This is a genomic window from Stenotrophomonas sp. FW305-C-20-S1, assembly GCF_058783335.1.
This window is the reverse complement of record NZ_JBYTEK010000012.1, coordinates 52772-108487: the sequence shown is the minus strand read 5'-3', so window position 1 is coordinate 108487 and position 55716 is coordinate 52772. Positions and strand designations below refer to the sequence as shown.

The 55716-nt window shown below is 65.4% G+C and carries 53 protein-coding genes and 3 tRNA genes (2 of these 56 only partly in view); 34 read left to right on the top strand and 22 right to left on the bottom strand.

Annotated features, from left to right (window positions below):
• Both AC3WTC_RS09035 and AC3WTC_RS09030 read right to left on the bottom strand, forming a co-directional pair.
• Positions 1–214, bottom strand: partial view of a bacteriohemerythrin gene (locus tag AC3WTC_RS09035; RefSeq protein ID WP_025875341.1) — the start only. 248 nt of this gene lie to the left of the window's left edge; 214 of the gene's 462 nt are visible here — the first part of the coding sequence; its start codon is at positions 212–214; the stop codon falls past the left edge of the window.
• 85 nt (positions 215–299) lie between these two features.
• Positions 300–1643: a diguanylate cyclase gene (locus tag AC3WTC_RS09030; RefSeq protein WP_059063890.1), complete on the bottom strand. Its 1344-nt coding sequence runs from the start codon at positions 1641–1643 to the stop codon at positions 300–302.
• 162 nt (positions 1644–1805) lie between these two features.
• Here AC3WTC_RS09030 and AC3WTC_RS09025 point away from each other — a divergent pair, with 162 nt between their 5' ends.
• Entirely contained in the window at positions 1806–2231 is a 426-nt protein-coding gene (locus AC3WTC_RS09025; RefSeq protein ID WP_243378006.1) for a hypothetical protein, read from the top strand.
• 82 nt (positions 2232–2313) lie between these two features.
• Here the strand turns inward: AC3WTC_RS09025 and AC3WTC_RS09020 are convergent, their stop codons facing one another.
• Both AC3WTC_RS09020 and AC3WTC_RS09015 read right to left on the bottom strand, forming a co-directional pair.
• The gene (locus AC3WTC_RS09020; RefSeq protein ID WP_229655673.1) at positions 2314–3924 is read right to left on the bottom strand and encodes an MASE1 domain-containing protein; all 1611 of its coding nucleotides are present in this window, start codon (positions 3922–3924) and stop codon (positions 2314–2316) included.
• A gap of 198 nt (positions 3925–4122) precedes the next feature.
• Positions 4123–5400 carry an NAD(P)/FAD-dependent oxidoreductase gene (locus AC3WTC_RS09015; RefSeq protein WP_492711313.1) on the bottom strand — a complete coding sequence of 426 codons (1278 nt, stop codon included), beginning with the start codon at positions 5398–5400 and terminating at the stop codon, positions 4123–4125.
• A gap of 161 nt (positions 5401–5561) precedes the next feature.
• On the opposite strand from AC3WTC_RS09015, the gene AC3WTC_RS09010 reads away from it, so the two are divergent.
• The 3 genes from AC3WTC_RS09010 to AC3WTC_RS09000 all read left to right on the top strand — a co-directional run bounded on the left by AC3WTC_RS09010 (position 5562) and on the right by AC3WTC_RS09000 (position 8915).
• Positions 5562–6323, top strand: a complete 762-nt coding sequence (locus tag AC3WTC_RS09010; protein ID WP_492711312.1) for a gamma-glutamyl-gamma-aminobutyrate hydrolase family protein — start codon at positions 5562–5564, stop codon at positions 6321–6323.
• On the top strand, positions 6320–7714 hold the full coding sequence (locus tag AC3WTC_RS09005) for a glutamine synthetase family protein (RefSeq protein ID WP_025875326.1): 1395 nt from the start codon (positions 6320–6322) through the stop codon (positions 7712–7714). Before AC3WTC_RS09010 ends, AC3WTC_RS09005 begins: the two co-directional genes overlap by 4 nt.
• Positions 7715–7805: 91 nt before the next feature.
• A complete protein-coding gene (locus tag AC3WTC_RS09000; protein ID WP_080149306.1) occupies positions 7806–8915 on the top strand; it encodes a polyamine ABC transporter substrate-binding protein in 1110 nt (369 codons plus the stop codon).
• A gap of 56 nt (positions 8916–8971) precedes the next feature.
• On the opposite strand, the gene AC3WTC_RS08995 is transcribed toward AC3WTC_RS09000, so the two are convergent.
• Positions 8972–10399 carry a flavin-containing monooxygenase gene (locus AC3WTC_RS08995; RefSeq protein WP_425513364.1) on the bottom strand — a complete coding sequence of 476 codons (1428 nt, stop codon included), beginning with the start codon at positions 10397–10399 and terminating at the stop codon, positions 8972–8974.
• Positions 10400–10647: 248 nt separating this feature from the next.
• On the opposite strand from AC3WTC_RS08995, the gene AC3WTC_RS08990 reads away from it, so the two are divergent.
• The 4 genes from AC3WTC_RS08990 (at position 10648) to AC3WTC_RS08975 (ending at position 14980) form a co-directional block, all read left to right on the top strand.
• Entirely contained in the window at positions 10648–11784 is a 1137-nt protein-coding gene (locus tag AC3WTC_RS08990; protein WP_059063668.1) for an ABC transporter ATP-binding protein, read from the top strand.
• Positions 11781–12713, top strand: a complete 933-nt coding sequence (locus tag AC3WTC_RS08985; RefSeq protein ID WP_080149305.1) for an ABC transporter permease subunit — start codon at positions 11781–11783, stop codon at positions 12711–12713. Before AC3WTC_RS08990 ends, AC3WTC_RS08985 begins: the two co-directional genes overlap by 4 nt.
• On the top strand, positions 12710–13552 hold the full coding sequence (locus AC3WTC_RS08980; RefSeq protein ID WP_025875316.1) for an ABC transporter permease subunit: 843 nt from the start codon (positions 12710–12712) through the stop codon (positions 13550–13552). The genes AC3WTC_RS08985 and AC3WTC_RS08980 overlap by 4 nt, the downstream gene beginning before the upstream one ends.
• A gap of 63 nt (positions 13553–13615) precedes the next feature.
• The gene (locus AC3WTC_RS08975; RefSeq protein WP_080149304.1) at positions 13616–14980 is read left to right on the top strand and encodes an NAD-dependent succinate-semialdehyde dehydrogenase; all 1365 of its coding nucleotides are present in this window, start codon (positions 13616–13618) and stop codon (positions 14978–14980) included.
• Between the two features lie 122 nt (positions 14981–15102).
• On the opposite strand, the gene AC3WTC_RS08970 is transcribed toward AC3WTC_RS08975, so the two are convergent.
• From AC3WTC_RS08970 to AC3WTC_RS08935, 8 genes are all read right to left on the bottom strand, one after another.
• A complete protein-coding gene (locus AC3WTC_RS08970; protein ID WP_051501564.1) occupies positions 15103–16137 on the bottom strand; it encodes a magnesium and cobalt transport protein CorA in 1035 nt (344 codons plus the stop codon).
• Between the two features lie 6 nt (positions 16138–16143).
• Positions 16144–17385 carry a lipoprotein N-acyltransferase Lnb domain-containing protein gene (locus AC3WTC_RS08965; protein WP_492711311.1) on the bottom strand — a complete coding sequence of 414 codons (1242 nt, stop codon included), beginning with the start codon at positions 17383–17385 and terminating at the stop codon, positions 16144–16146.
• Entirely contained in the window at positions 17382–18263 is an 882-nt protein-coding gene (locus AC3WTC_RS08960; RefSeq protein ID WP_032975685.1) for a CorC family transporter, read from the bottom strand. Before AC3WTC_RS08960 ends, AC3WTC_RS08965 begins: the two co-directional genes overlap by 4 nt.
• 64 nt (positions 18264–18327) lie before the next feature.
• Entirely contained in the window at positions 18328–18879 is a 552-nt protein-coding gene (locus tag AC3WTC_RS08955; protein ID WP_032975686.1) for a hypothetical protein, read from the bottom strand.
• A gap of 71 nt (positions 18880–18950) precedes the next feature.
• Positions 18951–19553 carry a hypothetical protein gene (locus AC3WTC_RS08950; RefSeq protein ID WP_492711310.1) on the bottom strand — a complete coding sequence of 201 codons (603 nt, stop codon included), beginning with the start codon at positions 19551–19553 and terminating at the stop codon, positions 18951–18953.
• 50 nt (positions 19554–19603) lie between these two features.
• Positions 19604–20212 carry a hypothetical protein gene (locus tag AC3WTC_RS08945; protein WP_492711309.1) on the bottom strand — a complete coding sequence of 203 codons (609 nt, stop codon included), beginning with the start codon at positions 20210–20212 and terminating at the stop codon, positions 19604–19606.
• A gap of 47 nt (positions 20213–20259) precedes the next feature.
• Positions 20260–20745 (bottom strand): rRNA maturation RNase YbeY, encoded by a 486-nt coding sequence (gene ybeY / locus AC3WTC_RS08940; RefSeq protein WP_033830754.1) that lies wholly within the window; start codon positions 20743–20745, stop codon positions 20260–20262.
• Complete coding sequence (locus AC3WTC_RS08935; RefSeq protein WP_315829422.1) at positions 20742–21728, bottom strand: PhoH family protein; 987 nt, start codon at positions 21726–21728, stop codon at positions 20742–20744. Before AC3WTC_RS08935 ends, ybeY begins: the two co-directional genes overlap by 4 nt.
• A gap of 364 nt (positions 21729–22092) precedes the next feature.
• Between AC3WTC_RS08935 and AC3WTC_RS08930 the strand changes: the two genes are divergently transcribed.
• Genes AC3WTC_RS08930 through AC3WTC_RS08920 form a run of 3 tightly spaced genes read left to right on the top strand, consistent with a single transcriptional unit; the run spans position 22093 to position 25102 of the window.
• Positions 22093–23049, top strand: a complete 957-nt coding sequence (locus AC3WTC_RS08930; RefSeq protein WP_492711308.1) for an HlyD family secretion protein — start codon at positions 22093–22095, stop codon at positions 23047–23049.
• Positions 23050–23069: 20 nt separating this feature from the next.
• Entirely contained in the window at positions 23070–23993 is a 924-nt protein-coding gene (locus AC3WTC_RS08925; protein WP_492711307.1) for an ABC transporter ATP-binding protein, read from the top strand.
• A complete protein-coding gene (locus AC3WTC_RS08920) occupies positions 23990–25102 on the top strand; it encodes a DUF2705 family protein (protein WP_431601378.1) in 1113 nt (370 codons plus the stop codon). The genes AC3WTC_RS08925 and AC3WTC_RS08920 overlap by 4 nt, the downstream gene beginning before the upstream one ends.
• A gap of 132 nt (positions 25103–25234) precedes the next feature.
• Here the strand turns inward: AC3WTC_RS08920 and miaB are convergent, their stop codons facing one another.
• Both miaB and AC3WTC_RS08910 read right to left on the bottom strand, forming a co-directional pair.
• Entirely contained in the window at positions 25235–26653 is a 1419-nt protein-coding gene (gene miaB, locus AC3WTC_RS08915) for a tRNA (N6-isopentenyl adenosine(37)-C2)-methylthiotransferase MiaB (protein ID WP_492711306.1), read from the bottom strand.
• Positions 26654–26813: 160 nt separating this feature from the next.
• Positions 26814–27434, bottom strand: a complete 621-nt coding sequence (locus tag AC3WTC_RS08910; RefSeq protein WP_025875290.1) for a glutathione S-transferase family protein — start codon at positions 27432–27434, stop codon at positions 26814–26816.
• Between the two features lie 80 nt (positions 27435–27514).
• On the opposite strand from AC3WTC_RS08910, the gene AC3WTC_RS08905 reads away from it, so the two are divergent.
• The 7 genes from AC3WTC_RS08905 (at position 27515) to AC3WTC_RS08875 (ending at position 33604) form a co-directional block, all read left to right on the top strand.
• Positions 27515–28483, top strand: a complete 969-nt coding sequence (locus AC3WTC_RS08905; protein WP_492711305.1) for a helix-turn-helix transcriptional regulator — start codon at positions 27515–27517, stop codon at positions 28481–28483.
• Between the two features lie 46 nt (positions 28484–28529).
• Positions 28530–29477 carry a lytic transglycosylase domain-containing protein gene (locus tag AC3WTC_RS08900; RefSeq protein WP_492711304.1) on the top strand — a complete coding sequence of 316 codons (948 nt, stop codon included), beginning with the start codon at positions 28530–28532 and terminating at the stop codon, positions 29475–29477.
• Between the two features lie 195 nt (positions 29478–29672).
• Positions 29673–30293 (top strand): ubiquinol-cytochrome c reductase iron-sulfur subunit, encoded by a 621-nt coding sequence (gene petA, locus AC3WTC_RS08895; protein ID WP_025875286.1) that lies wholly within the window; start codon positions 29673–29675, stop codon positions 30291–30293.
• Positions 30293–31552, top strand: a complete 1260-nt coding sequence (locus AC3WTC_RS08890) for a cytochrome b (RefSeq protein WP_025875284.1) — start codon at positions 30293–30295, stop codon at positions 31550–31552. Before petA ends, AC3WTC_RS08890 begins: the two co-directional genes overlap by 1 nt.
• Entirely contained in the window at positions 31545–32294 is a 750-nt protein-coding gene (locus AC3WTC_RS08885; RefSeq protein ID WP_025875282.1) for a cytochrome c1, read from the top strand. Before AC3WTC_RS08890 ends, AC3WTC_RS08885 begins: the two co-directional genes overlap by 8 nt.
• Positions 32295–32428: 134 nt before the next feature.
• Positions 32429–33064: a glutathione S-transferase N-terminal domain-containing protein gene (locus tag AC3WTC_RS08880; protein WP_025875280.1), complete on the top strand. Its 636-nt coding sequence runs from the start codon at positions 32429–32431 to the stop codon at positions 33062–33064.
• Between the two features lie 84 nt (positions 33065–33148).
• Positions 33149–33604 carry a ClpXP protease specificity-enhancing factor gene (locus AC3WTC_RS08875; protein ID WP_025875278.1) on the top strand — a complete coding sequence of 152 codons (456 nt, stop codon included), beginning with the start codon at positions 33149–33151 and terminating at the stop codon, positions 33602–33604.
• Between the two features lie 37 nt (positions 33605–33641).
• Here the strand turns inward: AC3WTC_RS08875 and AC3WTC_RS08870 are convergent, their stop codons facing one another.
• The 4 genes from AC3WTC_RS08870 to AC3WTC_RS08855 form a co-directional block, all read right to left on the bottom strand.
• Positions 33642–33992 (bottom strand): DUF3301 domain-containing protein, encoded by a 351-nt coding sequence (locus AC3WTC_RS08870; RefSeq protein WP_025875275.1) that lies wholly within the window; start codon positions 33990–33992, stop codon positions 33642–33644.
• Between the two features lie 69 nt (positions 33993–34061).
• Positions 34062–35042, bottom strand: a complete 981-nt coding sequence (locus AC3WTC_RS08865; RefSeq protein ID WP_025875273.1) for a DUF2272 domain-containing protein — start codon at positions 35040–35042, stop codon at positions 34062–34064.
• 112 nt (positions 35043–35154) lie between these two features.
• Positions 35155–36006 (bottom strand): carboxylating nicotinate-nucleotide diphosphorylase, encoded by an 852-nt coding sequence (gene nadC / locus AC3WTC_RS08860; protein ID WP_492711303.1) that lies wholly within the window; start codon positions 36004–36006, stop codon positions 35155–35157.
• On the bottom strand, positions 36003–36272 hold the full coding sequence (locus AC3WTC_RS08855; RefSeq protein ID WP_025875269.1) for a Trm112 family protein: 270 nt from the start codon (positions 36270–36272) through the stop codon (positions 36003–36005). The genes nadC and AC3WTC_RS08855 overlap by 4 nt, the downstream gene beginning before the upstream one ends.
• Before the next feature lie 58 nt (positions 36273–36330).
• On the opposite strand from AC3WTC_RS08855, the gene purE reads away from it, so the two are divergent.
• Both purE and AC3WTC_RS08845 read left to right on the top strand, forming a co-directional pair.
• A complete protein-coding gene (purE, locus tag AC3WTC_RS08850) occupies positions 36331–36834 on the top strand; it encodes a 5-(carboxyamino)imidazole ribonucleotide mutase (protein WP_025875268.1) in 504 nt (167 codons plus the stop codon).
• Positions 36831–37979 (top strand): 5-(carboxyamino)imidazole ribonucleotide synthase, encoded by a 1149-nt coding sequence (locus tag AC3WTC_RS08845; RefSeq protein ID WP_080149295.1) that lies wholly within the window; start codon positions 36831–36833, stop codon positions 37977–37979. The genes purE and AC3WTC_RS08845 overlap by 4 nt, the downstream gene beginning before the upstream one ends.
• Before the next feature lie 247 nt (positions 37980–38226).
• On the opposite strand, the gene AC3WTC_RS08840 is transcribed toward AC3WTC_RS08845, so the two are convergent.
• Positions 38227–38805: a superoxide dismutase gene (locus AC3WTC_RS08840; protein WP_032975704.1), complete on the bottom strand. Its 579-nt coding sequence runs from the start codon at positions 38803–38805 to the stop codon at positions 38227–38229.
• 119 nt (positions 38806–38924) lie between these two features.
• Between AC3WTC_RS08840 and grxD the strand changes: the two genes are divergently transcribed.
• The 11 genes from grxD to AC3WTC_RS08785 all read left to right on the top strand — a co-directional run bounded on the left by grxD (position 38925) and on the right by AC3WTC_RS08785 (position 52327).
• Positions 38925–39245 carry a Grx4 family monothiol glutaredoxin gene (gene grxD, locus AC3WTC_RS08835; RefSeq protein WP_025875264.1) on the top strand — a complete coding sequence of 107 codons (321 nt, stop codon included), beginning with the start codon at positions 38925–38927 and terminating at the stop codon, positions 39243–39245.
• Complete coding sequence (locus AC3WTC_RS08830; protein ID WP_025875262.1) at positions 39242–40039, top strand: SDR family NAD(P)-dependent oxidoreductase; 798 nt, start codon at positions 39242–39244, stop codon at positions 40037–40039. Before grxD ends, AC3WTC_RS08830 begins: the two co-directional genes overlap by 4 nt.
• Positions 40040–40247: 208 nt before the next feature.
• Positions 40248–43484, top strand: a complete 3237-nt coding sequence (locus tag AC3WTC_RS08825; RefSeq protein WP_033830765.1) for a TonB-dependent receptor — start codon at positions 40248–40250, stop codon at positions 43482–43484.
• A 251-nt stretch (positions 43485–43735) separates the two neighbouring features.
• Positions 43736–45124, top strand: a complete 1389-nt coding sequence (gene ppnN, locus AC3WTC_RS08820) for a nucleotide 5'-monophosphate nucleosidase PpnN (RefSeq protein ID WP_025875258.1) — start codon at positions 43736–43738, stop codon at positions 45122–45124.
• Positions 45125–45296: 172 nt separating this feature from the next.
• Positions 45297–45812 carry a GspH/FimT family pseudopilin gene (locus AC3WTC_RS08815; protein WP_025875256.1) on the top strand — a complete coding sequence of 172 codons (516 nt, stop codon included), beginning with the start codon at positions 45297–45299 and terminating at the stop codon, positions 45810–45812.
• Positions 45809–46306, top strand: a complete 498-nt coding sequence (gene pilV, locus AC3WTC_RS08810) for a type IV pilus modification protein PilV (RefSeq protein ID WP_025875254.1) — start codon at positions 45809–45811, stop codon at positions 46304–46306. Before AC3WTC_RS08815 ends, pilV begins: the two co-directional genes overlap by 4 nt.
• 8 nt (positions 46307–46314) lie before the next feature.
• Positions 46315–47472, top strand: coding sequence for a PilW family protein (locus AC3WTC_RS08805; protein WP_080149294.1), 1158 nt, complete (start codon positions 46315–46317; stop codon positions 47470–47472).
• A gap of 5 nt (positions 47473–47477) precedes the next feature.
• Entirely contained in the window at positions 47478–47999 is a 522-nt protein-coding gene (locus AC3WTC_RS08800; protein WP_032951805.1) for a pilus assembly PilX family protein, read from the top strand.
• 13 nt (positions 48000–48012) lie between these two features.
• On the top strand, positions 48013–51774 hold the full coding sequence (locus AC3WTC_RS08795) for a pilus assembly protein (RefSeq protein WP_080149293.1): 3762 nt from the start codon (positions 48013–48015) through the stop codon (positions 51772–51774).
• A gap of 23 nt (positions 51775–51797) precedes the next feature.
• Entirely contained in the window at positions 51798–52205 is a 408-nt protein-coding gene (locus AC3WTC_RS08790; RefSeq protein ID WP_025875246.1) for a type IV pilin protein, read from the top strand.
• A 45-nt stretch (positions 52206–52250) separates the two neighbouring features.
• Positions 52251–52327 (top strand) — tRNA-Asn (locus tag AC3WTC_RS08785).
• A 52-nt stretch (positions 52328–52379) separates the two neighbouring features.
• On the opposite strand, the gene AC3WTC_RS08780 is transcribed toward AC3WTC_RS08785, so the two are convergent.
• Positions 52380–52874, bottom strand: coding sequence for a GspH/FimT family pseudopilin (locus AC3WTC_RS08780; RefSeq protein WP_059063703.1), 495 nt, complete (start codon positions 52872–52874; stop codon positions 52380–52382).
• Between the two features lie 176 nt (positions 52875–53050).
• Between AC3WTC_RS08780 and uvrB the strand changes: the two genes are divergently transcribed.
• The 3 genes from uvrB (at position 53051) to AC3WTC_RS08765 (ending at position 55429) form a co-directional block, all read left to right on the top strand.
• Positions 53051–55075 (top strand): excinuclease ABC subunit UvrB, encoded by a 2025-nt coding sequence (gene uvrB, locus AC3WTC_RS08775; RefSeq protein ID WP_025875241.1) that lies wholly within the window; start codon positions 53051–53053, stop codon positions 55073–55075.
• Between the two features lie 107 nt (positions 55076–55182).
• A tRNA-Val gene (locus AC3WTC_RS08770) sits at positions 55183–55257 on the top strand.
• Positions 55258–55354: 97 nt separating this feature from the next.
• Positions 55355–55429 (top strand) — tRNA-Val (locus AC3WTC_RS08765).
• A gap of 112 nt (positions 55430–55541) precedes the next feature.
• On the opposite strand, the gene AC3WTC_RS08760 is transcribed toward AC3WTC_RS08765, so the two are convergent.
• Positions 55542–55716: the 3' portion of a hypothetical protein gene (locus tag AC3WTC_RS08760; protein WP_033830769.1), read on the bottom strand. Its footprint extends 158 nt past the window's final position; only the last 175 of its 333 coding nucleotides appear in the window; the start codon falls outside the window, past its right edge — the gene reads right to left on this strand; the stop codon is at positions 55542–55544.

Here is a 55716-nt window from a genome sequence, read left to right as displayed (position 1 = left end):
ACGGGTAGCCGGCCTCCTCCATCAGCTCTTCTTCGAATGCGAAGTGCGACATGGTGTAGTCCACCACCTCGTCGATCACTTCGCCCACCGCTGCCCGCTGCAGGCTGGTCTGCGCCACGTGCAGGTGGTTGAGCATCTCGATGATGCGGCGGTGTTGCTGATCGATCACATCGATGCCGATGTTCAGATCGTCCTGCCAGACCAGTAGTGCCATCCCCGGCTCCCCTTCATGCTGATGTCGGGGCCGACTGTAGAGGCGCCGCCCACGGGGGGCGTTGATCTGGATCAAGGCATGCCAGTCAGGACAGCGCAGCCTCGCGCGGGCGCAGCGGGCTGGCCACCGTGGTGCAGCTGACCCGGTTGCGGCCTCCGGCCTTGGCCAGGTACAGCTGGCGATCGGCCTCGGAAATCAGCCGGTGCAGCGCATCACGCTGCGGCCGCAGGCAGCACAGGCCGATGCTGACCGTCATGCGCAGCGTGGCACTGCCGATGTCCACTTCCAGCGCGGCGATGCGCTGGCGCAGCTCCTCGAAATAGAGCAGGGCTTCGTCCTGTTCCATGTCCGGCACCAGCAGGCAGAATTCCTCGCCGCCGAAGCGCGCGATCAGGTCCTGGCTTCGCGCGTGGTCGCCGACAGCACGGGCTACCGCACGCAGCGCATCGTCACCCGCTTCGTGGCCGTGGGTGTCGTTGATGTGCTTGAAATGGTCGATGTCGATCATCGCCACCGCCACGCACTGGCCATGCAGCTGCAGTTGCGGCAGCTGGCGCTGGCTCTGTTCCAGGAAGCAGCGGCGGTTGGGCAGGCCGGTGAGGAAATCGCGGGTGGCGAGGTCCTGCAGCGTGCCGATCAGTTCCAGCTGGTCCACATTCTGCGAGACGCGGCAGAAGAACTCTTCACGCGAGAAGGGTTTGCGCAGGAAGTCATTGGCGCCGTTCTTCAGGAAGCGCGGAATGAGCGACGCATCGGTATTGCCGGAAATGCCGATCACCGCCACCTTGTCGCGCGAGCGCAGGGTGCGCAGGCGGCGGGTGAACTCCACGCCCTGCATGCCCGGCATCTCCTGGTCGACCACGGCCAGGCGGATCGCCGGGTGCGCCTCGATCGCCGCCAGGCCTTCGCTGCCATCGGCCGCCTCGTACACCTCATGACCGTACATGCGAAGCAGGGCGGCGGCATAGCCGCGTGCGGACGGCGAGTCGTCCACCACCAGCGCGGCGATGCGCCGGTTGCGTTCCAGGCGCTGCACCAGCCAGACCAGATAGTCGATGCTGCCCGGAGTGTTCTTCAGCACGTAATCGATGATCTGCTGCTGCAGCACGCGCTTGCGCAGATCCTCGTCGTACACGCCGCTGACCACCACGGTCGGCAGGTTGCGCTTGAGGAAGAACTCGACCACCGCGTCGCGGTCGCCATCGGCCAGCACCAGCCCGGTCAGCACCAGGAACCAGCCGCCTTCTTCACTGAGCAGGCGATCGGCTTCGGCCAGCGAGCTGGCCACCACCACCGGCAGCTCCAGGCGCTGTTCGATGGCTTCGCGCAGCATGCCGGTGAAGGCACGGGAATTTTCCACCAGCAGGATGCGCTGCGGCAGCGGATCGGCCAGGTCGCCATCGACAGCGGCCTGCGGCAGGACGGGCATGATGCGGTGGCTCACGTGGGAGGGCTCGGCACCGATAGCGGCGGTTTCAGGTGCAACTTTAGGACAAAAACGTCCGTACCCGCCGCCTGGCACATTGATTGGATGGGAAGCGGTTAGTATCTGCTGGAGGTTCCTGACGTTAACTTCGACCTGGAGGTCACTGTGCGATTTTCATGTTTTGGTGCGACCACTGCATTTTTGATTCTCGCCGCTGCCCCGGCATTCGCGGGCGGTCCGTCGGACTTCCATGGAAAGCCGTTGGCAACTGCTGGACTGGGTCAGGCAAGTCCTGCCGCGATCAATCTAAGTCAAGACCCCAGCTGGCAGCTGTTTGGATTCCAGCGCGATGGGATCACCTATCTACAGGTGAATGACCTGCTCGGAAACGTGCAGTTGATCATCGGCAACGCTGGAGGCACATACTGGGTGCTGCCGGCAGGCAACAACGCGGCCCGGGTTTCGCTGCCCCAGCAGCAGATCCAGATACCGGCAGGTGCCACCCGCTCGCAGATCTACAGCGCCAGTGATTTCTCGCTGGTGCGTTACCGCAGCGGCAGCGACGTTATCTGGTCGGTCGAAACACCGTAAAGACAGTGAGGAGCGCAGCGGCGTCGGGGTCTCCGCGCCGCTGCGATTGCCACGATGGACGCGGCCGAGCAGACCCCGGGCGTCAGGTCTGGGTCTGCGAGTTTCCCTGCCCGAAGGCCGTTACGTGATCCATCGCGTTGAACGATGCCATGCCGAGGGCCGCGGAATCATCCGTTTCCACCATCGCCATTCGTATCCGGTTCCGATGGCACTGCACTGTCCCGCCATACGCAATCGTCCGGCCAGCCAAGCGCTCGACCGTGGCGGTAACGGTGGACGGTGACAGGTTGCGGTATGAATCCAGTAGTGCGACCGTCATCAGGATGCCGCGGCGTCCGCCTGTCTGGCCGCAACGTACGCGGATGCGGATCTGGCCTGATTCACTGTTGATCAACAGCGAAACAGCATCGGTGAGTGCGCGATAGGCGGCTAGCTGCAGGCCGACGCTGAGCTGGCAGGGATCGCCGAGCAGGCGAGGGCGCATCACCCGATGGCTCAGGTCCCAGCTTTCACGTACGCCGCCGGCCTGGAGGGCGACATAGAGCCCGAGATGTTCCAACGCGGCCGGATAGACCATGCTGGTCTGTTCCCTGAACTGTCGCGAATGGACCGAAGCCATGTGCAGAAGGCTGTTCGCTATGGTGGGATGGCCCTGAGCATTGAGCCAGTTCACCACCTCGCTGAGCGAGGTGTCGATACCGTCCCCCAGTTTCCTCAGGTGCCGGGCGCGCTCGCGGAGATCTAGCTCGCTTGCCACCAGTGAATTTCGCGCATGCTTGAGCGCATCCCTTTCACCCACTTCGCCCAATCGCGAACGGTGGTAGTAGTGGGTAATGCGCGACCCCAGCACCAACAGTGCAGCGCCGGTGACCGCCATTATCTGCTGGGTCGCGAAGGCGGCTGGATCGAATGCTCCCGTGTAGGGACTGGGCGTGGTGAGGCCGATGATCAGGTTGAGCGAGGGCACTCCGATCGCCGCACCTCGCCAGCCGTACAGGCAGGTAAGCACGACGACTGGCAGCGCCATCAGCAGCTGCATCGACGTCTTGGCATTGACTTCGTCCAAGGGCAGCTGTGCGGCATACAGACCAATCATCGCCATCATCGTCAGGGCGGCGAGTGCAGGCGGGGCAAAGCCTGACGTCCACCGGGCGTTGCTGGTCCGTCGTGTCCACAGCAACGCGAGCGGCGCAAGGGTCAGAATGCCGATGAAGTCGCCAACCACCAAGCGTGCGATGCTGGCAATCACCGGCATCTCGGGTGGTGTCGGCCAGAGAAGGTGTGCCAGCATCAGATTGAGCGCGGTGACCACCAGCGCCGAAGCCGCCGCGACTGAAATCAGCCACGCATTCTTCGTGGTCACCATCATCTTCCGGTGGAGATGCACGATCAGCATCACGGCAGGCATCAGCAGTGCCGAACCAAGTACGATCCAGGCCAGCCCATACTTCTCGATCATTGGCACGCGCATCTGCGCAAAGTAGGCGTATTCGCCCAGCAGCAGGTATGGCCACCAACGCGGGGGGAACAACAGCACTGCAGCGACGCGGACGCCGGCCGGCAGATAGAACTGGTCGAGCGACAACTGGCGCGACGCCCAGCATGCAATGGCGTACAGCAGCGCAAGGACCAGCCCCGCCGGGCGGATACGCAACTTCAGCTGCAGGCCTTCATTCCACCAGTTCAATCGCACTACCCCTTCACAGTACGTTCCCTGTCAGCATCCATTCGCCGCGGGACCCGGTTCTTAGCGACGGTATCGACACGCGTTCGATTATGCAATCGCCTCAGCGCTCGGCCCGGCAAGTGAGAAAGTCATCACAGGAATACCGGCGGCGACGAGTTTCACAGTTTTCGGCGGGCGGTAGATTCAGCTCGCTTCCTGATCAGCTCACCACAACGCATCCCGCAGCTTGTACCAGGACATGGCCGCCACCAGCAGCGGCATGCGCAGCAGGCGTCCGCCGGGGAAGGGCGCATGCTGCAGCCGTTTGAACACGTCCAGCCGCTCGCTCTGGCCAACGATGGCTTCGGCGATCACTTCACCGGCCAGCCCGGCCGCTGCCACGCCGTGGCCGGAGAAGCCCTGCGCGAAGTACATATTCCCATCCAGCCGGCCCCAGTGCGGGGCACGGTTGCGGGTGATGTCCACATAACCGCCCCAGACCTGCTGCAGTGGGATGTCGGCCAGTTGCGGGAACACCTCGTGCATGCGCCGCTGCATCACCCGGTGCAGGCCCGGCGGCGGCAGCGCAGAATAGCTGGCGCGGCCACCGAACAGCAGGCGGTGGTCATGGCTGAGCCGGAAATAGTCCAGCGCCCAGGCCGTATCGGAGACCGCCATGTTGTTGCCGATCAGGGCACGGGCGCGCTCGGCCCCCAGCGGTGCGCTGGCCCCGATATACGTACCGACCGGCATGATGCGCCGCTCGAGCTCAGGCACCAGCCCCTGCAGCAGGGCGTTGCCGGCCACCACCAGCTGCGGCGCGCGCACGTTGCCGTGGTCGGTATGCAGCACCGCATGTGCGCCGCGTTGAATACGCGTCACCGGCGATTGTTCGTGGATGACCACCCCGGCTGCGCGCGCGGCATCGGCCAGCCCGCGGGCGTAGGCCAGCGGATGCAGGTGGGCGCTGAGCGGGTCGAACATCGCCGCGCGGTAGCGCGGACTGTCCAGTTGCCCACGCAGGGTATCGCGCTCCCACCACTGCATCGGGTAATCGTAATGTCGCTGCAGGTGTTCGCAGTTGGCGCGCAGGTCGCGCTCGTGGCGTGCGCGGATGGCAACGCTGGCGTGGCCCTCCACCCAATGGCACTCGATGCCATGCTGGTCGATGCGCGCGCGCATCGCCTGTACCGCCTCGCGGGACCAGTCGAAGAGGCGGCGCGCATCCTCGCGGCCGAGCTGGCGTTCCAGCTCGTCCACTTCGCAGCCGTAGCCGACCAGCGCCTGGCCACCATTGCGGCCCGAGGCTCCCCAGCCGATCCGCTGCGCTTCCAGCACCACCACCCGCTGGCCGCGCAGGGCCAGTTCCAGTGCGGCGGTGAGGCCGGTATAGCCGGCGCCCAGTATCGCCACATCGGCACGCAGTTCACCGCGCAACGGCGGCAATTCGGGCGGTTCGGGCAGGCTGCTGGCGTACCAGCTGGGCGGGAAGGCGGCGCTCACCGGCGGCCTCGCAGAAGCGGGAAAGGGCGTCGGAGCGGGGGAGGACGGTCGGGCTTCACGCCGATAGTTTGGCCCAAGCCGGGCGCCCGTGGTGTGAGGGCAGCGGCTTGCCGATGCCGATGCCGGGCGCGTACCTTGATGCCACGCCAAGGAGTTTCCCCATGCGCCGCCTGCCCTGGGTGGGCCTGCCCACCGACAGCACCGTGCTCGGCCATCATCGTTTCGCGGTGGCCGGGGAAAAATATGTGCGTGCGTTGGTTGACGCTGCGCAGGCAACACCGCTGGTGCTGCCGAGTGTGCAGCCGCCGCTGCCGGCGCGCGATTGGCTGCAGGGCCTGGATGGCCTGCTGCTGACCGGCGCGGTCAGCAACATCGAGCCGCAGCATTACGAAGGGGGCCGCACCTGGAACGGCAACCGGCATGACCCGGCGCGCGACGCCACTGCGTTCGCGCTGCTGCACGAGGCGCTGGCGTTGGATCTACCCGTGCTGGCGATCTGCCGCGGATTCCAGGAATTGAATGTGGCGCTCGGTGGCACGCTGCATCCGCAGGTGCATGCGGTACCTGGCATGGCCGACCATCGAGAAGACCCGCAGGCGCCGGTGGAGGTGCAGTATGGTCCGGCCCATGCGATCACCTTGGCCGACGGGGGTTGGATGGCGCAGTGGTGTGCCGCCGATCGGGTGCAGGTCAATTCCGTGCACGGGCAGGGCATCGCACAGGTGGCCGACGGCCTGCAGATCGAGGCCTGGGCCGACGATGGCCTGGTCGAAGCAGCCCGCAGCCCGCGCCATCGATTCGTGCTCGGCGTACAGTGGCACCCGGAGTGGCGTGTCATGCAGACGCCGTTCTATCACGCTATTTTCCGTGCGTTCGGCCAAGCTTGCCGGCAGCACCAACAGAATCGACTGGAATCCCCATGAGTTCCCGAACGCGCCCGCGAAAGACGGCCACGCCCCCGCCCCCGCAGGAAAGCAGCCTGCTGCGCTGGCTGAAGGAGCGGCGCATCACCGAGGTCGAATGCCTGGTTCCGGACATCACCGGCAATGCGCGCGGCAAGATCATCCCGGCCGACAAGTTCTCGCACGACTATGGCACGCGCCTGCCTGAAGGCATCTTCGCGACCACCGTCACCGGCGAATTTCCGGACGATTACTACGACCTGACCTCGCCGTCGGACTCGGACATGATCCTGCGCCCCGACCCGGACACCGTGCGCATGGTGCCGTGGGCGACCGACCCGACCGCGCAGGTCATCCATGACTGCTACACCAAGAACGGCGAGCCGCATGAGCTGGCGCCGCGCAACGTGCTGCGCCGGGTGCTGGATGCCTATACCGAGCTCGGCCTGCGGCCAGTGGTCGCGCCCGAGCTGGAATTCTTCCTGGTGCAGAAGAACACCGATCCGGATTTTCCGCTGCTGCCACCGGCGGGCCGCTCCGGTCGCCCGGAAACGGCGCGGCAGTCGTACTCGATCGACGCGGTCAACGAGTTCGATCCGATCCTCGACCTGATGTACGACTACTGCGATGCGATGAAGCTGGACGTGGATACGCTGATCCACGAATCCGGCGCGGCGCAGCTGGAGGTCAACTTCACCCACGCCAATGCGATGGATCTGGCCGACCAGGTGTTCCTGTTCAAGCGCACCATGCGCGAATCGGCGATGCGCCATGGGGTGTATGCCACCTTCCTGGCCAAGCCGATGGAGAACGAGCCGGGCAGTGCGATGCACATCCACCAGAGCCTGCTGCGCATCAGCGATGGCCAGAACGTGTTCACCGGCGAGCACGGTGGTGAGGACTTCAGTCCGCTGTTCGCCCATTACCTGGCCGGCCTGCAGAAATATGTGCCGATGGCCATGGCGTTCTTCGCGCCGAACGTGAATTCCTACCGGCGCCTGGTGTTCGGTGAGGTCTCGCCTAGCAACGTGCACTGGGGCTTCGACAACCGCACCTGCGGCCTGCGGGTGCCGCTGGATACGCCGGAGAACATGCGGGTGGAAAGCCGCTTTGCCGGCTCCGATGCCAACCCTTACCTGGCGATGGCCGCGACCCTGGCCTGCGGCCTGCTCGGCATCCGTGAGCGCCTGGCGCCGGATGCGCCGGTGACCGGCAGCGCCAAGGAACTGGGCTACGACCTGCCGCGTTCGCTGGGTGAAGCGCTGGACGGGCTGGAGCAGTGCAGCGAGCTGCAGGCGCTGCTCGGTGAGCGCTTCTGCCGCGCCTACACCTCGGTCAAGCGCAAGGAATACGAGACCTTCTTCCGCGTGATCAGTTCGTGGGAGCGCGAGTTCCTGCTGCTGAACGTGTGAAGGCCGCGAATAGAAAAATCCCTCGCCGGGGGGTAGGCTGGCACCCGTCGCCGGCCCGGCCGGCCCCCCTTTCCGCATTCTGGAGCACCCGATGAAGCTGCGTATCCTCACGCTCGGCCTGGCCTCCGCCATGCTTTCCGCCTGTGGCGGCGGCAACGGCGGCGGACAGGACAGCCAGGTCCTGAACGTCTACAACTACAGCGACTACATCGCCGAAGACACCATCCCCAACTTCGAGAAGCAGAGCGGGATCAAGGTCACCTACGATGTGTTCGACAGTGACGAGATGGTCGAGACCAAGCTGCTGGCCGGCAACAGCGGCTACGACGTGGTGGTGCCGACGCTGAACTTCTTCGGCCGGCAGATCCAGGCCGGCGTGTTCCTGCCGCTGGACAAGTCGAAGATCCCGAACCTGGCCAATCTCGACCCGGCGGTGATGAAGCGCATCGCCACCCAGGATCCGGGCAACCAGTACGGTGTGCCGTACATGATCGGCACCACCGGCATCGGCTACAACGTGGACATGCTGAAGCAGCGTTTCGGTGGCAGCGCTGACATCGCCAACAGCTGGGACCTGGTGTTCAAGCCGGAAAACATCAGCAAGATGAAGGACTGCGGCGTGACCATCCTGGACACGCCGGCGGACATGATTCCGATCGCGCTGCACTACCTGGGCCTGGACCCGCACAGCGGCGATCCGGCCGACCTGCAGAAGGCGGCGGACCTGCTGAAGTCGATCCGCCCGTACGTGCAGAATTTCCACTCCTCGCAGTACGTGGGCTCGCTGGCCAACGGTGGCACCTGCCTGGTGGTGGGCTGGTCGGGTGACATCATCCAGGCCCGCGACCGTGCGGCCGAGGCCAGCAATGGCGTGCACGTGGCCTATTCGATCCCGAAGGAAGGCGCGCCGCAGTGGTTCGACATGCTGGCCATCCCGAAGGATGCCAAGCATCCGGAAGCGGCCTACGCGTTCATCAACTATCTGCTGGAACCGAAGGTGGCCGCGGCCAACACCAACTTCATCCACTACGGCAACCCGGTGCCGACCGCGACCCCGCTGGTGGACGAGGCGATCCGCAACGACCCGACCATCTACCCGCCGGCCGACGTGGCCGCGAAGATGTTCACCTATTCGATCAACACGCCGGAGACCGACAAGCTCTACACCCGGCTGTGGACCGAGGTGAAGACCGGCAGGTAAGCGGTCCTGCCCGCTGGATGAAAGTGGTAGCGCCGGGCCATGCCCGGCGGATGGCCTCAGCCCTTCCCGGAAGCTGCACCACCGGCCCGGCCAAGGTGCCGCAGGATGGCGGGCAACAGGTCGCGCGCATCGCGACCGCCGTTGCACAGGAATGATGAGCTCATCCGCTGCAGGTTGTGCATCCCGATGAAGAACAGCCCGGGCTGCGGGGAGACGCCGAACTCGCCGAGCGGATAACCGTGTTCGTCCAGCACGCCGTCCACATGCAGCCACGGCCATTCGGCGACGAAGCCCGTGGCGAGGACAACCGAGCGTATGCCGGCAGCGTTCAGATCCAGTTCGCGCGGCGAGGCGTCCGGCTCCCAGTGCAGGTAGACCTCTTCGGGAATGTAGCGGGCATCATCAGTGCGCGGTTCGGGCCGCGTGTCGTAGTACCCGCTTGCCAGTGAATCGAGATAGGCGTACTCGGCCCGCGTCGCCTCGACCGCCGTGCGCAGCTGTGGGCGGACATCGGCGAAGCGGGCGATGTCCGCGTCCAAGCCCTGCAGGCGGCCCAGCAGCGTGATGCCCTCGCGATGCATCGACAGCAGGCTGATCGAGCTGCCCAGGCCTGCGCGTCCCTTGCCGGAAATCAGCGGGAACTCTGCGGTCCGGGCCTTGCGCAGCGCGTCCGGCTCCCCGGCGAGTACCCCGGCCGATTCACTCACATGCTGGTGGATGCGTCCGGCCATGTCCCACCAGGTCATCGAATCCTTGCCGCGCAGCCGGCGCGTATGCGAATGGCGCTCGGCCAGCGACCAATACACGGTGCGGCCGCTGGCGCGGAGATCCTGGGCGATCTGCGCGCCGGACTGGCCGCCGCCGATGACCAGCACAGCGCCGTCGGGAAGCTGCCGGGAATTGCGGTAGTTGCTGGAGTGCAGTACCGCCAGCGCCGGCCCGGGCGCAAAGGGAACGCGGGGCATCCGGGGACGGCCGTATTCGCCGGTGGCCACCACCACCGCAGCGGCTTGGATCGGCCCGCGGCTGGATTCGATGGCGTAGCCGCCCGCCTTGGGCGTGACACGCAGGACCGCGCAGCCTTCGTGGATCGGCAGTGACCTTTCGCTGGCGTAGTCGCGGAGCCGCTGGATCACTTCCGGTGCAGCCATGAAGCCCTCCGGGTCGTCGCCCGCATAGGCGTGGCCATGCAGGGCCATCGTCGCGTTGGCGGTGTTGGTCTGGAAGGAATCCCAGCGCCGCCGCCAGCTGGCGCCCACGGTTTCCGTCTCCAGTACGCGATGCTTGATGCCGGCCTCCTGCAGGACCGCGCTGAGTGACAGCCCGGCCTGGCCGGCGCCGATGATGGCCACCTCCAGCCGATCAGCTGACGAGGGCTGGGGGGCGGGTGGGGCGAAGACAGAAGTGTCTGCGGATGTCACGCGTGTTCGTCCATGGTCGGCCTCGATCCTGGGGATTGCGACGGGGTAGTGGCGGGCGATCAAGGCTCCCGGTTCTGAAAAACGTTGCAGATTCGGCGCGGCACCCGCAGGCCAAGGCGGAAACACCAGGCAACGGCCACGCAGGGGGGCGCGTGTTGCGCCTGGAGTGCGCCATTTGCGGGCCAAACCCGACACCGGTCCGGTACTCCAGGACGGCCAGCGGCGCCTTCCCGCCCGCCGTCGTCATATCCCCATCGGCCCCCGGCCGGTAGAATGGCGGCCGCTGTCCACCGCCCGCTCCCGGAGCCCCCATGCCCGTTGAAGCCCAGCCGGAAGCCGCCGTCGTCGAAGCGACCGGTGTGCCCGGCTATCTCTCCATTCGTGATCTGCGCAAGGAATTCGATGGCTTCGTCGCCGTCGACGACGTCAACCTGGACGTCCGCAAGGGCGAGATATTCGCGCTGCTCGGTGGCTCCGGCAGTGGCAAGTCGACCCTGCTGCGCTGCCTGGGCGGCTTCGAGACACCCACCAAGGGCAGCATCACCGTCGATGGCCAGCGGATGGACGCGCTGCCGCCGTACCAGCGGCCGGTCAACATGATGTTCCAGTCCTATGCGCTGTTCCCGCACATGACCGTGGAGCAGAACATCGCCTTCGGCCTGAAGCAGGACGGACTCGGCCGCGAGGCCATCGCCAAGCGCGTGGGCGAGATGCTCGACCTGGTGCAGATGGGCCATCTTGGCAAGCGCAAGCCGCACCAGCTGTCCGGCGGCCAGCAGCAGCGCGTGGCGCTGGCGCGGTCGCTGGCCAAGGGGCCAAAGCTGCTGCTGCTGGACGAACCGATGGGCGCGCTGGACAAGAAGCTGCGCTCGCAGATGCAGCTGGAGCTGGTCAGCATCATCGAGTCGTCGGGCGTGACCTGCGTGATGGTCACCCACGACCAGGAAGAGGCGATGACCATGGCCACCCGCATCGCGGTGATGGACGCCGGCTGGATCCAGCAGGTCGGCAAGCCCGATGAGGTCTACGAGCAGCCGGCCAACCGCTTCGTTGCCGAGTTCATCGGTTCGGTCAACCTGTTCGACGGGGTGATCGACGAGGACCTGCCCGAATACGTGACCGTGCGCTCGCCGCTGTTCCCGGCGCCGGTCTACATCGCCCATGGCATCACCTGCTACGAAGGGCAGCCGGTCGCGTTCGCGCTGCGCCCGGAGAAGGTGATGATCGGCAAGGACGAGCCGGAAGGGCACACCAACAAGGCGCAGGGCGTGATCGAGGACATTGCCTACTTCGGCAGCCATTCGGTCTACCACGTGCGCCTGCCCAGCGGCGCCAAGGTGCTGGCCAACTTCGCCAACTCGCAGCGCTGGGCCAGCGATGGCCTGACCTGGGGTGACGAGGTGTGGGTGCACTGGCGCGACAACGACGGCGTGGTGCTGACCTCATGAGCGCCGCCGGCCTCAAGCGCTGGCTGCCGGGGCTGCGTGCCACGGTGATCGGCATTCCGTACCTGTGGCTGCTGCTGTTCTTCGCCGTGCCGTTCCTGATCGTGCTGATGATCAGTTTCTCGCACAGCCGGGTCGGCTCGCCCCCGTACACCTGGCTGCTGCAGTACGTCGATGGCGGGCTCTCGCTCAAGCTCAACCTCGAGAACTACCTGGCGCTGTTCCGTGATTCGATCTATGCGCAGGCGTTCCTGAGCTCGATCAGGATCGCCGCCATCTCGACCTTCCTCACCCTGCTGATCGGCTATCCGATGGCCTATGCCATCGCCCGCCTGTCGCCGGCCGCGCGCAACGTGGCGATGATGCTGGTGGTGCTGCCGTCCTGGACCTCGTTCCTGATCCGCGTCTATGCATGGAAAGCGATCCTGGACCGCAACGGCCTGCTCGACCAGTTCCTGCAGTACACCGGCCTGCAGTCGCTGATGACCTCGATGGGCCTGCCGAAACTGCAGCTGATCGACACCCCGACCGCGGCCTACATCGGCATCGTGTACTGCTATCTGCCGTTCATGGTGCTGCCGCTGTACGCCAACCTGGTCAAGCATGACCACCGACTGCTGGAAGCAGCCTACGACCTCGGCGCCAAGCCGTGGCAGGCATTCCTGCGCATCACCCTGCCGCTGTCGAAGGCGGGCATCATCGCCGGCTGCATGCTGGTGATGATCCCGGCGATCGGCGAATTCGTGATCCCGGAAATGCTGGGTGGCTCGGAAACCCTGATGGTCGGTCGCCAGCTGTGGAACGAGTTCTTCAACAACCGCAATTGGCCCGGTGCCTCGGCAATGGCGGCGGCGATGATCCTGTTGCTGCTGGTGCCGATCCTGCTGTTCAACCGATCCCAGCAGCGGTTGCTGGAAGGGAAGCAGGCATGAGCCCGCGTTCTGCCAAGGGCCTGGGCCTGGGCGTGCTGCTGCTCGGCTTCGCTTTCCTGTACCTGCCGATCCTGCTGTTGATGTTCTATTCGTTCAACAGCTCGCGGTTGGCCATGGTCTGGGCCGGGTTCTCCACCCGTGCCTACAGCGACCTGTTTGCCGACCGCGCGCTGATGGATGCGATGTGGACCAGCCTGGTGGTCGCGTTCTGGACCGCCTGTACCGCCACCGTGCTTGGCACGCTGGCGGCGATGGTGATGACCCGCTTCAAGCGTTTCCGCGGCAAGCCGTTCTTCGGTGCGCTGGTGACCGCGCCGCTGGTGATGCCGGACGTGATCCTCGGCTTCTCGCTGATGGCGCTGCTGGCCTCGATGGGCGCGATACCGGGCTTCCCGGCGCGTGGCCTGGCCACCATCTGGATCGCCCACGTCACCTTCACCCTGTGCTTCGTCACCGTGGTGGTGTCCTCGCGCCTGCAGGAGATGGACCTGTCGCTGGAAGAAGCGGCGATGGATCTCGGCGCGAGCCGGCTGACCGTGTTCACCCGCATCACCCTGCCGATCATCGCCCCGGCGCTGGTGGCCGGTTGGCTGCTGGCGTTCACCCTGTCGCTGGATGACGTGGTGGTGGCCAGCTTCGTTGCCACGCCGGGCTCGACCACGCTGCCGATGAAGGTGTTCGCCTCGGTACGCATGGGCATCAGCCCGAAGATCAATGCGCTGGCCACGCTGCTGGTGTCTGCAGTATCCATTGCTGCGGTGATCGGCTGGTACATCAATGCGCGTGCGGAGAAGCGACGCCAGCGCGACCTGCAGCTGGCCCGCCAGGACAACGGCTGAGCCGGCAACATCCGGCTCACGGCGGCCGGCGCACAATGGGGGTCTACCTGATGGAGACCCCCCATGACCGTCGAGATCATCAACCCGGCCACCGGCCAGGTGACCTACCGCCATGAGCTGATGGATGCCGCTGCTATCGAGCAGCGCCTGCAGGCCGCAGCCGAGGCGTTCCCACGCTGGGCCGAGCGCTCGCTGCAGGATCGCGGGGCGATCCTCAAGCAGATTGCCGGCCAGCTGCGTGCGCGCCGCGATGACCTGCAGCAGGCCATGACCAGCGAGATGGGCAAGCTGAAGGCCGAGGCCTTGGCCGAAGTGGAAAAGTGCGCGGCCACTTGTGAGTTCTATGCCGACCATGCCGCGGACTATCTGAAGCCGCAGCTGATCGACACCGAGGCCCAGCGCAGCTACGTGCGCTATGAACCGATCGGCTGCGTGTTCGCGGTGATGCCGTGGAATTTCCCGATCTGGCAGGTGTTCCGCTTCCTGGCCCCGGCGTTCATGGCCGGCAACGTGGCGCTGCTCAAGCATGCCAGCAACGTGCCGCAGTGCGCCGACCTGATCCTGGCGGTGTGCCGCGATGGTGGCCTGCCGGACGGTGTGTTCGACGTGCTGCACATCGACAACGACCAGGCTGCCGACGTACTGCGCGATGCACGGGTGAAGGCCGTCACCCTGACCGGCAGCGAGAGGGCAGGGCGCTCCATCGCGTCCAACGCTGGCAGCCAGTTGAAGAAGTCGGTGATGGAGCTGGGCGGCAGCGACGCCTTCGTGGTGCTCGATGATGCCGACCTGGACAAGGCGGTTGCCGCCGCGGTGAAGTCGCGCTTCGACAACAGTGGCCAGACCTGCATTGCCGCCAAGCGCTTCATCGTGGTTGAAGCGGTGGCCGATGAATTCACCCGGCGCTTCGTCGAGGCCGCGGGCGAGCGTCAGTACGGCGACCCGAACGAGCGCGGCACCACACTGGCGCCGATGGCCCGTGCCGACCTGCGCGACGAACTTCACAAGCAGGTGCAGGCCAGCGTCGCCAAAGGCGCGCGGGTGCTGATCGGCGGCGAACCGATCGCCGGTTCGCATGCGGGCTACCCGGCCAGCGTGCTTGACCAGGTGGGGCCGGGCATGCCCGCCTATGACGAAGAACTGTTCGGGCCGGTCGCTGCGGTCATCCGGGTCAAGGATGAAGCCGAAGCGCTGCGCGTGGCCAACGACACCCGCTTCGGCCTCGGCGGCAGCGTGTGGACGCGTGACCCGGTGCGTGGCGAGTCCTTCGCCCAGCGCATGGAATGCGGCGCGGCCTTCGTCAACGCCATCGTCAAGAGCGATGCGCGGTTGCCGTTCGGCGGCAGCAAGGAGTCAGGTTTCGGCCGTGAACTGGCCGACCACGGCATCCATGAGTTCATGAACATCAAGACCATCTACGTGGCTTGATGATCACCCAATGCGCCACGACAGGTACGCTAGGTGTCGACCGTCGTGGCCTACCGGTCCGGTGGGTATCGACCGTTGGTGGCCTACCGGTCCGGTGGGTATCGACCGTTGGTCGATACGCCCTACAACCACTTCACCCGCTTGAACAGCCGGTACAGGCCAACGCAGATGCCACCGACAGCGACGATCATCAGCGGGTAGGCCCACGGCTGGTTCAATTCCGGCATGTGGCTGAAATTCATGCCATACCAGCTGGTGATCAGCGTCGGTGCGGCCAGCAGCGCGGCCCATGCACCCAGCCGCTTCACCGTCTCCCCCTGGGCCAGCGTCACCAGTGACAGGTTCACGCTCAGGGCCGTGCCCAGCATTTCGCGCAGCGTGTCGATGACATCGCTGATGCGCACCGCATGGTCGTGCACGTCGCGGATATACAGCTTCACTTCGTCCGGGAACAGCTCGCCCTGGTAGCGGCGCAGCTGTGCCAATACATCCTGCAGTGGCGCCACCGCCATCCGCATCTTGTTCAACTCGCGCTTGAGCTCATACAGGCGCACCACCGTGCTGCGCTTGTAGCTGTCGGCGAAGATGTCCTTCTCCAGCAGTTCCAGGGTGTCGCGGAAGCGGTTGGTGATGGGCAGGTAATTGTCGACCACGAAGTCGGCCACGGCGTACAGGCAGTACGAGGGGCCCATTTTCAGCAGCTGTGGTTCGCGCTCCACGCGCGCGCGCACCGGTGCGTACGAGAGCGAGGCGCCATGGCGAACGGTCACCAGGAACCGTGGGCCGAGGAAGGCGTGGGTCTCGCCGTACTGGATGCGCTCGTCGACCATCTGCGCGGTGGTCACCACCACGAACAACGAGTTGCCGTAGGCCTCCACCTTGGGGCGCTGGTGCGCGTTGCGCGCATCTTCGACGGCCAGGTCGTGCAGGCAGAATTCTTCCTGCAGCTTCAGCAGCACGTCTTCGTTCGGATCGTACAGGCCGACCCAGACGAAACCATTGTTGCTGGCGATGACATCGCTGATGGCATCCAGGCTGATGTCGTGGCGTTTGCCGTCGTCATCGTAGTGGACGCAGTTGATGACGCAGGTGGGATTGGCTGCGGCGGAGGCGGCAGCAGGGGCGGGCAGTGGGGCGGGCAATGACATGCCCGCCATCGTGCGTCAGTGCTGCGTTTCCGACAAGTGAGGACGGCGCCCCAGCACCCAGGCCAGCGCCGCGTGGACCGGCAGCAGCAGCACGATCCACTGCACGTTGTACTGCGCCTGCAGGCTCAGCCAGTGCAGCACCAGGGCAGCCACGGCCTGCACCGCCACCAGCCACAGCACGATCCTGAACACGCGGCCGGGCACGCGCCGCCGCAGCAGGCTGATCGCCCCCGGCAACAGCAGCACGCACAGCGGCGACAGCAGCAGCAGGTTGCGGTTGGCCCAGGCAGCGTAGTGCGTGCTGAAGCCCCACAGGAACACCAGCAGGCCACCGGCGATGGTGCACAGCAGCCACAGCGGCAAGGCCAGGCCGGCCAGCAGGCGCGTACGCCTGCGCAGCGCCAGCACGCCGACCGCAATCACCAGGCCACACAGCAGCCACGGCCACCAGTGGCGCGCGAACTCCTTCGGTTCGGGATCGATGCGGTGCGGCAGCAGTTCCTGCTCGGACTGCACCAGCGGGCGGCCGTCGCTGTTGCGGGCCTGCCGCAGGGCATCGGCCAGGCGCATCGGCACGAAGGCTTCCTGCCAGCGCGACAGCGGCTGGTCGGCAAACGGACCCAGGCCGATATCGAAGCCCAGCCACATCCAAGGTGCTGGGGAGGCCAGGCGTACCGACTCGCTGCGATAGGTGTTGCCACGCGAACGGCCCGACAGCTGCGAGTGCAGGCCGCCGCCCAGCGCCTTGTCCAGCGTGTCGCGCACCATCGTCGCGCAGTTGGCGGTGTAGTAATCGTAGTGGTAGCGCGCGTTTTCCGGCTTGGCCCGTTCGGCCAGGTCTGCGGCCAGCGAGCGTGCCTGGTCAGGGGTGATATCCAGCCACTGCACGCTGGCACCGCGGCCGGTCTCGTCGTAGTACGACAGGTCCTGCTGCAGTGGCAGCGCCACCAGGTAATACATCATGTCGCCACGCACGAAGCGGCCGATGAAATCCTGTTCGGACGGATCGAAGTAGCCGAAGTTGTACGAGATCGCCTCGCCGCTCACCGGGTCCAGCACGACGATGGCATCGTGGCCGAAGCGCTCGAAGAACACGGTGCCGGGCTGCATGGTGACCACACCGACGCGCGGGGCAGGGGCATCGCTGGCCGTCGAAACGGCCGGTGGCGCCGCCTGCGCGAACGCGGTCAGTGGCAGGGTCGTGGCCAGCACGCAAAGTGCCAGCCACACCGTCAGGATCAGGCCACGGTGCTTCAAGCGTCGTCCTGCGCGTCCGGTGCCAGCACCGTTACATGGAAGGCCTGGACCCGGCGCGCATCGGCGCGGGCTACGCGGAACATGAAGCGGTCCAGCGCCAGTTCGTCACCGACTTCCGGCAGATGGCCCACCGCTTCGGTCACCAGGCCACCGATGGTGTCGTAGTCCTCATCGGAGAAGGTGGCACCGAAGCGCTCGTTGAAATCGCCGATCGGCGTGAGCGCATCCACCACGTACTGGCCATCGGCCTGGATGGCGATCTGCGCCGAGAAATCCTCGGCTTCGTCGTGCTCGTCGTCGATCTCGCCGACGATCTGCTCCAGCACGTCCTCGATGGTGACCAGGCCGGCGACACCGCCGTACTCGTCCACCACGATCGCCATGTGGTTGCGCGACAGGCGGAATTCCTTCAGCAGCACGTTGAGCTTCTTCGCTTCCGGAATCAGCACCGCCGGGCGCAGCAGCTCACGCACGTTGCCCGGACCGTTGTCGGCAACCACGCCGCGCAGCAGGTCCTTGGCCAGCAACACGCCGAGGATGTCGTCCTTGTTTTCGCCATGCACCGGGAAGCGCGAATGGCCGGACTCGACCACCTGCTTCATCAGCTCCAGGAAGGGCGCCTCCACCGGCAGCGACACCATCTGCGAACGCGAGATCATCACGTCGCCCACGGTCAGCTCGGCCACCGAAATGGCACCTTCCATCATCTTCAGGGTATCTGCGGCGATCAACCCTTCTTCCTGCGCGGTGTGCAGGACAGCGACCAGCTCGTCGCGGGTGTGGGGTTCGCCGGAAAAAGCAGACGTCAGGCGTTCAAGCCAGCCGCGCTTCTTTTCGCTGTGCTCCACGAAGGAGCTACTACTGTCGTCTTCTGACATCTCTGGAAAAAAGGCACCCGGCAGGCCGGGCGATGACCCAAGTCTAGCAGGATGTGGGGGCCTGTCAGTGACCGTCGGCCGCCGGGGCGGTGGCGGCCGGGCCCTCGTCCTCGGCCGGCAGGTCCAGGCTGTAGGTGCAGCCGGCCAGGGTCCTGCCGGGGTGGCTGGCGACGGTGGATACGCTGAGGATGATCGACTCGATCTGCGCCTCCCCGGTCTTCGGGTCCGTCACATCGCGGCTGACCAGCTCGCGCCCGGCCATGAACTTGCCGTCCTGGTCGTAGCCGATCTCCAGGGCCAGCTGCTTGGCCAGCGGCCGCGGATCGGCCTGGTCGAGCACGGCCATGATGCTGGCGCCGGCCACGGCCACACGCTCGGTCTGCTGGCCGAACACGGTGATCGGGCTGGCCAGCCGGTACTCGCTCATGAACTGGTTGCCCTGCGGCAGCGGCTGCAGGCCATGCGCCACGGCCTTCAGCGGATCGGCCAGCAGCGGTGCCAGCGCGGCGTGCTCGGCCACGCCCTGGCGGCATTCGATCAGCGCAGGCAGGTCCAGTGGCGCGGCGGAAGCGGTGGAGGCAACGAGCAGCAGGGGCAGGGCAGTACGCAGCAGCACAGGCAGAAGGTCCGCGATGGAGAAAGCTGGACCATGGTAACGGCCGCCGCGACGTCCAGCGACCGGGCTGTTCAGGGCGGGAACGAGTGCGTGTCGGGTGGCAGCCATTGGATTCTGACCGGGAACCCCAGCATCAGCTGCAGGTGATCGAGGCTGGCGGCGGCGGTTGCGCGGTGGGTCGCGGTGTCTTTCAGCATCAGGTTCAGCTCGCCGGTACGGACATCCGGGTGGAAGCCCAAGGTGTCCGGAAACTGCTGCATCAGCCAATCGCGATGGCTGCCCAGGCGGCGCTGCATCTCCGCCTCCGTCAGCGCGGCGCCGGTGCGGAAGTGCACGTACTGCGGGCCATCTGCGCCGCCATGTACCTCATCTGCTACCGGTTCATCACCGGTCAGTCGCACCACGACGTGCCAGCCCGGATCGTTGTCCACCCAGATACCCGCCAGCCGCGCCGCGTGCCTGGCTTCCAGGCGCTCGATCAGCGCCCGTTGCTGGGCGGTGGCGACGGTGTTGCGGGTGTCCTGCTCGCTGCTGCCGAAAAAAGCGCGCAGCTCGGCGACCTTGGCACTGATGTCGGCCTCACTGTCACTGGCGGGAAACGGTGAGGGCCGGTCAGGATCGGGCATCAGGCCTGCCCCGGACTGCAGCAGGGTGGAGAGCAATAGTGCGGACATCAAGGTCATTGGTGCTCCCGAGGCAGCATCACCCGTTGCAAAGGGCGGTGTCAGCCCTGCGGTGTCCGGTGCAGCAGCGCCCGCACACGTCGTACCGAACGATTGGCCACAGTGCGCAACGCCATCGCCGGCAGGGTCAGCATCGCCGAGAGCAGTGCCACGTGGACCAGTTGCATCACTGCGCGGACCGCAACCGGCAGTGCACCCGGTTCCAGCAGCCAGTCCGGCAGGTTCGTGCTCGCCAGGTGGATAGTGCTGATGTACACCACAGCGAGCAGGAACAGCGCCCACAGCTGCGCACGCGTTGCGTAAAAGAACGGCAGGCTGCCGCTTGCGCGCCCGAGGCGCTGCTGCAGGACCACGCGCCAGCTCACCGGTGCGGAGAGCGCGCCGATCAGGATCAGCACCATCGCGGTCATCCAGATCGCCGACGTACTGCTCACCGGCCCATTGCCGCTGAGCAGGTGCGGCCCGACCACGCCCACGGCTACGCCTGCCAGCAGGCTGGTGGGCGACAACAGGGCCAGTGTGCCCAGCAGCCAGTGCCGGCCGTCGGGGTGGTTGGCGCTGACGCGGCGCACCACGTTGGCGGTCACGACCAGCAGCAGGGAGAAGATTGCACTTCCGGCCAGCAGCGGCCCCATGTCGCCCATCATCATCCATGTCTCCGGGGAGGTTGCAGGCGCAGGATAGCGCTGTCCCCGGCTCAGCGCTCGCCCGCGTACGGGTCGTCTATGCCAAGCTCGGCCAGGATCTCGCGCTCCAGCTGTTCCATCGCCTCGGCTTCCTTGTCGTCCTCGTGGTCCCAGCCGAGCAGGTGCAGCACGCCGTGCACGGTCAGGTGCGCGTAGTGGGCGTTGAGCACTTTGCCCTGCTCCTCGGCTTCACGCGCCACCACCGGTGCGCAGATCACCAGGTCGCCCAGCAGCGGGAACTTGACGCCCTTGGGCAGGCCTTCCGGCACGTCGGCCGGGAAGCTCAGCACGTTGGTGGCGTAGTCCTTGCCCCGGTAGTGCCGGTTCAACGACTGGCCTTCCTTGCTGTCGACCACGCGGATGGCCAGGTCGGCCTCGCGGATGCGGCCCTTCAGCGCAGCCGCCACCCACTTGCGGAAGCTGACGGCCGAGGGCAGCCCGGCACGGGGCAGGGCGTAGTTGACGGCGACATCCAGTCGTACGGGACCACGGGTCATGGAGTCGCTCCAGGTTGGATCTCATGCAGGTCGCGGCGGTCGTAGGCACTGACGATGCGCGCCACCAGCGGGTGGCGGACCACGTCGCGGGCTTCGAAGAAGGTGAAGCTGACGCCCTCCACGTCGCGCAGCACGTCGATCGCATCGCGCAGGCCGGACTTCACGTGCTTGGGCAGGTCGGTCTGGGTCAGGTCGCCGGTGACCACGGCGGTGGAACCGAAGCCCAGGCGGGTCAGGAACATCTTCATCTGTTCGATGGTGGTGTTCTGCGCTTCGTCCAGGATCACGAACGCATCGTTGAGCGTGCGGCCGCGCATGTAGGCCAGCGGCGCGATCTCGATGACGTTCTTTTCCAGCAGCTTGAGCACCTTTTCCACGCCCAGCATTTCATACAGGGCGTCGTACAGTGGGCGCAGGTACGGGTCGACCTTCTGGCTCAGGTCGCCGGGCAGGAAGCCCAGCTTCTCGCCGGCCTCGACCGCCGGACGCACCAGGATCAGGCGCTGCACGCGTGATTCGTTCAGTGCTTCCACCGCGCTGGCCACGGCCAGGAAGGTCTTGCCGGTACCGGCCGGGCCGATGCCGAAGTTGATGTCGTGGCTGACGATCTGGTGCAGGTAGCGGCTCTGGTTGGAACCCCGGCCGCGCACGGTTCCGCGCTTGACCTTGATTGCCACGTCCTGCGCTTGGTAGGAGCGGTCGGCGATCTGTTCGATGTTGGCCGCGTTCAGCCGCAGGTGAATGGCGTGGTTGTCGAAGGTGGTCTCTGCGGCTTCTTCGTACAGCGCCTCGATCAGTTTCTGCGCCTCGGCGCTGGCCTCGGCCGGGCCGCTGATGCGGAACACGAAGCCGCGGTTGGCGATTTCCACGCCAAGCTTCAGTTCGATCTGGCGCAGGTGGCCGTCGAACGGGCCGCACAGGTTGGCCAGCTGCGCGTTGTCTTCCGGCGACAGGGTGAAGTCTCGATGCTCGATGCTTTTCATTGCTTGGGGTGGGGCGGGGTCGCCGTCCACCGCGATGGAGTCAGGGACGACAAGGGTAACGCGCAAGCCGGCATGACGACAGTTCTCCACACCGGGTGTGGACCGGCGCTGAAGAAACCTGTGGATACACCTTCGCAGGGCTTGTGCCACAAGGAAGATGATGCCGTGGTGAAAATTGTGCCAGTGCCTGCAGGGTTTTCCACATGCGGTGTGGACGGTGTTGCCACGAACCTGTGGATAGGTGGCAGCGAGCCTTGCGGCAGTGGCGTTGGCAGCGGCTGATCAATTATTGGCCAGCTCTGATCTGGATCATTGCGGGTGCACAGGGAGCATGGCACCGTGGCGCCATCGCAGGAGGTGGCGCATGGCCGTGGTCACGTGGGTGCGCAGGATGGGGTTGCTGGGCAGCTGCCTGCTGGCGGGGTGCGGCGAAGCACCACCAGCAGCACTGGGTACGCTTGAATGGGACCGGATCAGCGTGCCCGCGCCGGCGGCTGAAGTGATCAGTACCGTTGACGTGCGCGAGGGGCAGGCGGTCAAGGCGGGCGCGCTGCTGATGCGCCTGGACCCTGCCCGTGGCGCAGCCCAGCTCGACGCCGCGCAGGCCGAAACGGCCCGTGCGCAGGCACAGCTCGAGGAAATGCAGGTGGGCCCGCGTCCGGAGCAGATCGCCCAGGCGCAGGCACAGCTCACCGCGCTGCGCGCGCAGGCGGCGGAAGCCACCGCTTACTACCGCCGGGTGCAACCGCTGGCCCGTCAGCGGTTGGTGGCTGCCGCTGATCTGGACCGGGCCCGCGCGGCCGCCGACAACGCCGTGGCCAGCGTGCGTGCTGCCGAACAGGCATGGCTGCAGCTGCAGCGCGGCAACCGTCGTGAGGACATCGCCCAGGGCCAGGCCGCCTCCAGGGCGACACAGGCACAGGAGGTCGTGCAGGCCGTCAACCTGCAGAAGCTGCAGCTGCGCGCGCCGCGCGATGGGGTGGTCGATGCGTTGCCCTACAGGCAAGGCGACCAGGCACCGATCGGTGCACCGTTGGTGGTGATGCTGGTGGGCGAACGGCCGTATGCGCGCGTGTACCTGCCGCAGCCGTTGCGCCTGCAGGTGAAGGTCGGGCAGGCCGCGCTGGTGCAGCTGGACGGCGCCAACACCGTGCTGAAAGCGCATGTGCGGTCGATCCGCAGCGAACCTTCCTTTACCCCCTATTACGCGTTGACTGGTGATGACGTCTCGCGGTTGAGCTACCTGGCCGAGATCGAGATCGACGACAGTGCCGACATGCAGGCGCTGCCCGCCGGGCTGCCGGTGCAGGTGCGCTTCTGAACCCGGTCGATGACATCGCCGTGCGTGCGCGGGGCCTGAGCCGCCGTTTCGGCGACCTGCTGGCGGTGGACAACGTCGATCTGCAGGTGCCGCGTGGGCAGGTATACGGCTTTCTCGGCCCGAACGGCTCGGGCAAATCGACCACCATCCGCATGCTGTGCGGGCTGCTTGAGCCGAGCTCGGGCGAGATCGACGTGCTGGGCCTGGCGATCCCGGCGCAGGCCGAGGCGTTGCGCCGCCGCATCGGCTACATGACCCAGCGCTTTTCGTTATACGAAGATCTGTCAGTGCGGGAGAACCTGGAATTCCTTGCCGCCATCCAGGATCTGCCACGCGCGCGGGCGCGGCAACGGGTCGATGCGCTGCTGCAGCAGTACCGCCTGCAGGATCGCCAGGTGCAGTTGGCCGGCACCCTCAGCGGGGGGCAGAAGCAGCGGCTGGCGCTGGCCGGTGCGGTGATCCATGCGCCGGAACTGCTGTTCCTGGATGAGCCGACCAGTGCGGTCGATCCCGAGTCGCGTCGCGATTTCTGGGAGGCGCTGTTCGAACTCGCCGATGCCGGCACCACGGTGCTGGTGTCCACCCATTACATGGACGAGGCCGAACGCTGCCACCGGCTGGCGATCCTTGATCGCGGTGCCCTGGTAGCCGATGGCACGCCGGCCGAACTGTGCGCGCAGCTGCAGGGTCGCACCCTGGCCGTCACCACCGCGCAACCCCGGCAGGCCAGCCGCGCGCTGGCGGCGCTGCCGGGCGTGCTCAGCGTGGCGCAGATCGGCACCGAGCTGCGTGTGCTGTGCAGTGAGGGCGCGGCCGATACCGCCGTGCTGGCGCAGGCCCTTGCCACCGCCGATCCGCAGGCCAGCATCGAACCGGTGGCGCCCAACCTGGAAGACGTCTTCGTTTCCGCTACCCGTGGCCGCGGCCGGGAGCCGGCGGCATGAGCCTGCGACGGCTGTGGGCGATCATGCTCAAGGAGCTGCGCCAGCTGCGCCGCGACCGGATCACCCTGGCGATGATCATCGGCATCCCGGTGATGCAGCTGCTGCTGTTCGGCTATGCGATCAACCTCAACCTGCGGCACCTGGATGCCGGCATCGCCGACCAGGCCAACAGTGCGGCTTCTCGCGCGCTGGTGCAGGACATGGTCGCCACCGGTGTGATCGCCCCGCGCGCACAGGCCTACACGCCCGACCAGCTGATGGAGGCGTTGCGACGGGGCCGAATCAGCGTGGGCATCGTGATTCCCGCCGATTTCGAACGACGCCGCTACGAAGGCCGCGAAGCGGTGCAGGTACTGGTCGATGGCAGCGACACGGTGGTGCAAAGTGCGGCGATCCAGTTGGCGCAGGTACCGCTGGACACGCGCCCGACCAGCAACACACGGCCGCTGCGCGAGGGCAATATTGCCAGCGGGCCGTTAAGCGTCATCAGCTTCTACAATCCGCAACGACGGTCAGCGGTGAACATCGTGCCCGGCCTGATCGGGGTGATCCTGACCATGACCCTGGTGATGTTCACTGCAGTGGCGGTGGTACGCGAGCGCGAACGCGGCAACATGGAGCTGCTGATCGCCACGCCGGTATCGCGCAGCGAACTGATGGTCGGCAAGGTATTGCCATACGCAGCGATCGGTCTGCTGCAGACCACCCTGGTGCTGCTGCTGGGTACGTGGTTGTTCGAGGTCCCGATCCGCGGCAGCCTGCTGGATGTCTATCTTGCCGCCGTGCTGCTGGTGCTGGCCAACCTGGCGCTGGGCCTGTTGATTTCAACCCGGGCGCGTTCGCAGTTCCAGGCCATGCAGATGACCCTGTTCCTGTTCCTGCCCTCCATCCTGCTGTCGGGCTTCATGTTCCCGTTCGCCGGCATGCCCCGGCCGGTGCAGTGGCTGGCTGAAGTATTGCCGCTGACCCATTTCCTGCGCCTGGTACGCGGCATCATGCTGCGCGGGGCTTCGCTGTGGGAGCTGTGGCCCGACGCGCTGGCGCTGCTGGTGTTCATCGTGGCGATGATGACCCTGGCCATCCTGCGCTTCCGCAAACGCCTGGATTGAAGCATGCCGACCAACGGTCGGCATCCACCCCGGTAGGTGCCGACCGCTGGCCGGCATCAATTGCGGTGGGTGCCGACCGTTGGTCGGCACGCCTCAATTCCTCGGTGGGTGCCGACCGTTGGTCGGCACACCTTATTCCGTCACCACGCGCCCGCGCAGCGAGTTGGTCATCGCTTCCGTGATCACCACGTCCACGAACTGGCCGATCAGGCGCGGGTGCGCCGGGAAGTTCACCGAACGCATGTTCTCGGTCTTGCCGGTCAGCTCGTTGGGGTTCTTGCGCGAAGGGCCTTCCACCAGCACGGTCTGTACGCTGCCGACCATCTTTTCGGAGATCTGCGCGGCATGCGCGTTGATCTGTTCCTGCAGCCGCGACAGGCGCGCATGCTTTTCCGCGTCGCTGATCGTGTCTTCCAGGTCTGCAGCCGGCGTACCCGGGCGACGCGAATAGATGAAGGAGAAGCTGTGGTCGAAGCCGATGTCCTCGATCAGCTTCATGGTCTTCTCGAAATCAGCATCCGTCTCGCCGGGAAAACCGACGATGAAGTCCGAACTGATCGAGATATCGGGGCGCACCGCACGCAGCTTGCGGATCTTCGACTTGAATTCCAGTGCGGTGTAACCGCGCTTCATCGCCGACAGCACGCGGTCGCTGCCTGCCTGCACCGGCAGGTGCAGGAAGTTGGCCAGCTGCGGCACGTCGCGGAACGCGTCGATCAACGAATCGCTGAACTCCAGCGGGTGCGAGGTGGTGAAACGGATGCGACCGATGCCGTCGATCTCGGCGATGGTGCGGATCAGCAGGCCGAGGTCGGCGAGCTCGCCATCACCATAGGGGCCACGGTAGGCGTTGACGTTCTGGCCGAGCAGATTGATTTCGCGCACGCCCTGTGCCGCAAGCTGTGCCACTTCCACCACCACGTCTTCGAACGGACGGCTGACTTCGGTACCACGCGTGTAGGGCACCACGCAGAACGAACAGTACTTGGAGCAGCCTTCCATGATCGATACGAACGCCGACGCGCCATCGGCACGTGGTTCGGGCATGCGATCGAACTTCTCGATTTCCGGGAAGCTGATGTCCACCTGCGGGCGCTGCTGCTCGCGACGGGCGCGGATCAGTTCCGGCAGGCGGTGCAGCGTCTGCGGGCCGAACACCAGGTCGACGAACGGCGCACGCTTGATGATCGCCTCGCCTTCCTGCGACGCCACGCAACCGCCTACGCCGATGATGACCTCGCGGCCCTGGTTCTTCAGGCTCTTCCAGATGCCCAGCTGGCTGAACACCTTCTCCTGCGCCTTTTCGCGGATCGAGCAGGTATTGACCAGGATGACGTCGGCGTCTTCCGGGCGATCGGTCAGTTCCAGGCCATCGCTGGCGGCGAGCACGTCGGCCATCTTGGCCGAGTCGTACTCGTTCATCTGGCAACCGTGGGTCTTGATGTACAGCTTGCCCTTCACCTGGTCGGGCTTGCGCGGACCAGAGGGCAGGGCAACGAGCGGAGTGCCGCCCTGGGCGGCGGGCGGAAAGACGTCTGGCGTCCCGGTCATGGCGCTTAATCCATTCGGGTGGCGGGAAAGGGGGCGATTCTACCCGCATCCCAGGGCGTGCGCCCGGCGCAACGCCAGCGGCGCCGCACTGGGCGCTCGCGGGGCATGGCCCCGCGCTACCTGCATCCCGCCCCGTTCGGTAGCGCCGGGCCGGGTGCCCTCACGCCGCGATCAGCTCCGCATCGATCTGCCGCGAACGATCAAACGCGGTCATCGCGCTCATTCGATCGATGTAGGCGGCCGTCGCCGGTGCTGGCTGCACCAGGCCGAACGCACTGGTCCATGCCAGCGCATTGCCCCACAGCACGTCGGCCGCACTCATCACCTCGCCCAGCAGGTACGGTCCCTGCGCGAGCTGCGCTTCGATCACCTGCAGCACCGTATCGGCATCGTTATAGGGCGACATCGCATGCGGCGGCGGATCGCGGCGCATCGCCCGGTCGATCATGGCCGGCTCGAAACAGGCGCCATAGAAGGCCATCCAGCGCAGGTAAGGGCCGCGCAGGGCGTCGCCGATCGGCGGTGCCAACCCGGCCTCCGGGTACAGGTCGGCCAGGTACAGGTAGATCGCCACCTGCTCGGTTACCAGGGCGCCGTTGTGGACGATGGCCGGCACCTTGCCCATCGGGTTGATCGCCAGATAGGCCGGGGCCAGGTTGGCGCCAGCCTTCAGGTCCAGCACCTGCATGCGGTAGTCGGCGCCCAGCGCTTCGAGCAGGGCGACAGCGCCGCTCGAGCGTGAACGGGCGGCGTGGTAGAGGGTGATCTGGCGTGACGTCATGGCATTGCTCCCTGCAGGTGGTGGTGAAGTGGGGCCCATGCTGGGGCACAATTGCGGACGACTTCTGTCCGCGATCCGTCATGCGCCATACCGCCCATCGCCTGCTTCGCCTGATTTCCCTGCTGCAGGCCCGCCGTCACTGGTCCGGCGCCGAGCTGGCCGAGCGCATGGGCGTGGACCGGCGCAGCATCCGTCGCGATGTCGAGCGCCTGCGTGAGCTGGGGTATCCGGTACAGGCCTCGGCCGGTGTAGGTGGCGGCTACCGGCTGGGCGCCGGTGCGCCGGTGCTGCCGATGCTGCTGGATGAGGAGGAGGCCACCACACTGGCGATTGCCCTGCGCGCGGCGTCGGCCACGGTGTCCGGCATCGACGACACCGCACGCGGCCTGCTGTCCAAGCTCGACCCGCTGGTGCCGGCGCGTCGCCGCCAGCAGGCCGGCGAAGTACATGCCGCCACCGCAACCCTGTCCGACCTGCCGTCCACCGACGCGCGCCTGCTCGGGCGACTGGCCCAGCATTGCCGGCAGGCCGCGCGGCTGGCCTTCGAATACCGCAGCGCGCAGGACGCGGTGACGCAACGCGAAGTCGAGGCCCAGCACCTGGTCAACTACGGACGGCGCTGGTATCTGCTGGCCTGGGACCTGGGGCGGCAGGACTGGCGCACGCTGCGCGTGGACCGGATGGGCGCAGTGCGTCCGCTGCCAGAGCCTGGCCTGCATCGGCGCACTCCGGCGCCGCCGGATGTGATGGTGCGGCAGGCGGTCAGCCAAGCGCCGTTCGCGCTGCAGGCCGTCCTGCGCCTGGCCGGCAGCGAAGCGGAGCTGACCGGGTGCATTCCGCCCTGGTGCGGTGTGCTGGAGGCCGACGGGCCAGAACATTGCCTGTTGCGGATGGGCGCGGAGAGCCGCGGCATGATGCTGGCGCAGATCCTCAGCCTGGATCGCCTGCCGGTGGCGGTGTGGACCACGCCGGCCGAGCTGCGCGAGGAGCTGGCCCAGCGCCTGGCCGGGCTTGGCCAGGTCCTGGCCGTGCCCGCCGTCACGGTCTGAGCCGGCGCCCTTGGCAAGCCGCAGCGAAGCTGGGACACTCGCGGCCATGAAGGGGAGACTGGGGATAACGGCGATCATCATCGCTGCGCTGACCGCTGCGCCGGCCAGCGCCGGTACCCTGTACAAGTGCCTCGGCGCCGACGGTGTCACCAGCTATGTCAGCAAGCGGGTGGCTGGTGCCCAATGCAGCACCATCAGCTATACCCGCAGCGCGGGCAGGGCGGCGCGCGCTCCGGTCGCCACGCCGGTGCCGGCGCCGCTACCAGTACCTGCGGCACCTGCGGCACCTGCTGCAGTGGTGGCCAGCGCCGAGCGTAATCCGGTCGCGGTTGCCGCCGCTGCGGCCAGTCCTGCTGTCGCAGCGACCCCGGCACCCGCAACGACCTCTACGCCGGCCAGTCCGCGCGGCGGCAGGATGGTCAGCGGACAGGTCTATTCGTACATGCAGGACGGGGTGCGCCACTACACCAGCGCACGCCCGACCCAGGTCGCCAACCTCGGCCCGGTGCGGACCATCCGCTACAGCTTCATGGAGCGCTGTTACGCCTGCGGGGTCAATCCGCGCGTCGATTTCGGCAGCGTGCGCCTGAACACCACGGCCTTCCAGAGCGAGATCACCTCGGCCGCACGCGAATTCGGGGTGGAAGAGGCAGTGGTACGCGCGATCATCCATGCCGAGTCGGCCTACAACCCGACCGCACTCAGCCGTGCCGGCGCCCAGGGCCTGATGCAGCTGATGCCGCCCACCGCCGCGCGCTTCGGCGTCAGCGATTCCTACGACGCGGGGCAGAACATCCGTGGCGGTGTGCAGTATCTGGCGTGGCTGTTGAAGCGTTTCAATGGAGACCTGACCCTGGCCGCTGCCGGCTACAACGCGGGCGAGGGCGCGGTCGATCGCCATCGCGGCGTGCCGCCCTACAGCGAGACCCAGTATTACGTGCGCCGGGTCGGCCAGCTGGCCGAGCGCTATCGCACGGTGCTGAGCAAGCAGTAGGTGCCGACCGTTGGCTGGCACACCTTTGAACAGGTAGTGCCGGCCGCTGGCCGGCAACCCCGCAAACTATGTTGTTGCAATGCGTTGTGTGGCGCGCAACGGTTCCGCTACACTCGACCGAGATTCAATGCGGCTCTGGCCCCCACCGGAACCGCTGGCAGCCTTAAAGCTACCTAATCAATATCGGAGTGCCGGATGGCCAACGATGGGGTACACGATCCAGTCAACACCGGACGTCGGCGTTTTCTTACTGCCACCACAGCCGTGGTGGGCGCCGTCGGCGTCGGATTCACCGCAGTTCCTTTCATCAAATCCTGGAACCCCAGTGCCCGCGCCAAGCTTGCCGGCGCACCGGTGGTGGCCGACATCAGCGCCCTGCAGGAAGGCCAACGCCTGATCGTGGAATGGCGTGGCCAGCCGATCTGGATCGTCAAACGGTCCAAGGCGATCCTTGACGCGCTGCATGGGCTGGATGGCCGCTTGAAGGACCCCGAGTCCGGCGAGAAGGACCAGCAGCCGGAGTACGTGCTCAAGCAGAACCCGGAGCTGCGCTCGATCAAGCCCGAGATCTCGGTGCTGGTCGGTCTCTGCACGCACCTGGGCTGTTCGCCGGAAATGGTGGGTGAAATCCGCCCCGAGCCCTACGATCCGCAATGGAAGGGCGGCTATTTCTGCCCCTGCCACAAGTCGCGCTTCGACATGTCCGGCCGCGTCTTCAAGGACGTGCCCGCACCCATCAACCTGAAGGTGCCCGCGCACCACTACCAGGACGACAACACCATCATCATCGGTGTCGATCCGCAGGGGGCTGCCTGATGTCCAACATCCTCAGCCGTACCGCCACCGGCGTGGCCGACTGGGTCAATGCCCGCGCGCCGGGGTTGATGCCGATCTATCGCAAGCACGTCAGCGAGTACTACGCGCCGAAGAACTTCAACATCTGGTACTACTTCGGCTCGCTGGCGCTGCTGGTGCTGGTCAACCAGATCGTCACCGGCATCTTCCTGACCATGCACTACAAGACGAATGCCGCCGAAGCATTCGCCTCCATCGAATACATCATGCGTGACGTGGAGTGGGGCTGGCTGATCCGCTACATGCACTCCACCGGTGCCTCGCTGTTCTTCATCGTGGTCTACTTGCACATGTTCCGCGGGCTGCTGTACGGCAGCTACCAGAAGCCACGCGAACTGGTGTGGATCCTGGGCATGCTGATCTACCTCGTGCTGATGGCCGAAGCCTTCATGGGCTACGTGCTGCCGTGGGGCCAGATGTCGTTCTGGGGCGCCAAGGTGATCATCTCGCTGTTCGGCGCCATTCCGGTGATCGGCAACGGCCTGACCGAATGGATCATGGGCGATTACCTGCCCAGCGACGCCACGCTCAACCGGTTCTTCGCACTGCACGTGATCGCGCTGCCGCTGGTCCTGCTGCTGCTGGTGGTGCTGCACCTGGGCGCGCTGCATGAAGTGGGATCGAACAATCCCGATGGCGTGGAGATCAAGAAGGGCCCGAAGGGCAACCGCTGGTCACCGAACGCGCCGACCGACGGTATCCCGTTCCATCCCTACTACACACTCAAGGACGGCGTCGGTGCGGGCTTCCTGCTGATCATCGCGGCCTTCATCATCTTCTTCGCACCGGCCTTCGGTGGCCTGTTCCTGGAACACGACAACTTCACCGAAGCCAATCGCCTGGTCACCCCCGAGCACATCAAGCCGGTCTGGTACTACACGCCGTACTACGCGATGTTGCGGGTGGTGCCCAACAAGCTGGGTGGCGTGATCGTGATGTTCTCGGCCATCGCCATCCTGTTCCTGGTGCCCTGGCTGGACCGGGCCAAGGTCAAGTCCTACCGCTACCGCGGCTGGCTGTCGCGCGGCCTGCTGGGCATGTTCGTGGTGTGCTTTGCGTGGCTGATGGTGATCGGTTCCGGTCCTGGTACCGATGCACACGAGACCTATGTCGGGCGGGTGCTGACCTTCCTGTACTTCGCCTTCTTCATCACCATGCCGATATGGACAAGGCTGGACAAGACCAAGCCGGTACCGGAAAGGGTGACCACGCATGACTGAGCGCTGGATGGTCCGGCTGGCCCTGGCGGCCGCCCTGATGCTGGGCAGTACCCTGGCCATGGCCGCCGAGGGCGGCACCAAGCTCCTGCAGGCCGGTAACGACCTGGGTGACCGGGCGTCGCTGCAGCGCGGCGCCCAGTTGTACATGAACTACTGCAGTGGCTGTCATGCACTGAAGTACCTGCGCTATTCGCGGATGGGCGAGGACCTGGGGCTGAGCGAGGAAGAGGTGATGAACAACCTCAACTTCACCGGCTCGGCGATCGGCGATCCGGTGCCGGTGGCGATGCCCAAGGAGCAGGCCGAAAAGTGGTTCGGCAAGATGCCGCCGGACCTGAGCCTGATTTCCCGGGTGCGCGGCAGCGACTGGATCTACACCTACCTGAAGTCGTTCTACCTGGACAGCAGCCGCCCGCTGGGCTGGAACAATGCGCTGTTTGCCAACGCATCCATGCCCAATCCGTTGTGGGAGATGCAGGGCCTGCAGCATGCGGTACATGGCAAGGCCGAAGCAGCCGGCATGGACCCGCCGGTGACGGGCCTGCGCATCGAAAGCCCGGGTTCGGTCGATGCGGCGCAGTACGACCAGGCCGTGCGCGACATCACCAACTTCCTTGAATACGCCGGCGAGCCGGCCGCGCTGAAGCGGCAGCAGCTCGGTGTCTGGGTGATCCTGTTCCTGGCCCTGCTGACCTTCCTGGTGTACCTGTTGAAGAAGGAATACTGGAAGGACGTGCACTGATCCAGGGCCGGCCATCGCAACGGGCCTATTGGCTTTTGTGATGGTCGGTTGCACACTCGGGGAGGAGTCGACCGTCAGCACGGTGCTGGCGGCGCCGATACGGCAGGCGGTCTCCTGTCGTAGGAGAGCCTTTGATGGCGGCGAGCGTACGCATGCGCAATACACTGACGCTGTTTTCCTCGAACGACGATGTACTGTGCCACCGTGTGCGCCTGGTGCTGGCGGCCAAGGGCGTGAGTTTCGACTTCGTACCGGTGGATCCACAGAACCCGCCGGAAGATCTGATCGATCTCAATCCGTACCACTCGGTGCCGACCCTGGTCGAGCGCGAGCTGGTGCTGTATGCCGCGTCGGTGGTCAGCGAGTATCTGGACGAGCGCTATCCGCATCCGCCGCTGATGCCGGTTGACCCGCTGTCGCGCGCGCGCATCCGCCTGGCCATGCTGCGTATCGAGCACGACTGGGTGCCGCAGGTGCAGGCGATCCAGCTGGGCAACAAGACCCAGGCCGAGGCAGGGCGAAAGCGGCTGAAGGAACTGTTGACGGCCTCGCTGCCGTTGTTCAAGGCCAGCAAGTTCTTCCTCAACCCGGAAATGAGCCTGGCCGACTGCGCGATGGCGCCGATCATCTGGCGCCTGCAGTCGCTGGATGTGCCGTTGCCGAAGGACGGCAAGGCGATCGAGGACTATGGCAACCGGATCTTCCGCCACCCCGGTTTCGTCCGCAGCCTGACCGATCAGGAAAAGAAACTGCGCGATCTGCCGGGCTGATCCGCCATCCGCTTTCCCGTCTGCACGCCGACCGGCGTGCAGGCGATCCGCCCCGGCCGGGGCGTCGGGCGCTACACTTCACGCATGACCGAAGACTTCTTCCACATGACCAGCCACCGACCGTACCTGTTGCGGGCCCTGGTGGAATGGATCAATGACAACCAGCTGACGCCGCATATCCTGGTCGACGCCGGCGTTCCCGGCGTGCAGGTTCCGCCTTCAGCCATCAAGGATGGCCGGGTGGTGCTCAACATCGCCGAACGCGCGGTGGTACGGCTGGTGATCGACAACGAGTCGGTGAGCTTCTCGGCGCGCTTCTCCGGCACCAGCTATCCGGTGCAGGTGCCGATCAGCGCCGTACTGGCGGTATATGCCCGCGAAACCGGGCAGGGCATGGCCCTGCCGGATGACATTCCCGGTGGCGAGCCGGCGCCGGCCAGTGATGAGCTGTTGCACGACGATGAGCAGACGCCGCCGGACGACACGCCGCCCGCTGGTCCGCCGCCGAAAGGCCGTCCGACGCTGCGCGTGGTCAAGTAATGGTGGGGCCGACCGTTGGTCGGCACACCTTCAGCCCCTACACATCCTCGGCCTCTTCGTTGTCCGCACGGATCTGGCTGATCCGTGCCGCGCCCGGGCCGGTAAATGAAACCAGCTGGTCGCCGCGCAGCACCATGCGGCCCACATGGCGATCGATGCCGTCGTAGGAATACTCGAACTTGAAGGTGCGTTCGAAGCCGAGGCGTCCGTCTTCCCCGCGCGACAGGCGCAGGCCCGTGGCGTGCACCGCCTGGTCCAGCCACTGCACATCGGCGGCACGGCAGGCGTTGCGGCCCAGCTCGATCGCACGTTCGGCGGCCGAACGCGCTGCGTTCCAGAAGAAGTAGACGATACCGCCGGCAATGAGCAGGAACAGCAGGGTGGGCATGGCATCAGCCGTCAGGTGTCGATCCGCCAAAGATGGCGACGAATGGCGACCGGATCAAGCGGCATCTGCTCAGCGATTGTTGCCAGGCTCCGTTGTCGGCTGCAGCGGCACCGGTGTCGGCGCAGCGGGTATCGCCGGCGGAAGCGGTGCGACCCGCGGCGCAGTGGCATTCAACTGCAGCAGCGCGGCCCAATCCTGCCGGTTGAAGCTGCATTCGTCCTCACGGCCCGGTGTGCAGGTCGGGTCGATGCCGGTGGTGTCGCGCTCGCGCGGCGGCGGCAGCTTGATCGTGCCGGTGCGATCCAGTTGCAGCAGGCGCATCGCCACGGTGTTCATGACATTGCCGCCCACCAGGTAGAGCGTCTGGTCGCCACCGAGGTTGGCTGCCACCACCACTTCGCAATGCGATTTCCAATGGCCGACCGAGCCGTTGCCCAGGGCCTGCACCAATCCGCTGTAACTGAGCGTGCTGCTGCGGTCGCGCAGGAAGCACAGCAGATCGCCCGGCGCAGGCTTGGCGGTGGCCGGGTCCACCAGGCGGTAGGGCACGCCGGAAGGGCCTGCCTGGTAGGCGGCGCGGATGTAGTCGATATGGCGTGGGGAAGTATTGAAGCCGGGTACGCCGGCACGCACCATCACCCAGGAAATGAAGGCCGCCGACCACGGATTGTCGATCAGGAAGGCGCGGCAATCGCTGTCGGTGTAACGCGTGCCCAGCGGCGCCAGGCAGCTGCTGGCGCCGGGCTGGCTGCCCAGCGCGTTGAGCGTGCCGCTTTCGCGCCAGTAGCTGGTGACCCGTTGCCAGGCGATCAGGCCGTTGTCGGCCAGATGATCGCCTTCGGCCTCGGTGACACTGAGGCTGGCGGCGCGGCCGTCACGGTCGATGAAGGGGCGATACCAGAGCCGATGCTCGTTGCAGGCGGTGTTGCGGATGGCGACCGCCAATGGGCTCAGGCCGAAACGCGGTGGGACATCGCAGGCTTCGACAGCGGCGGCCGAGAAAGGCGTCGCGGCCAGCAGCAGGCAGGCAGGCAAGAGCATCCGGCGCATGCGCGGCTCCTGTGGGGGATGGCCGCAGCGTCGCAGCGCCGTTGTGAACGCCGGGTGTGAGAACGGTAGTGCCGGCCGTTGGCCGGCAACATCACGATCCGCGAATCCACCCTCAACCCGGTGGCGGACCCAGTTTCAACGACAGGTCGATTGCCTGCACGTGTTTGGTCAGGCCGCCGATGGAAATGCAGTCCACCCCATCTTCGGCGATCGAGCGCAGGCCGCCGAGGCCGACGCTGCCGGACACCTCCAGTGGAATGCGGCCTTCGGTGATGCGCACCGCTTCGCGCCGCAGTTCCGGGCTGAAGTCGTCCAGGAGGATGCGTTCACAGCCGGCTTCCAGCGCCTGCCGCAGCTGTTCCAGGTCCTCGACCTCGACCACCAGCGGCAGCTGTGGCCATTGCTGGCGGGCGGCCGACACAGCGGCAGCCAGTGAACCGGCCGCGCGGATGTGGTTCTCCTTCAGCATCACCGTGTCGTACAGGCCGAAGCGGTGGTTGTCGCCACCCCCGCACCGCACCGCGTATTTCTGGGCCAGGCGCAGGCCGGGCAGGGTCTTGCGGGTATCAAGGATGCGCGTACCTGTGCCTTCCACCGCAGCCACGTAGCGGGCCGTGGTGGTGGCGGTGCCGGACAGGGTCTGCAGGAAATTCAGCGAGGTGCGTTCGGCGCTGACCAGGCTGCGGCTGCGTCCGTGCAGCAGGGCCAGCACGGTGCCGGCACTGACGCTGTCGCCTTCGGCCACCCGCCACTCGATCTGCACGTCCGCATCGAGTGCGCGATGGGTGGCATCGAACCACGCACGGCCCGCGATCACCGCATCCTGCTTGCACAGCAGGTAGGCGTTGTCGGGCTGATCGGGCAGCAGGGCGGCGGTGACGTCACCGCTGCCCAGGTCCTCGGCCAACGCGCGGGCGACATCGGCCGCGACGACGGCTGGATCCGGCGTCGGCAGCGCGCTCATGCGGCCGGGAAGTCGGCGATCTGTGCGGTCGGGATGGCTTCTTCGGCCAGCAGCACCGGGATGCCGTCGTCGACGCGGAACACCTGCTTGCGGTCGCGGGTGACCAGGGCTTCGCGCAGCGGCTGCGCCAGCGGGTTGCCATCGGCGCGGTTGACGGAACCGGCGGCGATCGCCCGGTTGAGGGCTTCCAGGCCCTTGCCATCCAGCAGGGACAGGGGCTGGCGGGTGTCGGGCGATACCAGCAGGTCGAGCAGCTTGCGATCCATGGTTCTTCGTCTTGCGTGGAAGATGGCTAGAATACGTCTTTAAGGCAGGTGACGGCCAATGACCCCCAACCCGATCGCGCCGCTTGTCGGCATCGTCATGGGTTCCCGCTCCGACTGGGAAACCATGCAGCACGCCGCCCAGAAGCTTGAAGCTCTGGGTGTTCCGTTCGAAGTGAAGGTGGTGTCCGCGCATCGGACGCCGGATGTGTTGTTCAGTTATGCCGAGCAGGCCGGTTCGCGCGGGCTGCGCGCGATCATCGCCGGCGCCGGCGGTGCCGCGCATCTGCCGGGCATGATCGCGGCCAAGACCGCGGTGCCGGTGCTGGGCGTGCCGGTGCAGTCCAAGGCCCTCAACGGCATGGATTCGCTGCTGTCGATCGTGCAGATGCCGGCCGGCATCCCGGTCGCCACCTTCGCCATCGGCAATGCCGGCGCGTCCAATGCCGCACTGTTCGCCGCCGCGATGCTGGCCAGCGACCAGCCGGCCATCGGCCAGGCGCTGGACAGCTTCCGCGCGCGCCAGACCGAAGACGTGATGGCCCACGACGATCCGCGCCAATGAGCCTGACCGTCGGCATCCTCGGCGGCGGCCAGCTCGCCCGCATGATGGTCCTGGCCGGTGCGCCGCTGGGACTGCGCTTCGAACTGTATGATCCGGCAGCCGACGCCTGCAGTGGCCCGCTGGCACCGCTCACCGTGGGTGCCTTCGATGATCGCCAGGCACTGGCTGACTTCGCCGCCAAAGTCGATGTGATCACCTTCGATTTCGAGAACGTGCCGGCGGACAGCGCGCAATGGCTGGCCGACCGTGTGCCGGTCTACCCGCCGCCGTCGGCGCTGGCGGTGGCCCAGGACCGGTTGAGCGAGAAGACCCTGTTCCAGCAGCTGGGCATTCCGCTGCCGGCCTTCGCCGATATCCGCAGCCGCGATGAGCTGGCTGCCAGGGCCGCCGAATTCGGCCTGCCGTGCATCCTCAAGACCCGCCGCCTGGGCTACGACGGCAAGGGCCAGTTCCGCCTGCGCAGCGAAGCGGACATCGATGCGGCATGGCAGGCCCTGGGGGCGCAGGTCGAGCGCACCGGCCTGATCCTCGAGGGCTTTGTTGCCTTCCAGCGCGAAGTCAGCGTGGTGGCCGTGCGCGGCCGCGATGGCAGCTTCCAGGCTTGGCCGGTCACCGGCAACTGGCATGTCGACGGCGTGCTGTCGGCCAGCGTGGCACCGGCGGTGCTGTCCGCTGTCGAGCACGAAGCAGCGATCGGCTATGCCCGTCGTGTTGCCGAACACCTGCAGTACGTGGGTGTGTTCGCGCTGGAACTGTTCTGCCGCGACGGTGAACTGCTGGCCAACGAGATGGCGCCGCGCGTGCACAATTCCGGGCACTGGACCATCGAAGGCAGCGAAACCTCCCAGTTCGAGAACCACCTGCGTGCGGTGCTCGGCCTGCCGCTGGGCAGTACCCGCATGCTCGGCCATGCCTGCATGCTGAACTGGCTGGGGGCAATGCCCGACCCGACGCCGGTGCTGCAGCAGGCCAGTGGCCATTGGCACGATTACGGCAAGGAATCGCGTGACGGCCGCAAGGTGGGTCACGCCACCCTGCGTGATGATGATGCCGATGCACTTGCTGATGCGCTGGAGCAGGTAGGCCTGGAACTTGACCGCCAGGCCCAGGTGGCCCCTGCGGTACACGCGCTGCGTAACGGCTGACCGAGGTGATGCCGGCCGTCGGCCGGCAGGCGCCGCTGAACCCGGTAGTGCCGGCCGCTGGCCGGCAACGCCCACCAAGGTGGGCATCTACCAGAGCAACGCCCACCAATGTGGGCATCTACCAGAGCAGGGCCCACCAAGGTGGGCATTTACCAGAGCGGGGCCGACCAGGATGGGCATCCACCACGGCCAGGCGTGATGCCGGTAGCGCCGGGCCATGCCCGGCGGATACGGATGCCCGTCGGTCTCAGCGCAGCTGGCTCTCGGCGAATTCCCAGTTCACCAGTTGCCAGAATGCTTCCAGATAGCGTGCACGATCATTCTGGTAGTCGGTGTAGTACGCGTGCTCCCAGACATCGCAGCAGAGCAGCGGCGTGCTGTCGCCGGTCAGCGGCGTACCCGCATTGCGGGTGGCCTGCAGGCCGAGCTGCCCGCCGGGGTGCTGCACCAGCCACACCCAGCCGGAGCCGAACAGGCCAAGCGCGGTTCGATTGAACTCTTCGCGCAGACGCTGGCCGTCGCCGAACTGGCGCTTGACCAGTTCGCCCAGGCGGCCCTGCGGCTCGCCACCGCCGCGCGGGCGCAGGCATTGCCAGTAGAAGCCGTGGTTCCACGCCTGGGCGGCGGCATCGAACAGCGCGCCCTGGGCGTGGCGGACAATGTCCTCCAGTGTGGCTTCTTCCCATTCGGTGCCGACAATGGCGGCATTGACCGCCTCGATGTAGGCGCGATGGTGGCGACCGTGATGCAGTTCCACGGTCTGTGCCGACAGGTGCGGCTGCAGGGACGAGGGCAGGTAGGGCAGGGCGGGCAGTTCGACGGGCATGGACAGGTTCGTGGCCAGGGGGCGGCGGCAGCCGGTACCATCGGCTTACAATGGCAGCTACCGTGGGCAGTCTAGCCGACCATCGCGGTTGGTTTGTCCGGCGAAGCAAGGAGTGAGGTGTGGCGGTAATGCAGCAAATCCAGGCCGAGGTGGATCGTTACCCGCTCGTGCTGTTCATGAAGGGCACCCCGCAATACCCCATGTGCGGCTACTCCAGCCGCGCCGTGCAGGCCTTGATGGCCGCAGGCGCCGTCGCACTGCGCACGGTCAATGTGCTGGAAGAGCCGGAGATCCGCGCCAATCTGCCGCGCTTCTCCAATCTGCCCACTTTCCCGCAGCTGTTCATCAACGGTGAGTTGATCGGCGGCTGCGACATCGTCATGGAACTGTTCGAAGCCGGCGAGCTCAAGCGCATCGTCGAAGAGGCTGCGCAGGGATGAGCGCCTGGCCATCGACGTCACCGGCAGACGGGGCGCTCGATGGCCGCCCGTTGCAGGACCGTGTGGTGCTCATTGCCGGTGCGGGCGGCGGGCTCGGCAGCGCTGCCGCTGTTGCAGCCGCTGAGGCGGGGGCGACCGTGGTCCTGCTGGGGCGCAAGCCACGAAGGCTGGACCGGGTCTACGCCCAGGTGCAGGCGGTTGGGCCGGAGCCCCTGTTGTACCCGTTGGACCTGGAAGGTGCCGGTCCCGACGACTATGCCGAACTGGCCCAGGCGGTGGCGCAGGAGCTGGGGCGCCTTGATGGCCTGCTGGTCTGCGCGGCCCACTTTCCCGGCCTGACCCCGTTCGAGCTGGCCGACCCGGCCAGCTTCGCCCGCGCCGTGCACGTCACCCTGACCGCTCCGGCCTGGCTGGCCCAGGCCTGCCTGCCGTTGCTGCGCCAGCGTGAAGACGCGGCGCTGGTATTCACCGTGGATGCCCCTGAGCGGGTGGGGCAGGCGTACTGGGGCGGCTACGGTGTCGCCCAGCACGGCCTGCGCGGGCTGATCGGCAGCCTGCATGACGAGCTGGCCCGCAGCCCGGTGCGGGTGAGTGGCCTGTATCCCGGCCCCTTGCGTACCGCCCTGCGTGCGCGGGCCTATTCGATCGACCAGGACCCGGCCGCATGCGGCCCCGAGGCCGCCGCGGCAGCGGCCGTGACCCTGTTGTCCGCTGCCGGACTGGCGTGGCGCGGGCAGGTGCTCGATGCGGGCAATCCGCCATCGACGAGTGAAGACGTTCGTAAAGCGGAATGAAGATTCCGTCACGATAGCGTTGCGATCCGGTGCCGTTTGTCGCACAACCGTCACATTGAAAGCGTAGCGTGTTAATCTAGTGTTAACCGTTGCGGCAGCTGCCGTTCACGGTAGGGAACCCCAGATAAATGTCCGAACAGCCGCCCGCAAGGCTGCTTGGATGCGCTTTTTTTCCGCCATCGCCAACTCGCATCGAGGCTACCGAACAATGACTCACCCATTCCGGATGTCCAAGCTCACCCTTGGTCTCGTGGCTGCGCTCGCCGCCGCTCCCGCCTTCGCCCAGAGCACCTCTGCCGGTGTCGGCGGCCAGGTCGTGTCCAATGCGGGCGCGCCTGTTGCTGGTGCTGAAGTCACCATCACCCACACCGAATCGGGCACCGTTTCGCGTGCGACCACCGATGCGTCGGGTCGTTACAACGCGCGCGGCCTGCGCGTGGGTGGTCCGTACACCATCACCATCACCAAGCCGGGTGAGGGCACCAAGACCGAAGAGGGCGTGTACCTCAACCTGAACCAGGTCAACACGGTCAACGCCAACCTGGCCGGCGATGTTGCCGCCACCAATCTGGATGCCGTCCAGGTCGTGGCTGCTGCAGTGGGCAGCGACCTGTTCAGCGCCTACAAGATGGGCACCGGCACCAACGTCAACCGCGAAACGCTGGAGTCGCTGCCGTCGGTGAACCGCAACATCCAGGATTACATCCGCCTCGATCCGCGCATCTCGCAGGTCAGCAAGGCCGACGGTGCGATCTCGGTCGGTGGTCAGAACACCCGTTACAACGCGATCCGCATCGATGGCATCGGTGCCGGCGATCCGTTCGGCCTGGAATCCAACAACCTGCCGACCGAGCGTCAGCCGGTGTCGATGGATGCGATCCAGGAAATCAACATCGACATCGCCAACTACGACACCACCATTGCCGGCGGTACGGGCGCGGTGATCAATGCGGTGACCAAGTCGGGTACCAACAACTTCGGCGGCACCGTGTATTACGCGTACCGCGACAAGGACATGGTCCGCAAGAACCTGGACGATGTCCGCTTCAACGGTTTTGATGACGAAAAGACCTACGGCATGACCTTCGGCGGCCCGATCGTCAAGGACAAGCTGTTCTTCTTCGCCAACTACGAAAAGATGGAGCGTTCGGCCCCGGGCGTCAGCCTGACCGATTCGCCGTACGGCAAGGGCACCATCACCGATGCCGACATCACCCGCGCGCAGCAGATCGCGACCGGTTACGGCTTCGACGCAGGTTCGCTCAACGCCCCGGCCAACAAGACCGAGGTCGAAGAGTACGCGCTGAAGATCGACTGGAACATCAACGAGAACCACCGTGCCGCGGTGCGTTACAACAAGCTCGAGCAGAATGTTGTCCGCTTCCCGCAGATCAGCAACAGCGCGGTTTCGCTGAGCACCTTCTGGTACCAGCAGCCGAAGACCTATGAATCCTGGATGGGCGAGCTGTTCAGCGACTGGTCCGAGAATTTCTCGACCGAGTTCAAGATCTCGCACAAGGAATACACCTCGGTCCGTACCACGCCGTCGAGCCTGCCGCAGATCCAGATCCGTGGTTTTGGCGCCAGCGGCAATGACTCGCTGTACTTCGGTACCGAGCAGAACTCGCACGTCAACGCGGTCGAGAGCAAGGAGCTGAGCGCCTTCGGTGCCGCCACCTGGTACGTCGGCGACCACACCGTCAAGTTCGGCTTCGACTACTCCGACAACGACCTGCTGAACTACTACGGTCGTAACGTCAACGGCGCGTATGTGTTCAACAACCTCAGCGATTTCGCTGCAGGTCGCGTCAACCAGTACGTTGTGCGTGCGCCGCGCGCCGGCGGCAGCTACGACGACATCCCGGCCAAGTACACGCTGAAGAACACCGGCCTGTTCATCCAGGACAGCTGGGCCATCAACAGCAACCTGACCGTGCAGGCCGGCGTCCGCGTCGACATGCCGGACTTCGGCACGCAGAAGCTGTACAACCCGCGCATCATGGAACTGTACGGCTACGACAACACCCAGCTGCCTGACAGCAAGCTGGTGCAGCCGCGCTTCGGCTTCAACTACACCTTCGACAGCGATCGTCCGACCCAGCTGCGCGGTGGCGTGGGCCTGTTCGGTGGCGCGGCCCCGAACGTGTGGCTGGCAGGTGCCTACCAGAACACCGGCCTGAACTACACCGAGTACACCGTTCGTAACCAGACCGGCATTTTCACCCCGAACACCAATCCGCCGTACATCCCGGCTGCGGGTGCCGGTGCTCGTCAGAACGTGGACATCGCTGCGCCTGACCTGAAGCTGCCGTCGGTGTGGAAGTCCAACATCGCCTTCGATCACGAGCTGCCGTGGTATGGCATCGTTGCGTCGGCTGAGTTCCTGTACACCAAGGTCAAGAGCGCGATCTACTTCGAGCGCCTGGACCTGTACAACGCTTCGGGCGTTGCAGCGACCCGCATCGGCCAGGATGGTCGCGAGCTGTACTGGAATCCGGCGGGCTACACGCCGTGCGCCGGCGCCAACTGCTCCATCCGTGAAGGCAGCAACGGTGCGGGCGGCAAGTTCAATCGTCCCTCTGACATGGGCGACGTGCTGCTCATGAAGAACACCGACAAGGGCAGCAGCCGCCAGTTCACCGCCGGTCTGAACAAGCCGCTGACCGAGAACTGGGGCTGGTCGCTGGCCTACACCTACACCGCCGCGAAGGAAGTCAGCCCGCTGACCAGCTCGCAGAACACCTCCAACTGGGGCAGCACCCTGATCGGTACCGCCAACGAGAACGTGGCCTATGATTCGCGCTACGCGATCAAGGACCGCGTGACCGGTTCGATCAACTGGAAGAAGGCGTTCTTCGGCAACTACAACACCACCGTGGGCCTGTTCTACGAAGGTCGTTCGGGTCGTCCGTTCAGCTACATCTACTACAACGACATGAACGGCGATGCCGCCGCCACCACTGGCGCCGGTTACTTCAACGACCTGTTCTACGTGCCGAATGGCCCGGGCGACGTCAAGTTCACCGGCGGTGCGGCGATGGAGAAGGCCTTCTTCGACTGGCTTGCCGCCAACCCGCAGCTGGAGAAGTACCGCGGCGAGATTGCTCCGGCAAACGCCTTCCGTACCAAGTGGGTGAACAGCTTCGACCTGCACATCGCCCAGGAATTCCCGGGCTTCGTGAAGGAGCACAAGGGTGAGCTGGCGCTGGACATCATGAATGTCGGCAACCTGCTCAACAAGAAGTGGGGCCGTATTGAAGATTACGGTTTCAACTCCACCTCCCGCGTGGCCAGCTACGCAGGTATCGATCCGGCAACCGGCAAGTACATCTACAACTTCACCGGCGCCACCGATACCCCGACCATCCAGGAAAACAACAACGACAAGGGCAACACCGGTGTGTCGCGCTGGTCGATGCAGCTGACCCTGAAGTACAAGTTCTGATCCGTCAGAGCGTGATGCAGTAAAGGAAAACGGCCGGGGAAACCTGGCCGTTTTCCGTTCAGGCGAAAGTCCTTGCGGGAGATGGTGCATCGGCGTAGCATCCAGACACGTGCGCGGCGCAGATGCCACCGAAGCGGTCCCAAGCGGCGAACGCGGGACGCACCTATCCAACGGTCGGGCTTCCCGGCCGTTTTGCTTTTTAAGGGGGCGGCAGTACAGTCGGACACCTTAAAGGAAGCAGAAAAGTGGATATGACAACGAATGAAAAGGCAGCGCGGACGCTGCCGGTGCAGGACGCGCGGATCTACCCGCGTGGTGGCCTGGATGTGCTGTCGCGGGCCGAGGTTGCGCGCCTGCGCGACGCCTCCAGTGGTGGCATGCACGAGCTGCTGCGCCGCTGCGCGCTGGCCGTGCTGACCAGTGGAAGTGCCTCCGATGATCCGCGCGCCGCGCGCGATCTTTACCCCGATTTTGACATCCAGGTCGCACAGCAGGATCGCGGCGTGCGCATCGACCTGGCCAATGCGCCGGCGATGGCGTTCGTCGATGGCGAGATCATCCGCGGCGTGGCCGAGCTGCTGTTCGCGGTGGTCCGTGACCTGGCGTACATGGCCATCGAGATGGGCCCGGCCTACGCGGCCGAGCTGGAGTCGTCCGAGGGCATCACCAATGCGGTGTTCGGGCTGCTGCGCAACGCACGCATCCTCAACCCGGGTGACCCGAACCTGGTGGTCTGCTGGGGCGGCCACTCGATTTCGCGCGACGAGTACCTGTATACCAAGCAGGTCGGTTACGAGCTGGGCCTGCGCGGCCTGGACATCTGTACCGGCTGCGGCCCGGGCGCGATGAAGGGCCCGATGAAGGGCGCCACCATCGCCCACGCCAAGCAGCGCCGGACCGTGACGCGCTACATCGGCCTGACCGAGCCGGGCATCATCGCCGCCGAGTCGCCGAACCCGATCGTCAACCACCTGGTGATCATGCCGGACATCGAGAAGCGCCTTGAGGCCTTCGTCCGCATCGGCCACGGCATCATCGTGTTCGCCGGTGGCGTGGGTACCGCCGAAGAGATCCTGTACCTGCTCGGCATCCTGCTGCGCGAGGAGAACAAGGACCTGCCGTTCCCGCTGATCCTGACCGGCCCGACCGTCGCTGCGCCGTACTTCGAGCAGATCGACCGTTTCATCCGCCTGACCCTGGGCGACGCCGCGGCCGAGCGCTACGAAATCGTCATCGGTGACCCGGTGGCGGTGGCCAAGAAGATGTCGGCCGGCATCAAGCGCGTGCGTGAGCATCGCCTGGCGCAGAAGGATTCGTTCTTCTTCAACTGGTCCATCGAGATTCCGTGGGAATACCAGCAGCCGTTCGTGCCGACCCACGAGGCGATGGCGGCGCTGGACCTGCACCACGGGCGTGCGCCGCACGCGCTGGCAGCCGATCTGCGCCGGGCCTTCTCGGGCATCGTCGCCGGCAACGTGAAGGAAGACGGCATGCGCCGCATCGAGGAGTTCGGGCCGTTCCAGATCCATGGCGACCCCGACATGATGCAGGCCCTGGACGCGCTGCTGCGTGCCTTCGTCGAGCAGCGCCGGATGAAGATCTCCGGCGAATACCAGCCCTGCTACCAGGTGCTGGCGTAAGCGAGGCGAGGGTGGCTGGCCGGCGCGGCGGGGACCGCGCCGGACCGGTGGGGGAGGGCGGGATGTCAAGGGTTTGACGCCCGTCGCCCGGATCTGACCGTTCATCCTGCCGCCGCTTGCCGGCGACAGGCCGGTGCGCCATCGTGGCCACCAACACGCTGGGGAGCGTCCAATGTCTTTGCGCCGGCAAAACGGCTTCACGCTGATTGAGTTGATGGTCACCCTGACCGTCTTCGTGATCCTGGCGTCGATCGCCTATCCGAGCTTCCGCAGCATGATTCGTTCGAACCGGCTGGCAACTGCCAACAACGAAGTGATCGCGTTGACCAACCTCGCGCGCAGCGAGGCCATCCGCAACAACCGTGGTGGTGGCCTCTGTGGCAGTACCGATGGCCAGGCGTGTGACGGTGAATGGTCCAAGGGGCTGCTGGCCTGGTCCGATCTCGACGCTGATGGCGTGCTGGGCAGCAATGACAGCGTGCTGCGCTTCTCCCTGGGCAACCCGCAATTGAGCGTGGTTGGTCCCCCGGGAGCGACCATCGCCTTTGATGGCCGTGGCCGTCGCAAGGCCGCGGACGATCAGACGGTGGTGCTGTCCCCGGCGTCCTGCAAGGCCGGCGAACAGCGCAGCACATTGACGATCAACAAGTCCGGCCAGGTCCGGGTGACCAAGGGAACCTGCTCATGAATCGCCGCAACCTTGCCTCTCCGCGTTCGTCCCAGGGTGGCTTCAGCCTGATCGAAGTGATGGTGGCGTTGTTGATCCTGGCGTTCGGGCTGCTCGGCTTTGCCTTGCTGCAGACCACGAGCGTGCGCTTCGTACAGAGTGCCAATTACCGGACCCAGGCGACCAACCTGGCCAACGACCTGATCGAACTGATGCGCGCCCAGCGCACCGATACGCTTGCCGGCGGGGCCTACTCTTCGGCCTCGTTCGCTGCCGGAGCGGTGACGGCCAATGGTGCTTGTGCCTGGCCGACCGGCGCGGCGGTGACGCCGAAGACCAACGTGGCACGCTGGCAATGTGAGGTTGTGAAGACACTCGGTGAAAAGGCCAGCGCAGAGGTCCAGTTTACCCAGAGCACCGGCCGGGTCAGCGTGGCCATTACCTGGGGTGATCAGCGTTGGGATCCGAAGGAGCCCGACAGCCTCACCACCTTCGGCCTGACCACTTTCCTGTGAGCGCGTCCATGAGTCCGTCTTCACGAGCCCGCGGCCTGTCGCTGATCGAACTGATGATCGCCATGGTCATCGGTCTGGTCCTTCTGCTGGGCATCACGCAGATCTTCATCGCGTCCCGCGCGGCTTCACGCCTGTCCGAGGGGGCTGCCCGGACCCAGGAGAATGCACGTTTCGCATTGGACTTCCTGCAGCGTGACCTGCGCATGGCGGGTCACTTTGGCTGCGTGAACGACCAGGCGCATGTGATCAAGAACACCGGCGATGTCCGCTACAACCTTGGTATCGCCGCCGGCAGTGGAGATCCGCTGGATTTCTCGGTGCCGGTGCAGGGGTATGAGGCCGCAGGCACCGCCCCGACCAATACACTGACCCTGGGGCGCACGTGGAGCGCGGCGATATCCGTGCCCAAGAGCATCATCAACCTGAAGCCGGCGCCGCTGCCCGGCAGTGATGTGCTTGTGCTCCGCCTGTTGAGCCCGGAAGGGGCGGTTGTGACAGGCGTCGGTGTGGATGGAACTACAACCACGGTGACGGTGTCCAGTAACGGCATGGCGCGCCTGAAGGCGGGTGCTGCCGGCACTCCGACGGTGTTCGCGCTGGCCGATTGCACCCGCGCCGATGTGTTCCCGGCCACCATCAGTGGATCCACCGTCAAGATCGAGAAACTGGATCTGACCGGCTATTCGGTCAACAACGCGATGACGATGCTGTATCGCGCCGATGGCCTGGTGTATTACATCGCGAGCAACGGCAACAATGAGCCTGCCCTGTACCGCGCCCGCGCCAACGGAGCCGGTGGCTACGGTGACGGTGAGGAGCTGGTGGAGGGCATCGAGAGCATGCAGCTCCTGTACGGCCTTGACGCAACGCCGGATATTTCGCTTTCCACCCCGCCCAGTGGCCGCATCGTCGACCAGCGTGTTGCCAATGCCGTCAGCACCGCGACGGATGCGACCGCTGTTGGCGCATGGCGCCGCGTCGGCATGGTGCAGGTGGGGCTGCTTGCGCGCAGCCCGCAGCGGGCGTCGGCGCAGGCTCCGGGTTCGGCAGCCACCTACCTGGGGGTGCTTGGTGTGACCATCGCGCCGGGCGATCCCTATGACCAGCGCCACCGTGGCGCCTATGAAGTTTCCGTTGCGTTGCGCAACCGCCTGTTCGGGAATTGACGACCATGCGCTCCATCAAGATGTCTTCGCGCCGCACCTTCTCTGCCCCTGTCCGGCAGCGTGGTGCCGTGCTCTACGTCGCGCTGATGCTGCTGATCATGCTGGCGCTGCTGGGCGTGATAGGCATGCAGGTAGCCGGCATGCAGGAGCGCATGGCATCGGGCTACCGTGCCGGCAACGTAGCCTTCCAGAGTGCCGAGGGCGCCGCCCGCAGTGCCGAGAATGCCGTGGAGAAGATTGCCAATCGCCAGTCGCCGGGTGACAGCCCGACGGTTACCTCGGCCGACATCGATCAACGCTGCGACGATGGCTTCGATCCATCGGACTGGGTCGCCAAGACCAAGCTGGGCAGCAAGCCGGCAGTGAAGGTCCGGCAGATCCAGGGCTGCATCCAGGGAGAAGGGGCGCTGGACATGGGCAAGCCGTTGGAGGCCGCAACACCGGTCTACCAGATCACGACGTACGCCGGCGACACGGCCACCGACGCGACATCGCGCTCGGCGGTCGACACCGTATTCAAGCTGTGAGGGTGGGGAACCCATGAACACGCGAAATCGCAGGATCCTGGCGGGCGTAGGCCTTGCCGTTGTCGCCGCTGGCGGCTACCTGGTGCATACCCTGATGGCCGCGCAGGCGCAGGGTGTGTTGGCGCAGGAGCCCTTGAACGTGCAGGTGCAGACACCGCCTGCGTTCATCATGGCCGTGGATGACTCGAATTCGATGACCTTCGAGCGCATGTTCCCGGGCGGTGACGGGCGGTTGATCTTCAGCACGTCGACTGGCAGCTTCTTCAACAACAATGGCAGCTTCTACAGCGTTGGGCAGGACTGCAACTCCGGTTCAGTCGATTGCTATCTTTACCTTTACGCGCACAACAACTACAACGAGCGCTATTCGTATGGTCGTGCGATCCCGCCGCTGGATATCTTCGGCTTCGCCCGCTCGCACGTCTACAACGCCAGCTACTACAACCCGTCAGTCAGCTACAAGCCGTGGCTGAGGGCCGATGGAACCCGCTGGAACCCTGCCAGTACCACGGCGGCGCGTGTCGACCCGCGCTCCGGATTTGCGGGGTACGACATCACGTACAACATGACCAGTGTCCGTTCAAGCAGCGGTGAGGGATTCCAGTTCGTCGACGGGATGAAGATTCCCGATCTCACGGGAACCGACAATGCGTATTACCGCAACAACGCCTGGCGCACCGCTTCGCGTGACATCGGCTCTGCGGTGCAATATGGCGTGCAGTACTTCCCGGCGACCTTCTACCTGCCGGAGAATTCCCCGGCGCCGTACGGATACAAGTCGGACGATGCGAATCGACCGGTGATCCAGGGGGCCTGTGGGCCCAAGTGCAATCTGCGCCGCTATCAGATCAAGAAGGACAACTACAGCATCGATGGTGCCTACGATACTGCGGTGCAGAACTTCGCCAATTGGTTCCAGTATCACCGCAGCCGCACGCTGGCCATTGTCGGTGCGTCCACCGAGGCGTTGTACGGCGTCGACAACATGCGGGTGGGTTACTTCACGATCAATGACCTGAAGAACGTGAAGATGCATGATCTGGTGACCAACCGCGCCGATCTCTATCAGCAGATCTACGGATTGAAGCCGATCAGCGGCACGCCCAACCGTCGTGCTGTGGAGTATCTGGCCGAACAGTTCCGCCGTACCGATGACGGCGCGCCCGTCATCCGCGCCTGCCAGCGCAATGGCGGCATGTTGTTCACGGATGGCTACACGAATTCCAAGAACTATCCGAATGGCTCGTTCGCCAACGCGGACGCGGTCAATACCGTGAATCTGCCGACACTGCCCTTCGCCGACAATTACAGCAATACGATGGCCGACATCACTGCGGCCTATTACTCGGGCAGCAAGACGCCGCTTCGTTCCGATACCGGCTTCCCCAAGGGGCAGGTGCCGGTGGACGAGCGCTGCGGCACGTTGTCCCAAGGCAGCGCGGAGTGGAAGCGACTGGACTGCCAGGCCGATCTGCACATGAATTTCTACGGTGTCACGCTTGGTGCTCAGGGGCGGATTTACGGCGTGAATGCTGCCGCCACGGCGGATCCGTACAAGAATCCGCCGAACTGGAACGGCAGCCCTGATCCGTCGACGGTGGACGATGGAACGGTCATCGATGAGATCTGGCACGCCGCGCTCAACAGCCGTGGTGAATTCATCAATGCGCAGACGCCTGCCGATGTAACCGAGGCGATGCGACGTGTGTTGGCCTCGATTTCCGGCGGCAAGTCGTCGTCGGGAACCATTGGCATGACCGGCGCCCGCATTGGCGCAGGTTCGCTGTCGGTGACGCCAAGCTATGACATCCGCAATGGTGCGACCGACTGGTCGAGCAAGCTGAAGGCGTCGACCGTGAAGATCAACAGTGACCAGGTCGCTGTGTTCAGCGAGGCCTGGGAGGCGTCAACGAAACTCGCTTCAACGGGTCGCCGCATCGTGGCCAACAAAGCGGGTACGCTGGTTGACTTCGGTTCGGCCGACATCAGCCTGGCCGATCTGTGCAGCAAGCCGGATGGCAAGTACGCAGAGATGCTGGTGTGCTCTACTGACAAGCTGAAGTCCATTGATGCTGATATCGACACGGCCATCCGCTATCTGAAAGCGGATACGACGATGGAAAAGCGCAGCGGCGGCAAGTACCGCGACCGCACCACGCCGCTGGGCGATATCGTCAATTCGGCGCCGGTGGTCAGTTCGCCTACCGATGACTACGGCTATCGCCAGCTCGGCGAAGATTATGCCGTCAGCTATGCCAAGTACCTGGACACCAAGGCGAAGAGTGGTCGTTACACGGTGTACGTCGGTGCCAATGACGGCATGCTGCATGCCTTCGATGGTGGAATGGGGGCATCGGGTGAGATGGACAGTACGGGAGGGACCGAGCGCTTTGCGTACATTCCCTCAACCTCGCTGGGCCATATGGCCAACCTGCTGTTCCCGTACAAACCGGATACCGCTGATCAGACCTTCCGCCATCGCTATTTCGTCGACGGTGCAATCACCATCTCGGACATGCTCGTAGGCAGCACCTGGCAGACGGGACTGGTCGGTACGGCTGGCGCTGGTGGTCGCTCGGTATTTGCGCTGGACGTGAGTGACCCGGCAGCGTTTACCACGCGTCAAGCGCTCTGGGAGATCAGCGACCTGAACATGTCGTTGGCCGAGGGCGTGCGCAACAACATCGGCTTCGTGCTGGGCAAGCCGGTGATCGTACCGGTGAAGGAAGGCAAGACGGTTGCATGGAAGGCGATCTTCGGCAACGGCTATAACAGTGCCAGCCGCAAGGCCGTACTGTTCGTCGTGGATATGGCGTCCGGCGCCACGCGGATGATCGAGGCGGTAGAGAGCAATGCCTCGGGAGCCAATATCTCCGGAGACAATGGGTTGGGCAACGTGGTGGTGGTGGATCGCTGGCGTGGCGACAGCCAGGACCTGCGCGGTCGCGATGGTCTTGCCGATACCGTCTACGCCGCCGATCAGCGTGGCGCCATCTGGAAATTCGACCTCACTGATAGTTCCAACACGGCGCTGACCGTTCCCGTATTCACCACCCAGGTCAGCCAGGACACCAGCGCGCGGAACTTCCGCCAGCCGATCACGGGCGGCATGACCGCTGCGACCGGTCCATCGGGTGGCGTGATGCTGTATTTCGGTACGGGCAGCTTCTCGTTCTACAGTGACAAGGACGACACCTCGCGACAGGCGTTGTATGCGGTCAATGACATTGGCGGGAAGAGGGTCACATCCACCTTGACCTCGGCCAATCTGGCGCCCTATACCGCGGATGCTCCGGCGACGGGCGCCGAGGCGCGCAGGATTGTGGCAGGGACTGCGCCGGCCAATGCGCGAGGGTGGGTGATCAACCTGCCTGCGAGCAACGGTGAACGGTTCGTTGGTAATCCACTGCTGGTCAGCGGCATCATGTTCATGCCGACCTATGTCCCCAATCTGGAAACCGTTGGCTGTTCGACGAGTGGTTCGAACTGGCTGTTTGGTCTTTCCTCGCTGACCGGTGCGCCTGCCCTGGAGAATGTCCGGACCGGTTCACCCACGGGTGTCAAGCCGGCGTCGGGTACAGCGGGCCTGTCGTTGAAGACCGAGGGAACCGCGCCGGTCAAGGACGTATCACTGTCGGTCATACCGCGTCTGGGTAGTGGCAAGGAAGGTCCGCCCGGGGGCAGCTCTTGCTGGATGGTGGTAGGCGCCGCCGGCAGCCAGTCGCTGTATCTGCCTTATCCCTGCGGTCGCCAGTCCTGGCGGCAGCTCCAGTGACCCCTGTGCGAGGATCCACATCCATGCAGTCTTTCCGTGCGCCTCATCGCTCAGCGGGCTTTACGTTGATCGAATTGATGATCGTGGTGATCGTCATCGGCATCCTGGCGGCCATCGCCATTCCTTCGTACCAGCAGTACGTACTTCGATCACACCGTGCAGTAGCCAAAGCGGACCTGGCCGAGTACGCGCAACGTGCGGAGCGCTATCACTCCAGCAACAATTCCTACTCGGGCTACACCCTGCCCAGCAAGGTCTCGCCACGCGAGGGCGGGGCGACGCGATACGACCTGAGTTACAAGGGCGATGGTTCCACGTTCACGATCACGGCGTCTCCTTCGGGTACGCAGGTCAAGGACAGCTGCGGCAAGCTGACCCTCGACCAGGCCAACCGGAAGACCTCGGAAGGAGCGGTTTCCGATTGTTGGTAGTGGGTGTTGATCTTCCAGGATTCGACCAGTACAATGCGCCTCCCCGCCCGAATAGCTCAGCCGGTTAGAGCACTTGACTGTTAATCAGGGGGTCGTTGGTTCGAGTCCAACTTCGGGCGCCAGATACTGCAGAAGCCGCGAGAAATCGCGGCTTTTTGCTTTTCTTTGCTCTGTTCAGCACGGCAGATCGCGGTTGCTGCGTTCACTGCGGGTACGCCCGCCATTGTTGACCACCAGCTTGCCGTGCAGGTGTCTGCCAGCGCAGATGCGCAGGGTCAGATTGGCGCCGGGGCTTCGCCCATCCGCCTGGAAAAACAGGAGCGGCCGTCCGCTGCTGGCGTGTGCCAGGATCGAGACATCGTCGCGGCCACGGTGATGGGCCAGGATGGCTTCCGGCGTTGCTGGTGGGCCCCGCCGCAGGCCACTGCGATAGATGATCCAGCCGGCACTCCAGTCGTCCGTGCACTGATGCCCGTCTTCGCTGGCGCACACGCCGATCAGTTCACGCCGGATCAGCGCTTGGCTGCGCGCGCTGGAGAGACTGGCATGCAGCGTCAGCTGCAGTGCGTCGGCGCGGTGGCGCAGCAGTGTTGACTGCAACGTCGGCCATCCTGCCGCCAGCAATACCGAAAGGACGGCAATAATCGTCACCAGTTCAATCAGTTGCATGCCAAGGGTGGGGCCGGGGACAGGGGGGCGTTTCAAGGGCGCGGTCATGGAGCGAGCGTCGCCCCTTTCAATGGGGGTCGCCATCGGGCATCCCCCTGCCGGTCTCCCCGGCTTCCCCTCAGCCGACCGTCACCGGACGCCCCCTATACTTACCTTCCCCGAGACCTGGCAACACCATGAGCGACAGTTTTCAACTTGTCTCGCCGTATTCGCCGGCGGGAGACCAGCCCGATGCCATCGCCAAGCTGACCAGCAATTTCGAGGCCGGCGTCGCCAAGCAGACCCTGCTGGGCGTCACCGGCTCGGGCAAGACCTACACCATCGCCAACGTCATCCAGCAGGTGCAGAAGCCGACGCTGATCATGGCGCCGAACAAGACCCTGGCAGCGCAGCTGTACGGTGAGTTCAAGGCGTTCTTCCCGCACAACGCGGTGGAGTACTTCGTCAGCTATTACGATTACTACCAGCCGGAAGCCTACGTGCCGTCGTCGGACACCTTCATCGAGAAGGACAGTTCGATCAACGAACACATCGAACAGATGCGGCTGGCGGCGACCAAGACCCTGCTGTCGCGACCGGATGCGATCGTGGTGGCGACCGTGTCGGCCATCTACGGCCTGGGTGCGCCGGAAGACTACCTGTCGCTGCGCCTGATCCTGTCCAAGGGCGAGCGCATCGACCAGCGCGACCTGATCAATCACCTGACCCAGCTGCAGTACACGCGCAACGAATACGAGCTGCAGCGCGGTACCTTCCGCGTGCGCGGTGAAGTGATCGACGTGTTCCCGGCGGAGTCGGACAGTGAGGCCCTGCGCATCGAACTGTTCGATGGCGAGGTGGAAAAGATCACGATGTTCGATCCGCTCACCGGCGAGACCATGCGCAACCTCATGCGCTTCACCGTGTACCCGAAGACCCACTACGCGACCACGCGTGAGCGGGTGCTGGCGGCGGTGGAGACCATCAAGGTCGAGCTGAAGGAGCGGTTGGAGCAGCTGTACGCGCAGAACAAGCTGGTCGAGGCGCAGCGCCTGGCCCAGCGCACCCAGTTCGACCTCGAAATGATGGCCGAAGTCGGTTTCTGCAACGGCATCGAGAACTACTCGCGGCATTTGACCGGCAAGAACGCGGGCGAGCCGCCGCCGACCCTGTTCGATTACCTGCCGGCTGATGCGCTGCTGGTGATCGACGAATCGCACGTGACCATTCCGCAGATCGGTGCCATGTTCAAGGGTGACCGGTCGCGCAAGGAAACCCTGGTCGAGTTCGGCTTCCGCCTGCCGTCGGCGCTGGACAACCGTCCGCTGCGCTTCGAGGAGTGGGAGGCGCGCTGCCCGCGCAGCATCTATGTGTCGGCGACACCGGGTCCGTATGAATTCCGCGAGGCCGGAGAGGACATGGCCGAGCTGGTCGTGCGCCCGACCGGGCTGATCGACCCCGTGGTGGAGATCCGCCCGGTCGGCACCCAGGTCGATGACCTGATGAGCGAGGCCAACGAGCGGATCAAGGCCGGTGACCGCGTGCTGGTCACCACCCTGACCAAGCGCATGGCCGAAAACCTCACCGAGTACCTGACCGAGCACGGCATCCGCGTGCGCTACCTGCACTCGGACATCGATACCGTTGAACGCGTGGAGATCATCCGTGACCTGCGTCTGGGCAAGTTCGATGTGCTGGTCGGCATCAACCTGCTGCGCGAGGGGCTGGACATGCCCGAGGTCTCGCTGGTGGCGATCCTAGATGCGGACAAGGAGGGCTTCCTGCGCTCGACCGGCTCGTTGATCCAGACCATCGGCCGTGCGGCGCGCAACGTGCGCGGCAAGGCGATCCTGTATGCGGACAAGATCACCCGTTCGATGCAGGCAGCGATCGATGAGACCGACCGCCGCCGCACCAAGCAGGTCGAGTACAACCTGGAGCACGGGATCACTCCGCGCTCCGTGGCGCGGCCGATCGTCGACGTGCTGGAGGGGGCACGCTCGGACGCCGCCGAGAAGGAGTCCCGCAAGGGCAAGGGCAAAGGCCGTTCCGGGGTGGCAGAGGACACGATCGACTACCGTTCGCTCAGTCCGGCGCAGCTGGCCGCTCGCCTCAAGGCCCTGGAGCAGCGGATGTACCAGCATGCCAAGGACCTGGAATTCGAGGATGCCGCCCGGGTGCGCGACCAGATCAGGCAGCTGAAGGAAGCCAGCCTGGGCTGAACGCGGTAATGCGGCTTTTCTTCACAAAAGTATTGCGCTTGCCGGTCGTCGTCCGTAATATACGCGGCCTGCACCGACGCAATCGCGGCGCTGCAGAAGCAACAAACGGGCGGTTAGCTCAGCGGTAGAGCACTACCTTGACATGGTAGGGGTCACAGGTTCGAACCCTGTACCGCCCACCACGAAGTCCCCCAGGGGGCTGTCGTGAGCATGAAAAGCCCGGCCCTGGCGCCGGGTTTTTACGTAGAAGCACCAGCCTGCGGGCTGCACGGAATATTTGGGCGGTTAGCTCAGCGGTAGAGCACTACCTTGACATGGTAGGGGTCACAGGTTCGAACCCTGTACCGCCCACCACCGGTTCCCGGCATGGCCGGAGCAGCGGTGGAAACGATGAAAGCCGGCCCTGGGCCGGTTTTTTTGTGCCTGCGATCCGCGCTCGTTCCAGCCTGGCCGGCTGCTGCCAGCGTCAACCGCGTTGCTCGACACTGGCGCTGCGCTGCAGCTGCCAATGACCATTCACACGCTGCCACAGTTGCAGCATTCCCCGGGCGTGCGATTGCCCGCGCTGTTTACCGTCGGCATCACCGTGCACGCGAGCGTGGGCCACCTGCAGTACGCGATCCGCACTCAGGCGCAGGATC

Excerpts from the sequence above, each read along its gene's own strand:
- AC3WTC_RS09030 (WP_059063890.1), bottom strand. The coding sequence starts at position 1,643 with ATGCCCGTCCTGCCGCAGGCCGCTGTCGATGGCGACCTGGCCGATCCG.
- AC3WTC_RS09010 (WP_492711312.1), top strand. The coding sequence starts at position 5,562 with ATGCGCCGCCTGCCCTGGGTGGGCCTGCCCACCGACAGCACCGTGCTC.
- AC3WTC_RS09005 (WP_025875326.1), top strand. The coding sequence starts at position 6,320 with ATGAGTTCCCGAACGCGCCCGCGAAAGACGGCCACGCCCCCGCCCCCG.
- AC3WTC_RS09000 (WP_080149306.1), top strand. The coding sequence starts at position 7,806 with ATGAAGCTGCGTATCCTCACGCTCGGCCTGGCCTCCGCCATGCTTTCC.
- AC3WTC_RS08990 (WP_059063668.1), top strand. The coding sequence starts at position 10,648 with ATGCCCGTTGAAGCCCAGCCGGAAGCCGCCGTCGTCGAAGCGACCGGT.
- AC3WTC_RS08985 (WP_080149305.1), top strand. The coding sequence starts at position 11,781 with ATGAGCGCCGCCGGCCTCAAGCGCTGGCTGCCGGGGCTGCGTGCCACG.
- AC3WTC_RS08980 (WP_025875316.1), top strand. The coding sequence starts at position 12,710 with ATGAGCCCGCGTTCTGCCAAGGGCCTGGGCCTGGGCGTGCTGCTGCTC.
- AC3WTC_RS08975 (WP_080149304.1), top strand. The coding sequence starts at position 13,616 with ATGACCGTCGAGATCATCAACCCGGCCACCGGCCAGGTGACCTACCGC.
- AC3WTC_RS08970 (WP_051501564.1), bottom strand. The coding sequence starts at position 16,137 with ATGGCGGGCATGTCATTGCCCGCCCCACTGCCCGCCCCTGCTGCCGCC.
- AC3WTC_RS08960 (WP_032975685.1), bottom strand. The coding sequence starts at position 18,263 with ATGTCAGAAGACGACAGTAGTAGCTCCTTCGTGGAGCACAGCGAAAAG.
- AC3WTC_RS08950 (WP_492711310.1), bottom strand. The coding sequence starts at position 19,553 with ATGTCCGCACTATTGCTCTCCACCCTGCTGCAGTCCGGGGCAGGCCTG.
- AC3WTC_RS08945 (WP_492711309.1), bottom strand. The coding sequence starts at position 20,212 with ATGATGATGGGCGACATGGGGCCGCTGCTGGCCGGAAGTGCAATCTTC.
- ybeY (WP_033830754.1), bottom strand. The coding sequence starts at position 20,745 with ATGACCCGTGGTCCCGTACGACTGGATGTCGCCGTCAACTACGCCCTG.
- AC3WTC_RS08935 (WP_315829422.1), bottom strand. The coding sequence starts at position 21,728 with ATGAAAAGCATCGAGCATCGAGACTTCACCCTGTCGCCGGAAGACAAC.
- AC3WTC_RS08930 (WP_492711308.1), top strand. The coding sequence starts at position 22,093 with ATGGCCGTGGTCACGTGGGTGCGCAGGATGGGGTTGCTGGGCAGCTGC.
- AC3WTC_RS08920 (WP_431601378.1), top strand. The coding sequence starts at position 23,990 with ATGAGCCTGCGACGGCTGTGGGCGATCATGCTCAAGGAGCTGCGCCAG.
- miaB (WP_492711306.1), bottom strand. The coding sequence starts at position 26,653 with ATGACCGGGACGCCAGACGTCTTTCCGCCCGCCGCCCAGGGCGGCACT.
- AC3WTC_RS08910 (WP_025875290.1), bottom strand. The coding sequence starts at position 27,434 with ATGACGTCACGCCAGATCACCCTCTACCACGCCGCCCGTTCACGCTCG.
- AC3WTC_RS08905 (WP_492711305.1), top strand. The coding sequence starts at position 27,515 with ATGCGCCATACCGCCCATCGCCTGCTTCGCCTGATTTCCCTGCTGCAG.
- AC3WTC_RS08900 (WP_492711304.1), top strand. The coding sequence starts at position 28,530 with ATGAAGGGGAGACTGGGGATAACGGCGATCATCATCGCTGCGCTGACC.
- petA (WP_025875286.1), top strand. The coding sequence starts at position 29,673 with ATGGCCAACGATGGGGTACACGATCCAGTCAACACCGGACGTCGGCGT.
- AC3WTC_RS08890 (WP_025875284.1), top strand. The coding sequence starts at position 30,293 with ATGTCCAACATCCTCAGCCGTACCGCCACCGGCGTGGCCGACTGGGTC.
- AC3WTC_RS08885 (WP_025875282.1), top strand. The coding sequence starts at position 31,545 with ATGACTGAGCGCTGGATGGTCCGGCTGGCCCTGGCGGCCGCCCTGATG.
- AC3WTC_RS08880 (WP_025875280.1), top strand. The coding sequence starts at position 32,429 with ATGGCGGCGAGCGTACGCATGCGCAATACACTGACGCTGTTTTCCTCG.
- AC3WTC_RS08875 (WP_025875278.1), top strand. The coding sequence starts at position 33,149 with ATGACCGAAGACTTCTTCCACATGACCAGCCACCGACCGTACCTGTTG.
- AC3WTC_RS08870 (WP_025875275.1), bottom strand. The coding sequence starts at position 33,992 with ATGCCCACCCTGCTGTTCCTGCTCATTGCCGGCGGTATCGTCTACTTC.
- AC3WTC_RS08865 (WP_025875273.1), bottom strand. The coding sequence starts at position 35,042 with ATGCGCCGGATGCTCTTGCCTGCCTGCCTGCTGCTGGCCGCGACGCCT.
- nadC (WP_492711303.1), bottom strand. The coding sequence starts at position 36,006 with ATGAGCGCGCTGCCGACGCCGGATCCAGCCGTCGTCGCGGCCGATGTC.
- AC3WTC_RS08855 (WP_025875269.1), bottom strand. The coding sequence starts at position 36,272 with ATGGATCGCAAGCTGCTCGACCTGCTGGTATCGCCCGACACCCGCCAG.
- purE (WP_025875268.1), top strand. The coding sequence starts at position 36,331 with ATGACCCCCAACCCGATCGCGCCGCTTGTCGGCATCGTCATGGGTTCC.
- AC3WTC_RS08845 (WP_080149295.1), top strand. The coding sequence starts at position 36,831 with ATGAGCCTGACCGTCGGCATCCTCGGCGGCGGCCAGCTCGCCCGCATG.
- AC3WTC_RS08840 (WP_032975704.1), bottom strand. The coding sequence starts at position 38,805 with ATGCCCGTCGAACTGCCCGCCCTGCCCTACCTGCCCTCGTCCCTGCAG.
- AC3WTC_RS08830 (WP_025875262.1), top strand. The coding sequence starts at position 39,242 with ATGAGCGCCTGGCCATCGACGTCACCGGCAGACGGGGCGCTCGATGGC.
- AC3WTC_RS08825 (WP_033830765.1), top strand. The coding sequence starts at position 40,248 with ATGACTCACCCATTCCGGATGTCCAAGCTCACCCTTGGTCTCGTGGCT.
- ppnN (WP_025875258.1), top strand. The coding sequence starts at position 43,736 with ATGACAACGAATGAAAAGGCAGCGCGGACGCTGCCGGTGCAGGACGCG.
- AC3WTC_RS08815 (WP_025875256.1), top strand. The coding sequence starts at position 45,297 with ATGTCTTTGCGCCGGCAAAACGGCTTCACGCTGATTGAGTTGATGGTC.
- pilV (WP_025875254.1), top strand. The coding sequence starts at position 45,809 with ATGAATCGCCGCAACCTTGCCTCTCCGCGTTCGTCCCAGGGTGGCTTC.
- AC3WTC_RS08805 (WP_080149294.1), top strand. The coding sequence starts at position 46,315 with ATGAGTCCGTCTTCACGAGCCCGCGGCCTGTCGCTGATCGAACTGATG.
- AC3WTC_RS08800 (WP_032951805.1), top strand. The coding sequence starts at position 47,478 with ATGCGCTCCATCAAGATGTCTTCGCGCCGCACCTTCTCTGCCCCTGTC.
- AC3WTC_RS08795 (WP_080149293.1), top strand. The coding sequence starts at position 48,013 with ATGAACACGCGAAATCGCAGGATCCTGGCGGGCGTAGGCCTTGCCGTT.
- AC3WTC_RS08790 (WP_025875246.1), top strand. The coding sequence starts at position 51,798 with ATGCAGTCTTTCCGTGCGCCTCATCGCTCAGCGGGCTTTACGTTGATC.
- AC3WTC_RS08780 (WP_059063703.1), bottom strand. The coding sequence starts at position 52,874 with ATGCAACTGATTGAACTGGTGACGATTATTGCCGTCCTTTCGGTATTG.
- uvrB (WP_025875241.1), top strand. The coding sequence starts at position 53,051 with ATGAGCGACAGTTTTCAACTTGTCTCGCCGTATTCGCCGGCGGGAGAC.